The 45,002-nt window shown below is 49.9% G+C and carries 32 protein-coding genes (1 of these 32 only partly in view); 27 read left to right on the plus strand and 5 right to left on the minus strand.

Features of this window, described 5'->3' with window-relative positions; translation table 11 throughout:
- The 15 genes from GPK90_RS06860 to GPK90_RS06930 form a co-directional block, all read left to right on the plus strand.
- A protein-coding gene (locus GPK90_RS06860; protein ID WP_118298395.1) for an amidohydrolase crosses the window boundary here: on the plus strand, nucleotides 1-352 show its final stretch. It extends 965 nt beyond the left edge of the window; the window shows 352 of its 1,317 coding nt (coding positions 966-1,317); its start codon lies off the left edge, out of view; the stop codon is at nucleotides 350-352.
- Between the two features lie 2 nt (nucleotides 353-354).
- On the plus strand, nucleotides 355-1,527 hold the full coding sequence (locus GPK90_RS06865; protein WP_118532619.1) for a BMP family ABC transporter substrate-binding protein: 1,173 nt from the start codon (nucleotides 355-357) through the stop codon (nucleotides 1,525-1,527).
- A gap of 228 nt (nucleotides 1,528-1,755) precedes the next feature.
- The gene (locus GPK90_RS06870) at nucleotides 1,756-3,312 is read left to right on the plus strand and encodes an ABC transporter ATP-binding protein (RefSeq protein WP_118298393.1); all 1,557 of its coding nucleotides are present in this window, start codon (nucleotides 1,756-1,758) and stop codon (nucleotides 3,310-3,312) included.
- On the plus strand, nucleotides 3,305-4,351 hold the full coding sequence (locus GPK90_RS06875) for an ABC transporter permease (protein WP_118321424.1): 1,047 nt from the start codon (nucleotides 3,305-3,307) through the stop codon (nucleotides 4,349-4,351). The genes GPK90_RS06870 and GPK90_RS06875 overlap by 8 nt, the downstream gene beginning before the upstream one ends.
- 3 nt (nucleotides 4,352-4,354) lie before the next feature.
- Nucleotides 4,355-5,305: an ABC transporter permease gene (locus GPK90_RS06880; protein WP_118298391.1), complete on the plus strand. Its 951-nt coding sequence runs from the start codon at nucleotides 4,355-4,357 to the stop codon at nucleotides 5,303-5,305.
- Nucleotides 5,306-5,375: 70 nt separating this feature from the next.
- Nucleotides 5,376-6,326 carry an adenosine deaminase gene (gene add, locus GPK90_RS06885; protein WP_215702585.1) on the plus strand — a complete coding sequence of 317 codons (951 nt, stop codon included), beginning with the start codon at nucleotides 5,376-5,378 and terminating at the stop codon, nucleotides 6,324-6,326.
- A gap of 489 nt (nucleotides 6,327-6,815) precedes the next feature.
- The gene (locus tag GPK90_RS06890) at nucleotides 6,816-7,553 is read left to right on the plus strand and encodes an IclR family transcriptional regulator (protein WP_215702586.1); all 738 of its coding nucleotides are present in this window, start codon (nucleotides 6,816-6,818) and stop codon (nucleotides 7,551-7,553) included.
- An 18-nt stretch (nucleotides 7,554-7,571) separates the two neighbouring features.
- The gene (locus GPK90_RS06895) at nucleotides 7,572-8,318 is read left to right on the plus strand and encodes an ABC transporter ATP-binding protein (RefSeq protein ID WP_118298388.1); all 747 of its coding nucleotides are present in this window, start codon (nucleotides 7,572-7,574) and stop codon (nucleotides 8,316-8,318) included.
- On the plus strand, nucleotides 8,315-9,097 hold the full coding sequence (locus GPK90_RS06900; protein ID WP_118298387.1) for an ABC transporter permease: 783 nt from the start codon (nucleotides 8,315-8,317) through the stop codon (nucleotides 9,095-9,097). Before GPK90_RS06895 ends, GPK90_RS06900 begins: the two co-directional genes overlap by 4 nt.
- Before the next feature lie 58 nt (nucleotides 9,098-9,155).
- Complete coding sequence (locus GPK90_RS06905) at nucleotides 9,156-9,947, plus strand: nucleoside phosphorylase (RefSeq protein WP_243016026.1); 792 nt, start codon at nucleotides 9,156-9,158, stop codon at nucleotides 9,945-9,947.
- 135 nt (nucleotides 9,948-10,082) lie between these two features.
- Nucleotides 10,083-11,180, plus strand: coding sequence for an ABC transporter substrate-binding protein (locus tag GPK90_RS06910; RefSeq protein WP_215702587.1), 1,098 nt, complete (start codon nucleotides 10,083-10,085; stop codon nucleotides 11,178-11,180).
- A gap of 51 nt (nucleotides 11,181-11,231) precedes the next feature.
- Nucleotides 11,232-12,011: an ABC transporter permease gene (locus tag GPK90_RS06915; protein WP_118298385.1), complete on the plus strand. Its 780-nt coding sequence runs from the start codon at nucleotides 11,232-11,234 to the stop codon at nucleotides 12,009-12,011.
- Between the two features lie 279 nt (nucleotides 12,012-12,290).
- Complete coding sequence (locus tag GPK90_RS06920) at nucleotides 12,291-13,046, plus strand: exodeoxyribonuclease III (RefSeq protein WP_118532611.1); 756 nt, start codon at nucleotides 12,291-12,293, stop codon at nucleotides 13,044-13,046.
- A gap of 74 nt (nucleotides 13,047-13,120) precedes the next feature.
- A complete protein-coding gene (locus tag GPK90_RS06925; RefSeq protein WP_142412057.1) occupies nucleotides 13,121-14,986 on the plus strand; it encodes an ABC-F family ATP-binding cassette domain-containing protein in 1,866 nt (621 codons plus the stop codon).
- A gap of 31 nt (nucleotides 14,987-15,017) precedes the next feature.
- Entirely contained in the window at nucleotides 15,018-17,036 is a 2,019-nt protein-coding gene (locus GPK90_RS06930) for an alpha-amylase family glycosyl hydrolase (protein ID WP_215702588.1), read from the plus strand.
- A 125-nt stretch (nucleotides 17,037-17,161) separates the two neighbouring features.
- Here GPK90_RS06930 and GPK90_RS06935 read toward each other — a convergent pair whose 3' ends face one another.
- The gene (locus GPK90_RS06935; RefSeq protein ID WP_118298381.1) at nucleotides 17,162-17,641 is read right to left on the minus strand and encodes an S-ribosylhomocysteine lyase; all 480 of its coding nucleotides are present in this window, start codon (nucleotides 17,639-17,641) and stop codon (nucleotides 17,162-17,164) included.
- A 314-nt stretch (nucleotides 17,642-17,955) separates the two neighbouring features.
- Here GPK90_RS06935 and GPK90_RS06940 point away from each other — a divergent pair, with 314 nt between their 5' ends.
- From GPK90_RS06940 to larC, 3 genes are all read left to right on the plus strand, one after another.
- On the plus strand, nucleotides 17,956-18,849 hold the full coding sequence (locus GPK90_RS06940; RefSeq protein ID WP_215702589.1) for a fumarylacetoacetate hydrolase family protein: 894 nt from the start codon (nucleotides 17,956-17,958) through the stop codon (nucleotides 18,847-18,849).
- A gap of 269 nt (nucleotides 18,850-19,118) precedes the next feature.
- On the plus strand, nucleotides 19,119-19,886 hold the full coding sequence (gene larB, locus GPK90_RS06945) for a nickel pincer cofactor biosynthesis protein LarB (protein ID WP_215702599.1): 768 nt from the start codon (nucleotides 19,119-19,121) through the stop codon (nucleotides 19,884-19,886).
- Between the two features lie 27 nt (nucleotides 19,887-19,913).
- Nucleotides 19,914-21,350 carry a nickel pincer cofactor biosynthesis protein LarC gene (gene larC, locus GPK90_RS06950; protein ID WP_215702590.1) on the plus strand — a complete coding sequence of 479 codons (1,437 nt, stop codon included), beginning with the start codon at nucleotides 19,914-19,916 and terminating at the stop codon, nucleotides 21,348-21,350.
- 384 nt (nucleotides 21,351-21,734) lie between these two features.
- Here the strand turns inward: larC and GPK90_RS06955 are convergent, their stop codons facing one another.
- Complete coding sequence (locus GPK90_RS06955; protein WP_118298377.1) at nucleotides 21,735-22,277, minus strand: NADH peroxidase; 543 nt, start codon at nucleotides 22,275-22,277, stop codon at nucleotides 21,735-21,737.
- Between the two features lie 165 nt (nucleotides 22,278-22,442).
- On the minus strand, nucleotides 22,443-22,835 hold the full coding sequence (locus GPK90_RS06960) for a Fur family transcriptional regulator (RefSeq protein WP_118298376.1): 393 nt from the start codon (nucleotides 22,833-22,835) through the stop codon (nucleotides 22,443-22,445).
- 225 nt (nucleotides 22,836-23,060) lie between these two features.
- On the opposite strand from GPK90_RS06960, the gene GPK90_RS06965 reads away from it, so the two are divergent.
- From GPK90_RS06965 to GPK90_RS07005, 9 genes are all read left to right on the plus strand, one after another.
- A complete protein-coding gene (locus GPK90_RS06965; RefSeq protein WP_215702591.1) occupies nucleotides 23,061-27,917 on the plus strand; it encodes a nicotinate-nicotinamide nucleotide adenylyltransferase in 4,857 nt (1,618 codons plus the stop codon).
- Between the two features lie 196 nt (nucleotides 27,918-28,113).
- On the plus strand, nucleotides 28,114-29,376 hold the full coding sequence (locus GPK90_RS06970; protein ID WP_118513678.1) for a lactate dehydrogenase: 1,263 nt from the start codon (nucleotides 28,114-28,116) through the stop codon (nucleotides 29,374-29,376).
- Nucleotides 29,377-29,424: 48 nt separating this feature from the next.
- The gene (locus GPK90_RS06975; RefSeq protein ID WP_346011220.1) at nucleotides 29,425-30,519 is read left to right on the plus strand and encodes an NAD(P)H-dependent oxidoreductase; all 1,095 of its coding nucleotides are present in this window, start codon (nucleotides 29,425-29,427) and stop codon (nucleotides 30,517-30,519) included.
- A gap of 464 nt (nucleotides 30,520-30,983) precedes the next feature.
- The gene (locus GPK90_RS06980; RefSeq protein WP_118298372.1) at nucleotides 30,984-32,021 is read left to right on the plus strand and encodes a TAXI family TRAP transporter solute-binding subunit; all 1,038 of its coding nucleotides are present in this window, start codon (nucleotides 30,984-30,986) and stop codon (nucleotides 32,019-32,021) included.
- A gap of 5 nt (nucleotides 32,022-32,026) precedes the next feature.
- Nucleotides 32,027-32,518 (plus strand): DUF1850 domain-containing protein, encoded by a 492-nt coding sequence (locus GPK90_RS06985; RefSeq protein WP_182426839.1) that lies wholly within the window; start codon nucleotides 32,027-32,029, stop codon nucleotides 32,516-32,518.
- Between the two features lie 94 nt (nucleotides 32,519-32,612).
- On the plus strand, nucleotides 32,613-34,586 hold the full coding sequence (locus GPK90_RS06990) for a TRAP transporter permease (RefSeq protein WP_142412049.1): 1,974 nt from the start codon (nucleotides 32,613-32,615) through the stop codon (nucleotides 34,584-34,586).
- A gap of 505 nt (nucleotides 34,587-35,091) precedes the next feature.
- Complete coding sequence (thrC, locus tag GPK90_RS06995) at nucleotides 35,092-36,579, plus strand: threonine synthase (protein WP_215702592.1); 1,488 nt, start codon at nucleotides 35,092-35,094, stop codon at nucleotides 36,577-36,579.
- A 143-nt stretch (nucleotides 36,580-36,722) separates the two neighbouring features.
- Nucleotides 36,723-37,589 (plus strand): class II fructose-1,6-bisphosphate aldolase, encoded by an 867-nt coding sequence (gene fba / locus GPK90_RS07000; RefSeq protein ID WP_118298368.1) that lies wholly within the window; start codon nucleotides 36,723-36,725, stop codon nucleotides 37,587-37,589.
- A 322-nt stretch (nucleotides 37,590-37,911) separates the two neighbouring features.
- On the plus strand, nucleotides 37,912-40,029 hold the full coding sequence (locus tag GPK90_RS07005) for a glutamine synthetase III family protein (RefSeq protein WP_118532593.1): 2,118 nt from the start codon (nucleotides 37,912-37,914) through the stop codon (nucleotides 40,027-40,029).
- Nucleotides 40,030-40,153: 124 nt separating this feature from the next.
- Here the strand turns inward: GPK90_RS07005 and GPK90_RS07010 are convergent, their stop codons facing one another.
- Nucleotides 40,154-42,352, minus strand: a complete 2,199-nt coding sequence (locus GPK90_RS07010) for a GH25 family lysozyme (protein ID WP_215702593.1) — start codon at nucleotides 42,350-42,352, stop codon at nucleotides 40,154-40,156.
- 203 nt (nucleotides 42,353-42,555) lie between these two features.
- Nucleotides 42,556-44,400: a sugar phosphate nucleotidyltransferase gene (locus GPK90_RS07015; protein WP_118532589.1), complete on the minus strand. Its 1,845-nt coding sequence runs from the start codon at nucleotides 44,398-44,400 to the stop codon at nucleotides 42,556-42,558.
- Nucleotides 44,401-45,002: the final 602 nt, after the last annotated feature.

A 45,002-nucleotide genomic window follows, 5' to 3' on the forward strand; every position in this document is an offset into this window, starting at 1 on the left:
GAAAAAACATATTCTGGATTACATCGATGAGAGCATGATCGCCCAGGGAACCCACGGATTTGCTTCCGGTGATATGGGAGATCTGTCACTGATGTGGCCGATCGTCGAGATCGGAGTTGCCGGATTTGAAGGCAGCATCCACGGAAAAGATTTTAAGACGGTGGATCCTGAACAGGCATATTGTGTTCCGGCACATTATTTTGCGGACACCGTGATCGACCTGCTGTCTGACGGCGGTGCTTCTGCATGGAAGATCAAAGAGGCATTCCAGCCGGTAATGAACAAGGAGAACTATCTGGAGACCCTGGACAGTTTGAATAAATCAACGTTTTACGAAAAGGAGAACAACTAATTATGAGAAAGAAAATCGTATGCAGCACACTGGCTATGGCACTGGCAGCTTCCATGCTGTTCGGATGCGCGAGCGAGAGCAAGACTGAGACAACAGCCGCAGCAGGAGAGACAACTGCAGCTGCTGAAACAACTGCGGAGGCAGCAAAGGCAGAGACAAACGGTGAGAAGTTAAAAGTGACACTTCTTGTTACCGGTTCTTTCGGCGATAAGGCATTCAATGATTCCGCGCAGGCCGGCATGGAAAAGCTTGAGGCTGAGCTTGGCGACAAGGTTGAAGTAAACATGGTCGAGATGGGCAGCGACAAGACAAAGTTTGAAGGTTCCATGTTAGACGCTTGTGAGTCCGATGCAGACCTTATCATCACAGGTCTCTGGGATATGAAGGAGATCACAGAGAAGGTTGCTCAGGAGTTCCCGGAGAAGAAGTTCATCATCTTTGATACAGATGTTGACTACACCATCGGCGACTTAAGCAACGTATACTCCATGAGCTACAAGCAGAACGAGGGCGCATTCCTTGCAGGTGTTCTTGCAGCAAGTGCGACAAAGTCCGATATGGAATACGCAAACGAAGACAACGTGATCGGTTTCGTAGGTGCAAAGGATACAGCAGCTGTTATCAACGACTCTGCAGTCGGCTTCATCGAGGGCGCTCAGTTCGTAGATCCGGATGTGAAGGTACTTGTTTCCTACGTTGGTTCTTATGTTGACTCCGCAACAGCAAAAGAGCTTGCGATCACTCAGTACTCCAACGGCGCTGACGTTGTATTCGTAGCAGCAGGTCCGGCATCCGTAGGTGTTATCGAGGCAGCTGCAGAAAGCAAGAAGTACTGCATCGGTGTTGACTCCGACCAGGCACTTGCTTACGAGGGCAAGGACGAGGCAAACTTCATCATCTCTTCCGCGATCAAGGGCGTTGGCGACAGCATCTACAATGCAGTTGAGAAGGCAGTTGATGGAACACTTCCGTATGGTGAATATCAGACCCTTGGTATCGAGGACGGCGTTGTAGGTCTTGCTGACAATGATATCTATCAGTCTGTTGTATCTGACGATGCAAAGAAGGCAGTCGAGGACGCAAAAGAGAAACTGCTTTCCGGCGAGGTCAAGGTTGATTCCGCTTACGGCATGGATGAGGCAACCTTAAAAGGCATCATCAACGGAGCACAGTAAAGGAAAACAGCTGAGACATGCACCCATAGTTTAGTTCACATCTCCTGTATCAGGCAGAAATGAAGCAGCAGGCGGAAAATACTGTTCCCGGGGTCATCCCGGAGCAGACCGCCCGGCGCTTTCCCTGTCCGCGGATCGCAGGAGATGTTGCTTTTTATCATCATGCATAACGGTGGGACAACTGCCGGAACATACAGGCGGATAAGAGCTTTACCTGGAGGAGAATGAATGGAGCAGGAGATCATTTTAGAGGCCCGGAATATCACAAAAGTATACCCGGGCGGCGTTGTGGCAAACCATAATGTCAATCTGCAGATCAAAAAAGGTGAGATCCATGCGCTGGTCGGAGAGAACGGTGCAGGAAAGTCAACTTTGATGAAAATGCTGTTTGGTATGCTGGCACCGACGGAAGGCCAGATCTTTGTGGATGGAAAAGAAGTACACTTCTCTTCATCCAGCGATGCGATCGCGGCCGGACTCGGCATGGTACACCAGCACTTTATGCAGGTCCCGTCCATGACTGTGGCGGAGAACCTGATCCTCGGTGCAGAGCCGGGAACCGCACTGAAAGTAGACAGGAAAGAAGCAGTGCGGATCACGACAGAACTTTCCGACAAATACAATCTGAAGGTAGAGGCAAAAGAAAAGGTCGAAGACATTTCTCTTGCCATGCGCCAGAAACTTGAGATCTTAAAGGCACTCTACCGGGGCGCGCATATCCTGATCCTGGATGAGCCGACAGCCGTGCTGACACCGCAGGAAACAGAGGAACTGTTTGAACAGTTAAAACTTTTAAGAGAACATGGCCACACGATCATCTTCATCTCACACAAACTAAATGAAGTCAAGGCACTCTGCAACCGCATGACGATCCTCAGGGACGGAAAGACCATGGGAACGTATGAGATCTCAGATCTTGATGAGAGGGAGATCTCCCGCCTGATGGTCGGCCGTGATGTCAGCCTGGATATTGAAAAAGAGGAGATGGAGTTTGGAAAAACCGTCTTTTCAGTAAAAGATCTTGTCTATGTGGACCAGTTCGGAAAGACGAGACTGGATCATGTCTCGTTTTCCATCAAAGAGGGTCAGATCCTCGGAATTGCCGGTATTGATGGAAACGGACAGTCGGAGCTCGTTGAGGCGATCGTCGGAACCTTAAAGCAGCAGCAGGGAACGATCACGATGAATGGAAAGGATATTTCCAATGCTCCGGTACTCGCCCGTCAGGAAGCAGGAATCTCCCATGTCTCAGAAGACCGTATGAAATTCGGAACGGCTCCGAAACTTTCCCTGGAGGACAACACGATCTCAAAGGTTTACTATACGGATAAATTAAAAACACACGGACTTCTCGACAGCAAAAAAATCAGCGAGTTTACAAACAGGATCTTAAAGGAATTCCTCGTAAAATACGATAATTCCAAACAGTCCATCGCGGAACTTTCCGGTGGTAATGTCCAGAAGGTCGTTGTTGGCCGTGAGTTTGACTATGAACCGGATCTCCTGATCATGAACCAGCCGACGCGCGGAATCGATGTCGGCGCGATCGAGTTCATCCGGAAAAAGATCGTTGACATGAGAAGCAGAAAGAAAGCGATCCTGCTCGTCTCCGCGGATCTGAGCGAGATCCTTTCCCTGAGCGACACGATCCTCGTCATGCATGAAGGCCGGATCGTCGGACATATCGCGGATGTGAAGAAGACATCGGAGAACGAGCTTGGTCTTTACATGCTCGGTGTAAAAGAAGATTCCAAAGAGCAGATCGGAGGTGCCTGCTGTGAATAAGAAATTTACCATCGTAAGACTGCTCTGTGCATTCGGGATCGCCATTGCCCTGTCTGTGGCAGTCATCTTCGCAGTCAGTGAAGAACCGGTGACAGCGATCTACAACCTGTTTTTGGGACCGCTGCAGTCGAAACGTCACTTTTTTGAAGTATTTGCGAGCAGTGTGCCGCTGATCTTTACAGGACTTGCGCTGGGACTTGTCTTTAAGTCCGGAAACTTCTCGATGATCGCGGATGCATGTCTGTATACAGGCGCGGTCGTGACCGCGGCGCTTGCCATCAAAACATCTCTTCCGTTTGCAGTCCACCCGATCGTCATCATGATCGCGGCAGCGGCAGTCGGTGGAGTGATCGGCAGCATCCCGGCTCTTTTGAAAGTGTATTTCCACACAAATGAACTTGTAACTTCCCTGATGTTCAACTATGTATTCTTCTATCTCGGGATTTACAATGTGACAAAATTCCTGGCAGACCGCGAGGCGGGAACCTTTGCATCAAAGAAATATCAGGCGACGGCAGCACTCGGAAAGCTGATCCCGGGGACAAATTTCCATGTTGGATACCTGATCGCGATCGCGGCCGTGATCGCCTTATACATTCTTGTATACAAGACGAAATTCGGATATGAAGTGCGCATCTCCGGAAGCAATCCGGAATTCGCAAAATATTCCGGGATCAGGACAAGCCGTGTCATCATCATGACCCAGATCATTGCAGGTGCTGTTGCCGGTCTCGGCGGTGCCGTGGAGCAGATGGGAATGTACCAGCGTTTCAACTGGCAGGATTCCCCGTCTTACGCATGGGACGGTGTCATCATCGCGATCCTGTCCGGCAACAATCCGAAAATGGTCCCGTTTGCCGCGTTTTTCCTGGCATACATCCGTGTCGGTGCGGACCTCATGTCACGCCGCTCTGATGTACAGAATGAGCTCGTTTCGATCATCCAGGCCGTTCTGATCCTGTTTGTAACGGCAGAGCGGTTCATGGCGGGATGGAAACAGCGCGAAGAAGCGAAAAAAGCACTGAAAGGGGAGGCGTAACAGATGAATCTTTTACAGGAAATTTTAAAAACATTAAGTCTCCCGGAGTTTTACTTCGCGATGTTCCGAAGCGCGACGCCGGTGCTCTTAACAACACTTGGCGCGATGATCTCGTCCAGATCGGGGACAAGCAATATCGCACTGGAAGGAACGATGCTGATCTCCGCGTTTGTCGGCGTTGTCGTCAGCGCCTTTTCCCACAGCGCATGGATCGGATTCCTGGGGGCGGTATTTGCAGGATTTGTTGTCAGCAACATTCTCGCCTACTTTATCCTGAAATTAAACTCCAATGCGGTCATTTCCGGTATTGCATTAAACACGTTTGCATCAGGAGGAACGATCTTCGTCCTCTATCTGATCACGGGGGAAAAAGGCGCATCCACATCCCTGGAATCTTTAAAACTTCCGAGTTTAACGATCCCGGTCGTAAAAGACATCCCGGTGATCGGTGCTGTCCTTTCCGGACATCATGTCCTGACATACACAGCACTTGTTTTAGTGGCAGTTGTATGGTATATGTTTAAGTACACGAGACTCGGTATGCATATCCGTGCGGTCGGGGAATCTCCGGATGCGGCGGAATCAGTCGGCATTCCGGTAAAGCGGATCAAATATATCGCACTCTGCCTGAGCGGGATCCTGACAGGTATGGCGGGCGCCTTCCTGTCCATGGGATATGTAGGACTTTTCTCATCCGGAATGACTGCCGGACGCGGTTATATCGCACTGGCGACGCAGGCGATCGCGGCGGGAAATGCAGTGATCGGAATGCTTGCATCCCTGCTGTTCGGATTCTGCCAGAGCCTTGCGAACTATCTGCAGAATTCTTCCATTCCGCTTCAGTTTATCCAGATGATGCCTTATCTCATCATCATCATTGCCTACACGATCTACTGCGCGATGGTAGAACATAACAAGAAAAAGAAACAGATGAAAGCTGCGGCTGGGAAGTGATCCCGGCCGGAGAGGAAACAGCTCCTGGGAACGGGAGCTGTTTTTAGAAGACAGAAAGGAGAATGAATCTATGGGTCATGTAACAGAACTTCACTTACATCTGGACGGCTCACTCCGCCCGGAGACAGTCTGGGAGCTTGCGAAAGAACAGGGGATCAGGCTTCCTGCGGAGAGCGCGGAAGAAGTAAAGTATAAAATGGAAGTGCCGGAAGACTGCAGGACACTGGAGGAATATCTGGAGCGCTTTGATCTTCCGCTTCTTGTCCTTCAGAGAGCAGACGCGATCGCGCGTGTGACTTATGAGCTTGTGGAAGATCTTGCAAAGGAAGGTGTGGATTATGCGGAGATCCGCTTTGCACCGCAGCTTTCCGTAAATGGCGGTCTGACGCAGGATGAAGTTGTCGAGGCAGCGATCCGCGGTGCGGAGCGCGGCATGAAGGCCTATCCGGAGATCCGTGTCGGACTGATCCTCTGCTGCATGCGCGGAGCAGACAATGAAGCGTTGAACATGCAGACGGTGGAGACAGCGAAAAAGTATCTTGGACCGGTCGTGTGCGCGGTTGACATTGCCGGTGCGGAAGGCCTGTTCCCGACGGAAAACTTTGCATCTGTCTTTGCGAAAGTCCGTGAATACGGAATCCCGATGACGATCCATGCAGGAGAGGCTGCCGGACCGGATAGCATGAAGACAGCGCTTTCCTTCGGGACAAAGCGCATCGGACATGGAGTTGCGGCGATCAATGATCCGGAACTGATCCGGAGACTGATCGACGAGAATGTGACACTTGAGGTATGTGTGACGAGCAATTACCACACAAAAGTTGTCCCGGCGATCGAGATGCATCCGATCCACAAGCTTCTCGATGAGGGAGTCCATGTGACAGTAAACTCTGATAACCGGACATGTTCCAGAACGACACTTCAGAAAGAGAAGGAAGTCTTAAAGGAACAGCTCGGATTCAGCGACGAGGAGATCGAAAAGATGCAGGAATATGCCTGGGAGGCAAGATTCCTGAAATAAAAGGAATAAGATACAGGAAAGCGACAGAATGAACGAAAAAACTCCGGGAATTCTGTCGCTTTTTCTGTACTAAAAAATACATATTCCATTAAGCGGAATGAAAATCGTCAAAAATATACAAAAATTGTCCCATGAAATTGTAGTGTATGCCAAAGATAGGAGGAAAAGTCACTTGACATTGCATTGAAGTGCGGAAAATGTTAAAATAGATAAAACTAATTTCAGTTTACGGAATACCATTCCACTACACGGAATGAACAAAACAAATGACGAGCGATGCTATACGGCAGCTGTTTGAACGCAGATAAGCATCCCCCCGCTTCAAGTGCGCGGAGCACTAAGCGGTGGGTGAGTGGGATGCTTATGTCAGTGGGAGTTGAAAGCTCCCACTGACAGATCGCGAAGCGACTGCGTTCATGAGCAAGTAGCGAAGCGGATTGCGAATGTCCGCTTTACTAGCTGCTGCTGCGACAACAAGTGGAGGCAATTATGCAGTTAGTTGATCGCGCACTGAGTGCGCTGGAGGTCCTGAGCCGGAACATGGATGGCTTGTCCGTTACGGAACTTGCAGAACAGCTGAATATCCCGGCAAGTTCTACCCATCGGATACTCACAAGTCTGAAAGGAAATCACCTTGTTGTTCAGGATGCACAGACAAAAAAATATCGTCTGGGATATAAAATCTGCGGTATTGCGGCAGGTGTTGTAAAGGGAAGTGCACTCACACAGACAGCACAGACATCGATGCAGAAACTTGCAGAAAAAATTGACAGGAATGTAGTCCTCTGTATCATGGAGCACGGCGTCGCCATGAACATTGCATGCAGTGAACGCGGCGATTCCAATATGTACATGATGAAGATCGGTCATGTGATCCCGTTTTATTCTACCTCTGCCGGCCGTGTGTTTATGGCGTATATGGACAGGAAACAGGCGCTTGAGATCCTGGAAAAAGAGACGAGAACAAAGACTACGCCGAATACAAAAACAGAGCTGCAGGAGTTAAATGCAGAGCTTGACCGCATCCGCGCCCAGGGATATTCCGTGATCGATGAAGAACTGCAGCTTGGTATCCAGGGCGTGGCGTGCCCGATCTTTGATATCAACGGGGAGCCGGCGGCAGCACTGGCATTTACTTCGCTGAAAGACGGAAATGAAGAAGAGATGCAGGAACGGATCCGCCTGTTAAAGGCATATGCGGAAGAAATTTCTGAGGCAATCCGGTAAAGAAAAAGGAGGAACGTTATGAGTGAGTACAGCGTAGAGTTAAAAGGCTTAAACAAGGTATACAGTAACCTCTTAAAAGAGGATACAGTAGCGTTGAAGGATATCAATCTTCAGATCCGGCCGGGTGAGTTTATCTCGATCATCGGTCCGTCCGGATGCGGAAAATCAACACTTTTACGGATCATCGGAAACCTCGACAAACCGACATCCGGCACGATCGAGTACCGTGACGGCGCAGACCAGCAGATGGGCTTTGTTTTCCAGGATTCTGTCCTGCTTCCGTGGAAGAATGTAAGACAGAATGCGGAATTTCCGCTTGTGATCCAGAAAAAACAGACGGAAGAGAATGAGAAAAAGCTCGATGAACTCTTAGAACTTGCAGGACTTTCCGAGTTCAAGACAGCGCTCCCGCGAGAACTTTCCGGCGGTATGAAACAGAGGGTTTCCATCGTCCGTGCGCTTTCCTACGATGCGCCGCTGCTCCTGATGGATGAGCCGTTCGGTGCGCTGGATGCCCTGACGCGGGACCATTTAAATGAGGAGCTGCTGAAGATCTGGCAGAAGACGAAAAAGACGGTCATCTTTGTCACACACAGCATCGAGGAAGCGACGTTCCTGTCAGACCGGGTGCTCGTCATGTCGGCGAGACCGGGACGCGTAAAGGAGATGGTCGAGATCGATCTGCCGCGCCCGAGGGGAGAAGCGACAAGAAATGATCCGAAATTTACAGAATACAATAAGTACCTGAGGGGGATCATCGGATGAAGAAAAATGGAAAACTTCAGGGTGTCTTAAGAACGATCGGGGAGTATGCACTTTCCGTCGGTGTCTTTATTGCGATCTGGTGGATCTACGTTGCAGTGAAACATGTACCGGCGTACATTCTGCCATCGCCGCCGAAAGTATGGAACAGTCTGGAAAAAATGTTTGTAAAGGGAACGGTTTATCCCCATCTCTGGACGACAACATATGAGGTCATTCTCGGGTTTGTGATCGGAGCGTTTCTCGGGATCGTACTTGGATATATATTTATCAAGGTCGATGCGTTGAAAACGATGCTGATGCCGTATCTGATCTTTCTGCAGACAGCGCCGAAGATCGCTCTTGTTCCGCTGTTCGTTATCTGGTTCGGGATCGGACTTGTATCAAAAGTTGTCCTGATCATTTCCATGGTACTGTTTCCGGTATTGTCAGGCATGATGCTGGGATTGGAATCGATCCCGCCGGATGTCAGAAACCTGATGAAGATCTTAAAGGCATCAAAATGGCAGATCTTTTCACAGGTTGAGATGCAGTATTCACTTCCGGCACTTTTTGCGAGCATGAAAGTGGGGATCGTCCAGGCAGTCATCGGAGCGATCGTTGCAGAATGGATGTCGGGAAAACAGGGCCTTGGCTACATTTTAACATATGCATCATCGACATATGACACACCGATGCTGCTCGCAGGCATCATCGTAACGATCATCCTGGGAATCGCGACATACCAGGTGATCAGCGTGCTGGAAGATAAATTCCTGTACTGGCATGAGTCAAAGAACTGATAAGGACTGCGCCTGTTCGGAAAAAGACAAAGGAAGAAAGTTTTTGGAGGAGATTTGTGTGAATTTTACATCGGCTTCATCACCGACGATGAATGGAAAAATGCCGCATATCCAGTGTACGGCAGATGATATTGGAGAGATCGTGCTGCTTCCGGGGGATCCGGCGCGCGTATCGATGTTTGAGGATCTGCTGGAAGATTACAGGATCGTCAGCAATTACCGGGAATACGTGGTTGGGACAGGATATTACAATGGCATTAAAATTACAGTGTGTTCCACAGGGATCGGCGCACCGTCAACAGAGATCGCTGTGATCCAGCTGATCGCGCTCGGAGCAAAAGCATTGATCCGGATCGGCGGAACAGGTGTCCTGAAGGAAGAGGTGCCGTGCGGCGCTATGGTATTAAACACAGGTGCTGTCCGGAGAGGCGGTTCATCGTGCTTTTACGCACCATCGGAATACCCGGCGCTGGCATCGTTCGAGGTCCTGGACTGTCTGAAACGTGCGTGTGAAGAGAGAGAACAGCCATATTCCATGGGAGTCTGCATGTCGGTCGGCTCTTTCTACCATGGTCAGGGACGTCAGATGCCGTTTGAAACGGGATATGATGAAAATGCGGTCCTGGAACAGTATAAAAAATGGAACATCCTGAACATGGAGATGGAAGCGGAGACGATCTTCACGCTGGCGTCATTGAACAATGTTTTCTCGGGAAGTATCTGCGCGGTACACTGCAACCGGATCACGGACCAGTGGCTGGTGGATTTTGAACCTGCGCAGAAGGAAATGTGCAGAACGGCACTGGCAGCAGGAGAAAAATTATATAAGGAATATCTTCACAGAAAATAGCGGAAAAAGATACTGCGGATAACGGATCTATGATAATGACCCGGCCGGAGACGGCAGGGAAAATTATAAATGCCGGGAATATCACCCGGCGGGAGCAAATGTATCATCCATTATGAAAAGGAGAAAGAGAGTACTATGAGAAAGAAAATTCTTGCAACCGTACTGACAGCAGCCATGGCAGTGTCCATGCTTGCAGGATGTAGCTCTGACAGCGCAAACAAAGCGAGTGAGGCAGCCGCAACAACAGCAGCAGAGACAACTGCTGCGGAAGAGAGCAAAGCAGACGAAACAACAGCAGCCGAGGCAAAGGATGCAGGAGACTTAAAGACTGTTTCCATCCAGATCGACGGTTCCGCTGTTCCGTATTACGCACCGTTATATCTTGCACAGGAAAACGGATACTTCGCAGAAGAAGGTCTGAATGTAGAGTTTTATTATGCAGCAGCTGCTGATATCGTAAAGAATGTCGCAGCAGGAAATGTTGAGTTCGGTTTCCCGAATGCAGATGCAGTTGTAGCTGCAAAAGCACAGGGAATCCCGGTAAAGGTTGTTCACACAACATACCAGGAGGGTCTTGGAGCGATCATTTTCGGAAGTGATTCCGGAATCAGCACACCGGCTGACTTAAAGGGCAAAAAAGTAGCGGTAACAAGCCTTGGAAGCGCAAACTATTTCCAGCTTCAGGCAGCTCTGGAGTCCGCAGGACTTACCATCGACGATGTTCAGGTTGAGATCGTTGGTACAGGTGCGATCCTGACAGCTCTCACTGAGGGTCAGGTCGATGCGATCGTATTCTCCAAACTCAGAACGATCGAGTTAAACAACTCCGGTTTCGCTGCAAGCGAGATCACATGTGACCAGTTCCTTCCGTCCTTCGGAAACGTATTAGTTGCAGGCGACGCACTTGTTGAGAAAGATCCGGAAACAGTTGATGGCTTCTGCCGCGAATTAAACAAAGCGATCGAATACATCATCGACGGCCATGTAGAAGAGGCAGTTGATATGTCCATCGAGAAATATGCACCGACATTCGCAGAAAAGAGAGATGTTGTTGTCCAGATCTTAAATGATGTATTCGTAAAGACATTATGGCAGAGCGACTACACAGCAGAGAACGGAATCGGCGCATCTGATCCGGAGAAGTGGCAGGCACTCATCAATAAATCCAAAGAGATCGGCAACATCGATGAGACCTTCGATGCAGCAGGGCTTCTTTATACACCGGCAAAATAAGAGAGAACAAAGATTTCCCAGCTCCGGGCTGGAAGAGTTATGAGGTGAGAGATGTTTTACAGAAAATACAGAAAAATCATTCTTCCGGCATTGTTTCTGCCGTTGTTTCTGATCGTGTGGGAACTGTATATCCGGCTCTTTCATGTACCGAATTATCTGCTTCCCGGCCCGGCAGAACTGGCAGATTCAATGGTAAAGCTGTTCGTCAGCGGTGATATCATGAAACATATCCGTGTCACGATGGAAGAGATCCTTATGGGAACCGTGATCGGTATTGTGATCGGACTGATCCTCGGGTATATTATGGCGAAGATCCGGTTTATTGAACGCCTGATCATGCCGTTTGTCATCATTATCCAGACAGCGCCGAAGATTTCCCTCGCACCGTTATTTATCCTGTGGATGGGACTCGGCATCGAATCAAAGGCAGCCCTTGTTATCCTGGTCGTATCATTCCCGATCATGATCAACGAGGTGTCCGCGATCCGTTCCATTGAAGATAATGTATACAATCTGATGAAGGTGCTCAAAGCCAGCAAATGGCAGACATTCTGTAAGATCGAGGTTCCGTATTCCATCGAAATGATGCTGTCCGGTATCAAGCTTGCCCTGACACAGGCGATGACAGGTGCTGTTATCGGCGAGATGATCGGAGCCAAAGCGGGACTCGGATATCTGCTGACACTGGGAAGCGAGACATATGATATCAAGATGATCTTAAATGCAGTCATCCTCTTAAGCGTGATCGGTCTGGCGCTGTATCTGATCTCGGAATTTGTCGAGAAAAAGGCGCTTTACTGGAAAGTCATCGATAAGAGTGTGGTCGGTTAAAAATCAAAAGAAAAACAGGCAAGGTTCCCCTGCGGCGCATGATGCTGCAGCGGGGACCTTGTTTCTTCTTTAGCCGGCCATCATGTGGATGGGGAGAGATCGTTACTGCTCGCGTTATTCACCGGCTGCAGTCCGGAGTATTTTATGATGGTAAATCATATGGAATGATGATATACTTAACTTATATGCGGATCGCAGAATATCTGTAATTTTTCATGTCTGCAGGATACAATTCAGAACGGTCCATGCAAGAGTGCGATAGAAATGGAGAACGAATCTATGAAAAAAATGATTTCCTGGAACGTAAACGGCCTTCGTGCCTGCCTGGGAAAGGGATTTTTAGAATATTTAAAGGAGACGGACGCAGATATCTTCTGCATCCAGGAGAGCAAGCTGCAGGAAGGCCAGGTAGATCTGGATCTTCCGGGATATCACCAGTACTGGAATTATGCGGAGAAAAAAGGATATTCCGGAACGGCGATGTTTACGAAGGAAGAGCCGGTCGCAGTGACTTACGGACTCGGGATCGAGGAACATGACCATGAAGGCCGCGTGATCACGGCAGAATTTCCGGAATATTACGTGATCACCTGCTACACGCCGAACTCCCAGGACGGGCTGAAACGTCTGGATTACCGGATGCAGTGGGAGGACGCGTTCCGGACGTACCTGAAAGAGCTGGAGAAAAAGAAGCCGGTGATCTTCTGCGGCGATCTCAATGTAGCCCACAACGAGATCGACCTGAAGAATCCGAAGACGAACCGGAAAAATGCGGGATTCTCCGATGAGGAACGCGCGAAATTCACGGAGCTCCTGGGCGCCGGATTTATCGATACTTTCCGGTATTTTTACCCGGACCAGGAAGGGATCTACTCCTGGTGGTCTTACCGGTTCTCGGCGAGGGCAAAGAACGCGGGATGGCGGATCGACTATTTCTGCGTTTCCGAGGGCTTAAAGGACAGGCTGGTGGGCGCAAAGATCCATACGGAGATCATGGGAAGCGATCACTGTCCGGTGGAGCTGGATATCGACTGATAAATAGTGGAATGTTGAACGTCGGAAAATCAACGACGATAGATCGAAATAAAACAATGGCAGGTTGACATAACATGAACTTAGTAACGGCAGAACATCTGACGAAATCATATACAGAACGATTACTCTTTGACGATACCGATTTTTCCATCAACGAAGGCGATAAGATCGGTCTGATCGGGATCAACGGAACAGGAAAATCCACCTTATTAAAGATGGTGGCGGGACTTGAGGAGCCGGACTCCGGCCGGATCGTCCGGGGAAGAAATCTGGACATCCGCTATCTTCCGCAGAACCCGGTATTCCACCCGGGAGAGACGGTGTTAGAGAGTGTTTTAAGGGAAAATGAGGGACATGAGCACGTCTGGGACCTTGAGAGCCAGGCGAAATCCATGCTGAACCGCCTCGGGATCCCGGATTTTAACGAGAAAGTGGAACATTTGTCCGGCGGACAGAAGAAGCGCGCGGCATTGGCATCGGTGCTTTTATCGACAGCGGAGCTTCTGATCCTGGACGAGCCGACGAACCATCTTGACAGTGAGATGGCGGACTGGCTGGAAGATTATTTAAAGAAATTTAAGGGCGCGCTCCTGATGATCACCCATGACCGGTATTTTCTTGACAGCGTGACAAACCGGATCGTGGAGCTCGATAACGGAAAACTCTACAGCTATCAGGCAAACTATGAGGGATTCCTGGAACTGAAAGCGGAGCGCATGGACATGGAAAAGGCGTCCGAGCGCAAGCGCCAGTCGATTCTGCGGACCGAGCTTGCCTGGATGCAGAGAGGTGCGAGAGCACGTTCCACAAAGCAGAAAGGCAGGATCCAGCGCTTCGAGGCACTGCGGGACAAAAAGGGACCGGTGGAAGACGGAAAAGTCGAGATGGAGTCGATCTCCAGCCGCCTTGGGAGGACAACGATCGAGATCACGGATCTCTGTAAATCATACGGGGACAAGGTCCTGATCAAAGATTACACTTACTTTTTCTTAAAAGATGACCGGATCGGTTATATCGGACCGAACGGAAGTGGAAAATCGACGCTGATGAAGATGATCGCGGGTTGGGTAAAACCGGATTCCGGTACGATCGAGATCGGGCAGACCGTAAAACTCGGCTATTTCTCCCAGGAAAACGAGGACATGGACACGAGTCTCAAGGTCATCGACTACATCAAGAATGTCGCAGAGTATGTAAAGACGAAGGATGGCAGCATCAGCGCATCCCAGATGCTGGAACGGTTCCTGTTCCCGCCGTCTGTCCAGTACACGGTGATTGAAAAACTGTCCGGCGGCGAGAGAAGACGTCTGTATCTCTTAAAGATCCTGATGAGTGCACCGAATGTCCTGATCCTGGACGAGCCGACGAATGACCTTGATATCCGCACCCTGATGATCTTAGAGGATTATCTTGACAGCTTCCAGGGAATCGTGATCACGGTTTCCCATGACCGGTATTTCCTGGATCGTGTGGTCGGAAGGATTTTTGCGTTTGAAGGAGACGGAAAACTCCAGCAGTACGAAGGCGGATTCACGGATTATCAGGCAGCGAAGGCGGAGCGGGAGGCGAAGCTTGCGGAGAGCGCGGCGGAGAATCCGGCATCTGCGAAGAAGTCTGCGGATAAGGGGAACGGGACAGCCGCAGAGGGCGATCCGGAAGGAAATGCGCCGCGGACAAACGTGAAACCGAGGGAAAAGAAGCTGAAATTCAGCTACAAAGAGCAGCGGGAGTGGGATACGATCGAGGACGATATCGCGAAGCTGGAAGAGGCGGTTGAGAACCTGGAAAAGGAGATCGAGGCGTCCGCAACGAACTTTACGAAGCTCAATGAGCTGATGAAGGAAAAGGAAGAGAAGGAAGCTGCGCTCGAGGAGAAGATGGACCGCTGGGTATATCTGAACGACCTGGCAGAACAGATCGAGGCGCAGAAGAATAAATAATACTCATGTCGGGGAAAACGGGGGATTTAAAATGGCAGAATATCGAAACAGTAACAGAATCCTGTATCCACTTGGTGTCACGCAGGAAGAAAAAAGCGCTCATATCCTGGTACAGGGACACGGAGAGGAGGTTTTCCTGCTCTTATACCGGCTGGGAGAGAAGAAGCCATGTGAGAAGATCCCGTTTGATCCGAAACACCGGATGGGAGATGTCTGGTCACTGGAACTGGATCGGGCTGATCTTGCATCATTTGAATATAATTTCATGATTGATGGAAAAATTGTGGCAGATCCCTATGCGCGGATCCTTACCGGGCGTGAAAAATGGGCGGACCGGAAACGTGCCGGAAAGCCGGTGCAGTGCCGGGTATTGTCGGAAGCGTTTGACTGGGAAGATGATGCAAATCCGGAAATCCCGTATGCCGATACGATCCTCTACAAACTTCATGTCCGTGGATTTACAGCGCATGCGTCCTCGAATGTTTCTGCCCGCGCAACGTATGCAGGCATCGTGGAGAAGATCCCATATCTGAAAGACCTCGGGATCACGGCGGTGGAGCTGATGCCGGTGACGGAGTTTGACGAGGTCATGATGTCGTCATCCGGAAATGGATTTCATGATGCGAAACCGGAACCGACGGGATATATCAATTACTGGGGATATGGACCGTCATATCTCTATGCGGTGAAGTCGGCATATGCGTCTCACGGGGAGATGTCGGCGGAGAGCGAGTTTAAAACGCTGGTAAAAGAGCTGCACAGGGCCGGGATCGAATGTATTCCGGAACTGTATTTTACCGGAAAAGAACTTCCGGGGGAGATCGTATCGGTCCTTCGCTACTGGGTAGAGGAGTATCATGTGGACGGCTTTCACCTGTTGGGATTCCCGAATCTTTTGCTGGCGGCGGAGGACCCGTTCTTAAAGAGGACGAAGCTTTTTGCGGAAAACTGGAACGAGGTGATGGATCGCCGCCCGAAAAAGGGCTATATCACGCCGGGAGACGGTCCGGTTTCCGTTGCGGAAAAGAATCTTGCCGAGTACAACATGCAGTTTATGGAGGATATGCGCCGTTTCTTAAAAGGTGATGAAGGAATGCTCCAGGCGTTCGAATTCCGGAACCGCAGGAATCCGGCGGAGTATGCGGTTGTCAACTACATGGCGAACACGAACGGCTTCACACTGATGGATGCGGTCTCCTACGACCGGAAGCACAATGAGAAAAACGGTGAGGAGAACCGGGACGGAAGCGATTACAATTATTCCTGGAACTGCGGAGCGGAGGGACCGACGAGAAAGAAAAAGATCGTGGAGCTCAGAAAACAGCTGATCAAAAACGCATATCTGCTCCTGTTTTTGAGCCAGGGAGTACCGCTTTTGATGGCTGGCGATGAGTTTGGAAACAGTCAGGACGGCAACAACAACGCCTACTGTCAGGATAATGCGGTCTCATGGTTAAACTGGAAGCTCCTGGAGACGCATATGGACCAGGTGGAGTTTGTGAAACGCCTGATCGCCTTCCGGAAATCCCACAAGATGTTCCACATGGACCGGGAACCACGGATCATGGACTACAAGTCCTGCGGCCGTCCGGATGTCTCCTACCACGGCGAAAACGCCTGGAAACCGGAATTTGAAAATTTCCGGCGGCAGTTCGGGATCCTGTACTGGGGCGCTTACGCAAAGAAACCGGACGGGACGGATGACGCGAACTTTTATGTCCTCTACAACATGCACTGGGAACCGCATATGTTCGGGCTTCCCCATCTGCCGAAAGGCGCGAAGTGGCATGTGATCTGCAGCACGGCGGATCCGGATGTGGAAGATCTGCCGTCTGATGGAACCGGAGAAGTCCTGAAAAACCAGATGATGCTGGCAGTGCCGCCTCGCGGGATCATGATCCTCGAAAGTGTTGCGGATCCGGATTCGGGGAAGGAGACGAAAAAAGGAAAGAGCGGGAGCAAAAAAGAGAAGAATGAGAAGACAGATCTGGTCGAAAAGTCCTGTGAAAAGGAAGAGAAAAGTACACCAGAAAATGGAAAAGAGCTGTAAAAGTAAATAAACTGAAAATTGTGCACTGCGTTCCTGGATATAAAAAATCCCTGCCATGAGATGAGAACCGCCGGAAGCTTAAGAACTTCTGTTTTGCGGTATCATTTCAGTGGCAGGGATTCTGCTTATTCCGGATAAACCAGCTGCTCTTCCCGGATATTCTCCAGAACCTCATCATAGAACTTTCCTGCAAGGTATTTTGCCATCGGAAGGTTCATATCGAGATAGTTTCCGCAGTCGCGGGCAGCGGCACCCGGAACATCTCCCTCAAAATCGCGGATGAAGAGGAACATTTCCTGGAGGAGCGGCACGATATCTGCGGATTCGTAATCACCCACGAGGAGCAGATAGAAGCCGGTCCGACATCCCATCGGTCCGAAGTAGAGAACTTTATCTTTGTATACACGGTGGTTTCTTAAGAAAGTCGCACCGAGATGTTCAATTGTATGGATCTCAGCAGTATTCATGACCGGTTCGTAGTTTGGACGGGTCATACGGATATCGAAGGTGGTAACATGATTGTCTCCGGCGATATCTCTCCGGGATACATAAACACCCGGAACCAGTTTCAGATGATTGACAGTGAAGCTTGTGATCTTTTCCATAATAAGATACACCCTTTCATGAGTTTTACAGATTGTTGTCCGCAGACGTGATGATGTCTGCCTGTATCAGTTTTATTATAAAGGGAATGGGGAAAGAATGCAAGTTACTGTATGCTGGCAGGAATTTTCAGAAGCAAAAATTCTGTATGATCCGGTTATGACCGCAGATTTTGCCGATCCGGAATCCAAAGCATCGGCAAGATCCCGGGGAGATATTGCGCTTCAATTTGACCTTGTTTCGCAAGAATATTTGTACTATAATAACTGTTAACGGGATTTTGGGTAACTAGAATAACGTCCCATAAGGAGTAGTTATGAAATTACTGGCATATGAAGTAGACAAAAGATCATTTTTAGGTATTTTCAATGAGGATGAAACCTGGGTTTATCCGATTTCGGCAGCGGGAATGGAATACCGGTCCATGAAGGACCTGATCCGCGAGGCAGGACCATCTGAGATGGAAATGCTGGATTATATTTCAAAAAAGGCACCGGGGGATGTGACCGGAGCAGCACCGGTGGAAGAGATCAGGATTGTTTCTCCGATCCCGGAGCCGGATCAGGATATCATCTGCCTGGGGATCAACTATATGGATCATGCGGCGGAATCTGCGAGGTTCCAGAAAGAGGAGTTTGCAAGACCTGAGAAGGCAATCTATTTCTCCAAGCGCGTCAACCGGACGAATGATCCGGACGGGATCATTCCGGCACATAAAAATTTGACGAACCAGCTGGATTACGAGGCAGAGCTTGCGGTCATCATCAAAAAAGATGCGAAAGATGTGAAGCCGGAAGAAGTAAAAGACTATATTTTCGGATATACGATCATGAATGATGTCAGCGCCAGGGAGGTGCAGACGGAACATAAACAGTGGTACTTTGGAAAGAGCCTGGATGGTTTCACACCGCTCGGCCCGTGTATCATGACGGTCGATTCCACTGCGTTTCCGCCGGTGTTAAAACTCCAGTCAAAAGTAAACGGAGAACTCCGTCAGGATTCCAACACGGGACTTTTTATCCATGGAATTGAAGAAGTGATCTGCGAACTTACAAAAGGAATGACATTAAAGGCAGGAACGATCATCGCAACAGGAACGCCGGCAGGAGTCGGCATGGGATTCGTACCGCCGAAATTCCTTAAGACAGGCGATGTTGTGGAGTGCATTATTGAAGGGATCGGAACTCTTAAGAATACTGTTGGGGAGTAAAATGAGACCAGGTGATTGCTTCATGCATGATTGAAAGCACATCTCATAAAACGAAAAGTTGCCATGAAGGGAGCAAAAAAGTCAGTCAGAATGACTGGCTGCTCTTTTCGTGGCTTTTTTGTTCAACAGGAAATTCCGATGGAACTGGCCGCACACGGTACAAGAATATGCCGGAGCGCGATCCGTTCAGGCATTTAGTTACCGGTAAATGCCATCATGGCAGCAGATTTTGACATAAGGAGAGAACAAAAGTGGAAGATATACGCGAAATGTTGAAAAAGGTGGCAGCAGGCGAATTGTCTGTGGATAACGCTGTCCTGGAACTGAAAAAGGAGCCGTTTACGGCGGCGGGATATGATGATCTGGGATTTGCAAAGCTGGACACGCACCGGAAACTGCGCCAGGGCGCGGCGGAAGTGATCTACGGGGCGGGAAAGACTCCGGAGCAGATCGCCGGGATCGTGGAAGTAATGAAAAAACACGGGCAGGAGACGATCCTGATCACGCGGGTGGATGAAGAGAAAAGTTTAAAAACAGAAAAACTACTATCGGAAATCTATCCGGACGGCAGCGGATATCGGTATTTTAAGGATGCGAAGGTCGCGATCTGCGGAAACTTCCCGGAAAAAGACGGCGTCGGCACGATTGTCGTGGCGACCGGTGGGACCAGCGATATCCCGGTAGCGGAGGAAGCCGCGCTTACGGCCGAGTCACTCGGAAATCAGGTGGAGCGCCTCTATGATGTGGGAGTTGCGGGACTTCACCGCCTGATGTCCCATATGGATTCGATCATGAATGCCCGCGTGATCATCGCGATCGCGGGGATGGAAGGAGCGCTCGCAAGTGTGATCGGCGGTCTTGCGGACTGCCCGGTGATTGCGGTGCCGACGAGTATCGGATACGGGGCATCCTTCGGAGGTGTCTCTGCGCTCCTTTCGATGCTGAACTCCTGCGCGAGCGGCGTCAGTGTGGTAAATATTGATAACGGATTCGGAGCCGGGTATCTGGCGAGCATGATGAACCATATGCGGGGATGATATTGGAGATAAGCGGAGGTATTTCGAATGAAAACATTATATTTTGACTGCGGAATGGGCGCTGCGGGTGACATGCTGATGGCGTCCCTCTATGAGATCTGCCCGGACAAGGCAGGATTTTTAAAGACAATGAATGAGATGGGTTTGCCGGGACTCTCTGTTGAGGCAGAACCGGCTGTGAAGTGCGGGATCACCGGAACGCATATGAAGGTAACGATCCACGGAGAGGAAGAGGAGAGCGTGGATGTGGATCTGCAGGAGCATGTACACGACCACGCAGAGCATCACGAGCATGCTAATAACCATCATGAACATTGCCACGACCACGAAGCGGCGGGGAACCATCACCACCATGAGACTGAGGTCCATCACCATGAGATGGCCGCTGATATGGCGGACAATACTCACATACATGCATACGACCATGATCACCAGCCCGATCATGACCACCATGATGAGCACGACTTCCATCACACTCATACCCACGAGGAAATCCACACAGAAGAGCATTCCGGCCACCCACACCATCATCACGCAAGCATGGCCGGGATTTCTCATATTATTGAATATTTAAATCTGCCTGATGAGGTCAAAAAGGATGTTGTTGCGGTTTACCACTTGATCGCCGAGGCAGAGTCCCACGTCCACGGTAAGACTGTCGAGGAGATCCATTTCCACGAGGTCGGCACTGCGGACGCGATCGCGGATATCGCCGGAGTCTGCCTCTTAATGCATATGATCGCCCCACAGAAGACCATCGCATCCCCGATCCATGTCGGAAGTGGAAACGTCCGCTGTGCGCATGGAATTCTGCCGGTCCCGGCTCCGGCAACCGCCTTTATTTTACAGGGACTTCCGATCTACAGCGGTACGATCAGAGGAGAACTCTGCACGCCGACGGGCGCAGCGCTCTTAAAACATTTCGTGACAGAATTCCGGGAAATGCCGGTGATGCGGACATCCGCGATCGGCTATGGTATGGGAAAGAAAGACTTTGAGCGCGCGAACTGTGTGCGCGTCCTTCTCGGTGAGACGGAAGAGAGCGGAGATGAGGTAGCAGAGCTTTCCTGCAATCTCGATGACATGACCCCGGAAGCGCTGGGCTTTGTTCAGGAGATCCTGTTTGCAGCAGGCGCCCTGGAAGTCTATACGATCCCGATCGGCATGAAAAAGAGCCGCCCGGGCATTCTCCTGACCTGCATGTGCCGCTGCGGAGATAAGGAGAAGATGATCTCATTGCTCTTTAAACACACGACAACACTTGGAATCCGTGAAAATATCAGCAGACGCTATACTCTTACAAGAACCATGAAAGAACACGAGACTCCGTATGGCGTGGTTCGCGAGAAGATCGCGGAAGGTTACGGCGTGAAACGCGGAAAACTTGAGTATGAAGACCTTGCGAAGATCGCGAGAGAGCAGGGGATGAGTCTTGGTGAAGTCAGGAAGATCGTAAAAAAATAATCAGTAGAGAATGACAATAATAGTGAACTACATCGGCAATTGAATAACCGAGGATTCCGGCTTATTATCCTAAGCGGTGATTCCGGAATTATTACAGTGCATGGACTTCCTCAGCCCATGCACTGTCAATCTTTTGTTTCACAAATTGGAAATATTAAGTCCAACATTGTATCTTGCGCGGCTTTTGTGTCGGGCAGTTTACCATTTTTCTCTATAACCATAAAAGATAGATTCACAGCATAGTTTTTAAAGTTAAACCTGAAAACTATGAAAAAACAGCATGATACAGGATCCGTAGCGCCAACAAAAAAGAACCGGCATCTCATCCGCAGATGGAATACCGGTTCTTGTTACATGACGTTCTTATAACGCGCTTATTATAAATTAGCCAAAATATCTCTTTAAGAGACCAGCAAATGCCTTACCATGTCTTGCCTCGTCTCTTGCCATCTCGTGAACAGTGTCATGGATTGCATCAAGACCAGCGGCTTTTGCTCTCTTAGCGAGGTCTGTCTTACCAGCTGTTGCGCCGTTCTCAGCCTCAACTCTCATCTCAAGGTTCTTCTTTGTGCTGTCTGTAACAACTTCGCCGAGGAGCTCTGCGAATTTAGCAGCGTGCTCAGCCTCTTCGTAAGCTGCTTTCTCCCAGTAAAGACCGATCTCCGGATAACCTTCTCTGTGAGCAACTCTTGCCATAGCGAGGTACATACCAACCTCGGAACATTCGCCGTTGAAGTTTGCTCTTAAATCTTCAAGGATATCTTCACTTACGCCCTTTGCAACACCAACTACGTGCTCGGAAGCCCATGTCATATCGCCGGACTGCTCAGTGAACTTGGAAGCCGGAGCGCCGCACTGCGGACATTTTTCCGGAGCAGCCTCGCCCTCATATACATAACCACATACAGAACATACAAATTTCTTCATAGTATTTTTCTCCTTTTTAAGATTTATTATCTGGGATCAGGGAGTATCAAAATCTCTGATCGTAAATGATGCAACATGGATGACAGTTATTTTTAAAAAATAATAGTAACTGTTATCGTTATTATATTCTAATTGACAACGAATGTCAATAGAATTTTTGAATTTTTAGCTTTTCTTTTTCAGACAGTCCTCGCATTCGCCGTAAAAGAAAACAGTGTGGGAGTCAACGCGTCCCGGAAACGGGGCGGAGAGAAGATCCGATGTATCATGAACCAGATCGAGAGGCATATCAATGATCGCTCCGCAGGTCCTGCATACAAAATGGTAATGTGGATCAGTATTGTAGTCAAAGTGCTCTGAGCCGTCCCCGCTGGAAAAACGCTGGATCTCGCCCATATCCGCCAGAAGATTTAAATTGCGGTACACAGTCCCCAGACTGATTTTTGGATAGTCTTTGCTGATCGTCACATAGACGGCATCGGCGGTAGGATGATCAGTGCGGTTCTTCAGGCATTCCCGGATGGACTCACGCTGGCGGCTGAATTTTAATGCTTTCATGGGAAACCTCCTTTCTGGATCATTTCTAAATTTAAATAGACAATAATAATGATAATTGTTACTGAAATAATAACATCATAACTTTTGAAAGTCAAGTATCTGTGATAAAAAGTTACAAAACAGAAGAACAAAAATTCCTTGAAAATGAAATGTGAGGTGTTTATACTATTTCTATATCATATTTTCATAAATCAGACATCAACCCCACGAAACGGAGGTAGCTCCATGTATAACAGACACATCCGCCATCTTGTGACAGAGCTTGGAAACCGCCTGTCAGAGAAAGAATTTTTAAAAAAGATCGGCCTCAGCCGCCGCAGTATGCAGCAGCTGTTTGATAAAGACCGCTGGGAAGTGATCTTCGAGAAAGCCTTTCCGGTGACGAGACGCTTTTCCTGCGCGGAAATCCTGGAATTCTGCCGGGAAGATATGGAAAAGCTCGGAAATGAGCCGGAAGAGGGCTGGCTCTCCTTCACTTATAAATATGTGACACACATCCTGTATCCGGATGATGAATTCTCTGCGTCCGCGGCTCCCTGTGCGCCGTCTGCGCTCTACTTCTTAAATGTTCTCCAGTATTTCTTTGATGAAGAACGGAAAGTGATGCCGTTCGATCCATATGATGATTTCCGCTTTTTAACAAAAGAAGAATATGCGCATTTTGAGCGTGCGGATGAATATGAGCACTTTATCCGTGAGTTCCGCGACCAGTACGTCTACGAGATGATGCGGTTAAACCGTGAGGCGACGCCTTTCGAGACACTCGGTCATATCGCGGGTGTCCACTATGTTGCCATGACGGTAGCCCAGGGACTTTATGCGGCAGGCGTTCCGATCGATCTGGCGCTGGCATCCGGCGCGGCGGCCGGCCATGATCTCGGAAAATTCGGGTGCAAACCGAATGAGCGGGTTCCGTATCTGCACTATTATTATACGAACCAGTGGTTTACCGCCTACCATATGGAAGGGATCGGTCATATCGCTGCCAACCATTCAACCTGGGATCTGGAGCTTGACAACATCTCCGTGGAGTCCCTGGTGCTGATCTATGCGGACTTCCGTGTCAAGCAGATGCGCGGCGAGGACGGAAGAGAACTCACGAAGATCTATACACTGAAGGATTCCTTCGACGTCATCCTGTCCAAGCTCGACAACGTGGATGAAAAGAAACGGAACCGCTACCGTGTCGTTTATTCCCGTCTGTACGAATTTGAGCGCTACATGCGTTCAAAAGGCGTGGATGTGGACCTCACAGGCCATCCGGACCCGGCAGAAAAGCCGGTGGACATCGTCCTGCAGTCCGGAAAACAGGTGGTGCGCTCGTTTGTATTCTGGGGGATCGAGCACAACATCGACGTCATGCACCGGCTCGGCACCGAGCGCCAGTTCGGAAACATTCTCGAGGCGGCGCGGAGCGAGAAAGACTGGAAGAATGTCCGCGCATATTTAAACATGTTCAATGAATATTCGATTCACCTGAACCACCGCCAGAAAGAGCAGACGATCAGCTTCTTATATGAGCTCCTGTTAAACAGAGAGGGAGACATCCGCAGGCAGGCGGCGGCCCTGGTCGGAAAAATGTTCGCGGACTTCAACGCCGGATACCGGAAAGAACTTCCGAAAAACATGCCGGATCCGGATGACAAGACGGCTCTGACGCTCTGGGAAGAATACATGGCGCAGCTCGTATGCCCGGACTATCGCCTGACATTACAGCAGAAGCACCGGATCCAGAACTCCTTAAAATTTGTCATGATGTCTGCCATGGAGCGAAGCTCGGAGAAGGTCCGGGAGGAGTTGTTCGGGGTATTTATGAAATGGTTTGACAGAAAACACCGCCTCGTGGGGGATCCGGTCTTCTACCTTTTAGACTGCATCTTTTCCCTGCCGCTCGATCTCAGCAGCAAGGAGGGACATCTGGAGAGCCTGATCAGTTTCGCGATCGAACACATGGAAGACGAGGATGAGAAGATCCAGATCGCTGCGGTCCGTGTCCTGAAAGTTTTGACGCAGGCGGTGACACCGGAGAGCGCGTGCTACCGGCTTGCCTGCGATGCGGCGAAAAAGATCGATCCGAAGACGATCACACTCCTCTTCCTGCAGTACCGGATCTTTACAAATCTGCGCCTTGATACGAGCAGACAGAGAGAAGTCCTGTACGGACATGACGTGGTCAGCGATATCTTCCTTGAAAACCTGAAATCGGCGACCCCGTGGATCTTAAAATCCGTCAATATCAAGTTGCTGGCAGATCAGGTGGACCATGGAAAACGAGAGCATCTGCTCCATATCTGTGCCCACTTCTCGAACCTCATCAAGGTCAGTGAGCAGGTCGGAGTCCGCCACGATGCGGGACGTGCACTCCTGCGCCTGGCCCACCTTCTGACGACGGACCAGAGGAACGAGATCGCGGTCGAGCTGTTAAAAGGCCTGGAAGTCGGCGAGTACGAGTTCTCGAAGTATATTCCGGAATATCTCGGCGAATTTGCCTTGTGGCTTCCGCCGGAACAGCTCGATGACATTATTGAGCGCCTGCATATCCTGCTCGCGAACGGAAATGAGCGGATCGTGTCCGTCGCACTCGACACACTGGGGATCATTCTGGAGTGCTATTCCAGATATCCGGTCCGCTTCCAGGAGCCGGATGAGATCGCCGAGGACCGGAGGATGAAGATCCTGGGACTGATCTTAAGCTGCCTTGCAAACTACAGAGAACAGGTCCGCCAGGAGGCGCTTCTTGTGATCGGGCAGCATATTTTCGGCTCCCAGATCCTTGCAGAGCGCGATAAGAACCGGATGTTCTCTCTGTGTGCGAAAAAACTGCTGTTCCTCCTGAATGAGAATAAAGGCGGAGAGCTCAGCCTCTACTACCGTGCGGCGACCTTGTCTCACATCGGACGTTTCATCTCCCGCTACCAGCTCTTCGGCGGTGACGTGGAGACCATGACGAGAAATAAAGTGGCATTCTTCCCGGGGACCTTCGATCCGTTCACCCTGTCCCACAAGGAGATCGCCAGAAAGATCCGTGAACTCGGATTTACGGTATTTCTCGCGGTGGACGAATTTTCCTGGTCGAAGAAGACCCAGCCGCATCTGGTTCGCCGCCAGATCGTGAACATGTCGATCGCGGATGAATTTTATGTGCATCTGTTCCCGGACAACACGCCGGTCAATATCGCGAACCCGGCGGACCTTCGCAGATTGAAGGAAATGTTCCCGAATGAGGAACTCTACATCGTGGTCGGATCGGACGTCATCCACAATGCAAGTTCCTATAAGAAAGAGCCGGAAGAAAATTCGATCCATTTCTTCAATCACATCGTATTCCGACGGGCCGGAGAAGCACATCCGACCGAGGTCTACAATGAGATCAGGGGAAAAGTCGTGCAGCTGGAGCTGCCGCGCGAGCTGGAAGATATCAGCTCCACAAAGATTCGAGAGAACATCGATAACCACCGTGATATTTCCAGCCTGATCGATCCGGTTGTTCAGGAGTACATTTACCATAAGGGAATGTACCTGCGTGAGCCGGAGTTCAAGCCGATCCTGAGAGCGAAAGCGATCGCTTTTGAGAATGCCTCCGGAAGAGACCATGCGGTCCTGGACGAGCTCGGAAATACCGTCCTCTACGGACATCCGGATGCCCAGGCGATTTTCACGAGGATCCAGGTGGAGAACGACAGCCTGCTGATCCTGAGGAACACCGTGGAAGGCGAGCGGCCGGTCGGTTTTGCAAGCTACAGGGAGATCGGGAATGATGAGCTGTACGGAGTCTTAAAGGACATGGAGCTTGCGAATCTGGTGCGCGGAAAGAGCAGCCGGGAGATCCTCCTGATCACGGGGATCTACGCGAGAGAGGAGAATACCGGGGACAGCGAGATGATCCGGGATGCCGCACAGCAGCTCCTGGTGGAGGTCGTTGCGAAAGAGCTGGAGAAGAATTACAGCTTTGCGCTGTTCGTGGCAGAGCGCGGAACGGCGGCGAAGCATGTCGTGTACGCGCTGGAAAGACAGGGCTTTGAGCGTCCGCACCTGGCAGACGAAAATGACAAGAGGACGATCTACCTGGTCGACATGCATGAACCGCTCATGTTCCTGCATAACCTGGAGACAACGATCAAGGAACCGTTTGCCAGCAATCCGGCGGTCCTCAGGGCAATCGAGAAGAATCATAAGAAACTGCAGATCGCGATGACGAAGCTGTATCCGGGAAATCTCGTCCTTTCCTTATCCTCCGGAGTCATGCATCACCGCCTTGTGGACAGGATTACGTCGCTGAACGATGTGCCGAGAGAACCGCTCGTTCCGAGACGGCTCGGAAAGAACATGTGCGTTCCGTTCGGCAAGATCCTCAGAGGAAAAGTTGTCCCGAATACGGTGACAAAGACGCTGCACACGGATAAGGTCTATGAGCCGGATCTGGAAAGCTACACGATCGAGCCGTTCCCGTATTATTCACCGTTAAACAGTCAGATCGAGACGATCCGTTCCTTCGACCGTCCGGTAATCCTGGTCGACGACCTTGTCCACAAGGCAGACCGTCTCCGGGTACTCGTTCCGAAGCTCAGGGAGACGGGGATTCCGATCAAAAAAGTCGTTGTCGGAGTTCTGTCCGGCTACGGGCGGGATCTGATGCAGCAGCTGAAGGTGCCGGTCGAGAGCATCTACTCGATGCCGAATGTGCGCCAGTGGTTCGTGGAATCGACGCTGTACCCGTTTATCGGCGGTGACACGGTGCGCCGGGAGGAAATGAAAGTTGCGGGACTTCAGCCGTCCATCAACATGATCCTGCCGTATGCGACACCGAAGCTCTCCGGCTGCAGCAGGGAGGCACTGGTGGAGTTTTCGGCCTGCTGTATCGAGAATTCCAGGGATCTTTTACAGGTCCTGGAGGCGGAGTACCGGAAACAGTACGCGAAGAACCTGACGCTGTCGCGCCTCTCCGAGGCAGTCATCCTGCCGCTCTGCCCGGATAAGGGAAGCTGCATGGAGTACGATGAGAATCTCGCGGCATCGGTTTATCTGGAAAATGATCTGGAGATGCTGCAGAGGATGAGAAAGTTTATGGTAACGATCCAGTAGGTCTGTGTATTGACTGTACTGACTGTAAAAACGGACTTGCAGGAAAAAGTCTTGTTGACGGAAGGTGTTATGAACCAGAGATACACACCGGCATCGACCGGGGCAGAGATATCTTAATGGAGTTCTGCCTGCAGATATGAAACTCGCGAAGCGTGTTTTCACTTGTTGATAGTAAAATAGAGAGGGGCATCATAAAATGGTTACATATTATAAGATCGGGGATGCGTTCTGCGCGTCCGTTCACGGCAATCTGCCGTATGAAAAAACAGAAAAACCGGCAGCGGGAACGAAGCTTACCTGGCTGTTTACCGGAGATCCGGGAAGCCGCCGCGCGTCATTTCTTGTCGATCACCCGGCGGAACTCTTTGCAGAAAAAGAGGATGTCAGCTGGTTAAATACAAACAGATTGGATGCGTCCGCAACTGACGGACAGATCGGGGAGCTCCCGCAGGAAGTCATGGACCAGATCAAGACCGGGACACTCCGCGCGGTCAACGCATCCCATCCGAAATTTAAGGAAATCCTGGCATACGAGCCGAAAGACGGCAAAAAGCGTGTCCATGTGCTGGCGATCGGCGATGTCGGAAGCATGCTTTTGACAGGACTTCACCTTCTCGGCGGAGATGTGATCTCCTCGATCGGGATCTGCGATATCTCCGACAAAGTGACCGCCCGCTGGGAGTTTGAGGAGAACCAGATCGCATATCCGTGGGACTACGACGCGATGCCGGAGGTGGATGTCGTGGCCCCGGAACATCTCTTTGACTGCGATGTGTTCGTATTTGTCGCGTCAAAGGGAATCCCGCCGGTCGGCTCCGGCGTCAAGGACGTCCGCATGTACCAGTTTGAGAATAACTCGAAGATCATCGGCCATTACGCGAAGATGGCGAGAGAGAAGAACTTTAAGGGACTTTTCTGCGCGGTATCTGATCCGGTCGATCCGCTTGCAAAGACCGCATTTCTCGAGAGCAATAAGAATGAGGCCGGGGAATATGACTGGATGGGACTTCTCCCGGAGCAGATCCAGGGATTCGGTCTCGGAGTCATGAATGCCCGGGCTGCATATTATGCAAAACGCGATCCGAGATTCAAACAGTTCCTGACAGAGGGGCGTTCCTTCGGACCGCACGGACAGGACCTTGTCATTGCGGATTCCATCGAAAATTACAACGATGAGCTCTCGAAAGAGCTGACAAACCTGACTGTCACCGCAAACCTTCACATGCGCGCCATCGGCTACAAACCGTTTGTCGCACCGGCATTCTCTTCCGGCGCGATCTCGATCTTAATGACGTTGAGAAAACAGTGGCACTGCGGATCCGTCTTCCTCGGCGGCGTCTACATGGGCGTGAAGAACCGCTATACGGATCATGGAATCGAGACGGAGGCACTGGCGCTGCCGGAAAAGCTGTACGAGAGGATCGAATTTGCGGCGGAGAACCTGGCGAAGATCGTGTAGAGGATGGGGAACGCATATTGTTTCTTTTTTATAGGAGAGTGAGACATCATGGAGAACGACGGATTACTTGTATTGTACCCGCAAAAACGTGGTTCGGAGAAAGAGCGGGCGCGGCTGGATGAGGTTTTAGAGGCGGCACTGGACGGGATCGATGCAGAGATCGTGGAGAACATGGATCTCCTGGAACAGGACCCGGAAAGATACCGGGGACGGCGGCTCCTGTTCGCAGTTCCGCTCGGAAAAAACGGCATCAACCGCGGTTACTATGAAGTCCTCGCCTGGCTGCGCGGCGGTGAACAGGTCCTTTCCGGTGCTGTCGGCGGCATGATCATCGATGCGGAGAGTGAATTTTACACGAAAGCGACGGCGCGGGAGCTGGCGGTCGCGGCGAACCGTGCCGGCTGCGCGTTTGTCGGACGGCCGCTGGTGGAAGGAACTGCCTCTCTCGACAACTATCTGATCCAGGCTGCGAACATGAACACGGACCGGTTCGGTGCCTATAAAAAGAGTGCGCAGATCCTGGCTCATGAGATCCTGGAGACAGAGTGGGAGCCGAAGAAAGAAGCACATCTGCTGGTGCTCCACGCTTCCAACCATAGAACGTCCAATACGCTGGCGATCTGGCAGAAGGTGAAGGAACAACTGGATGATCGGATCAAGATCCAGGAGGTCAACCTGCGGAACGGTACGCTTGTGGACTGCTCGGGATGCCCGTATCAGATGTGTCTGCATTTTGGTGAACAGGGAAAGTGTTTCTACGGCGGAGCCATGGTGGAAGCAATCTATCCGGCGGTCAAGTGGGCGGACGCGATCCTGCTCCTCTGTCCAAACTATAATGATGCGCTTTCGGCCAATATGACGGCCTTCATCAACCGGCTGACGGCGTTGTTCCGTACAACGAGATTTTACGATAAGGCGCTGTTTGCGATCATCGTATCCGGATATTCGGGGAGTGATCTCCTCGCCGGTCAGCTCGTCACGGCGTTAAACATGAACAAGACGTTCTATCTCCCGGGCAACTTCTGTATGATGGAGACGGCGAACAACGCCGGAGCGGCGATGAAGCTGCCGGGGATCGAAGACAGGATAAGGGAGTTCAGTGAGAGAGTCACGGATACATTGTTGGAGAAAACGCAGAAATAAAGATAAGTGAAAGGCAGACTGAAAATAGAACTGTATAGGTATGGCGGCACAGAAGAGAAAACTGTGCCGCCATATTTTATCTCAGTCAGATAAGACTTCCGCTTTTTTGGATGGTGGATAATACAGATTCATCTTAGTGGGAGGAGTATGATCTCTGCTCGACATGAATTTTGAGATATTGTAATAATTGCACAACCTATGCATATATGTACAATTTAAAGGTATAATCATGCACAAATAATCGCAATAATTTTATAATTTTAAGTAATTTGTACATCAATACTTTATATTATGGAAGCAAACACGGCTGATTGCGATAAAGATAAGAAAAGAGTCGAAATTTCAGATGTTTACCAAAATTAACAAAATTTGTTGCAAAAGTTACAGACGCGCTGTATAATAAATTCGTAAGCTTCCTTTGTTAAAAACTGAACAAAGGAACAGAAAAAAGGAGGTAGAAAGATATGAGAAAGAGATTTTCCGCAGCAATTGCCCTTGCACTGTCCTGTGCGATGATGTTGACCGCCTGCTCCGGCAGCAAACCGGCAGAGACAACCGCCGCCGCAGCTGATACAACAGCAGCCGCAGCAGAGACAACCGCCGCCGCAGCTCCGAGTGGTGACGTTCAGAAGCTGACAATGGGAACCGGCGGTACAACCGGTACATATTACGCGTACGGCGGCGTAATCGCGAATGTCCTTAACAGCAAAGACATCGGTGTAAACATCAATGTACAGTCCACCGGTGCTTCAAAAGCAAATATCTACCTTGTAAATGACGGTGAAGCAGATCTCGCAACGGTACAGAACGACGTTATGGATTATGCTTACAACGGAACCGACCTTTTCGCAGAAGAAGGTGCAGCAAAAGACTTTACAGCAGTTGCAGCCCTCTACGCTGAGGTTTGCCAGATCGTTACATCCGGTGATATCAAATCCGTCGACGAGTTAAAAGGCAAGAGAGTATCCGTTGGTGACGCCGGATCCGGTGTTGAATTCAACGCTCGTCAGATCCTTGAAGCTTACGGCATCTCCTTCGACGATATCCAGGTCAACAACCTTGGTTTCGGTGATTCCGCAGATGCATTAAAAGATGGCAAGATCGATGCTTTCTTCTGTACAGCAGGTGCTCCGACAACAGCGATCGTAGAGCTCGCTACAACAAACACGATCAACCTTCTTACTGTAGACGATGAGCATGCAAAGATCCTTGCTGATGCACATCCGTTCTACACAACTTATAGTATTCCGGGCGGCTCCTACAAGGGCGTTGACGACGATGTACAGACTGTAGCGATCAAAGCTACTCTGATCGCATCTCCGAAGCTTTCTGAAGAGACCGTTTACAATATCACAAAAGCTATCTTCGAGAACAAAGATGAAATCGCTGCTACCCATGCAAAGGGCGAAGAACTTGATCTCGATTATGCAGTTTCCGGTATTTCTGTTCCGTTCCATCCGGGTGCTGAGAAGTACTTCAAAGAAGTTGGAGCGATCAAGTAATTACCTTGAAAAACAGGAAAGCAAGATTCTTTACAGCGGCGGCAATAATCACGGCAATTATTGCCGCCGTTCTTGCATATACCTTTCGAAGCGGGGACTGTCTGGTCTTAAGGAACGGGGACACGAATGAAGAGCTTGCCCGCTTCCGGGTAAAAGAGGGGGATGAATTCTCAGTGACGTTCATCCACTCGGTCAATCAGTATCCGCTGACGGATGTCTACCAGATCCGCGACCATAAAATCTATGTGGTCCGCACCATCTACAACAATTTTGGCGCGGGCGTCCAGACGGAGCTCGAGGATGGGCAGACACTGACGTATGATGAAAACGGGGAGATGGTCATTTCCGGATTTGATAAGGAGATGCCGTATCTTTCGTACATCGTGGGTACGGTCTCGGACCATACACTCACGATCCATGGAAAAGAAATCAGTCTGAGGGAACTCTGCGGGCGAAACAGTAAAGTAGAGTTCTCGTGTGAACATAAAGGACTCTGAGACAGAAAACGTGAACAAAAGGCAGAAAGCATTCCGGAACTCTTCAGGGGTGTGAGGGAGGAAGAACGGAATGTGAAAAAAAGGAGGGATTTGTATGGCAGAGAAAGACAATATGAAAGTCAACACATCTCCTGTTGCGGATGTTGAGACCGGTACCGCGGAAGACGTCGAAGCCATCATGAAAAAGTATGATCGTGAATCGAATACCCGAGTCTGGGAAGGCGTTCCAAAACAGGTGATCCGCTATCTTCTGGCAGCATTTTCACTGTTAATGCTCTACATGAACCTGTTTGCAAACTGGGATGAGCGTGTGCGCCGTTCTCTTTTTGTAGGCGTTGTTATCATCCTTTCATTCCTCATATATCCGATGAAGAAAGGCAGCACAAAGAAAAACTCGATCCCGATCTACGATATTATCCTCATGGTACTCGGAGCAGGTGCTTATTTCTACTTCGTTATCAACTTTAAAACGATCATCGGTCATGCGACCCGAATCAGCCAGACGGAGGTTATCGTCGGCGTGATCGGTATCCTGATCCTCGCAGAGACCTGCCGCCGCGTTGTCGGTATCCCGATCCTCTGTGTAGCGACATTCTTTATCTGCTACGCATTCTACAACGGACTCGGACAGGGCAGAGAATTTGCAGTCGTTTTAAAATCTGTTGTATACAACCTGTTCTACACGACAGGTGGTGTCATCGGTACTCCGATCGGTGTCTGCTCGACGTACATCGCACTGTTTATCCTGTTCGGTGCCTTCCTTGAGGCGACGGGAATTTCTGAGTTCTTTATCCAGCTCGCAAACTCCTTAGCAGGCGCTTCCACCGGCGGCCCGGCAAAGGTAGCCGTTATCTCCTCCGCTCTCTGCGGTATGGTATCCGGAAGCTCTGTTGGTAATACCGTAACAACCGGTTCCGTAACGATCCCGTTAATGAAAAAGACCGGTTACGAAGGCGAATTCGCAGGAGCCGTTGAGGCAGCTTCCTCCACCGGCGGACAGATCATGCCGCCGATCATGGGCGCGGCCGCATTCTTAATGGCTGAGATGGTAGGCGTTCAGTACGGCGAGATCGCGATGAGAGCGATCTTCCCGGCACTTCTTTATTTCACAGGTATCTTCATCACAGTACACCTGGAAGCAAAGAGACTTGGTTTAAAGGGTATCCCGAAGGATGAGCTCCCGAAATTCGGACCGTTATTCCTTCGTCAGGGTTATCTTCTTATTCCGCTGGTTGCCCTTGTTGCAATGGTTATGATGGGCTACACGATGTCCCGTGCAGCGATCATCGCTACCGCCCTTGCAATCCTTGTCAGCATGCCGAATAAAGAAACAAGAATGAACCCGACAAGATTCATCAACGCGTTGGAGGCAGGTGGTAAGAATACACTTTCCGTAGCTGTTGCCTGCGGCGTTGCCGGAATCATCGCCGGTGTCGTAACAATGACCGGACTTGGACAGCTTCTGATCTCCGCAATCGTCGGTGTTGCCGGTGACCGCGTGATCGTAGCTCTGTTCCTTACTATGTTAACCTGTATCGTTCTTGGTATGGGCGTTCCGACAACTGCAAACTACATCATTATGGCTACCACATGTGCACCGATCCTTGTAAACGGTATGGGAATCAACAAGATCGCTGCCAACATGTTCGTATTCTACTTCGGTATCGTAGCAGATATCACACCACCGGTTGCTCTTGCAGCTTACGCAGGATCCGCGATCGCGAAATCTAACCCGATGAAGACCGCGTTAAACGCATCCCGTCTTGCGATCGCAGCGTTCATCGTACCGTATATCTTCGCATTCAACCCGGCAATGCTCTTCATTGATACCGGTGTTCTCGGAGTTGTGACGATCATCATTACCTCCCTGATCGGACTGTTCGGTGTTGCAGCAGGTCTTGAAGGCTACATGTTTGCGAACCTGAATGTGATCGAGAGACTCTTATCCATCGTCGGAGGTCTCTGCCTGATCATTCCGGGAACCGTGACAGACCTTGTCGGCATCGTTCTCGTCGGAATTTCAGCGGCACTGCAGATGATGAAAAAGAAGAAGGCGGCTGTAGCATAGAAGAAATGGATGAAAGTTATATCGGAGTATATTGCAAAGAAAATTTGCATATGATATAATGGCTAAGAAAGAAATAGAACATAGTTCAAATTTACACAAAATGAAACCCCTCAGAGCGGCATCTCTGAGGGGTTTCTTCTCGTTTTATGTAGTTGAGCATCTACAGGTTAGTTACCGATCCAGTTTACTGTCTAACCATTTGATGATGTAGTGACATACCACACCAGCCATGACAGCAACTATAAAAGAAAAAACATAATCCAAATTTACACCTCCTTTCTGTCACCAGATTGGAGTGGGTAAAGAGACGAGTATATCATAGGCAGGAGAAAATTGATAGTTACTCCAGTATAAAACAGAGATAAAAAATAGACTTTTGTGAGGAATATTTGTGTATGAGGAGATCACTGTTTTCATTGATTTTATCTTGCAAGCGACATTAAAGTATGCTACACTTTCCGTAAAGTTTACCACTGTATCTGCGTAAAGAGAGGAAGGAAAAACGATGGAATTATTATATGGAAGTACCCGCGGCGGGGAGACTGACGTGACAGCATCCCAGGCGGTATTAAAAGGACTTGCAAATGACGGCGGCCTCTATGTTCCGGAGCGCATTCCGACACTGGATGTGACGATGGACGAGCTTGCCGGAATGACATATCAGGAGACTGCTTATGCGGTAATGAAGCAGTTCTTAACAGACTATACGGAAGAAGAATTAAAATACTGCATTTCCCGTGCTTACGATGAGAAATTCGACACCGAGGAGATCGCTCCACTCGCAAAGGCAGACGGAATGTACTTCCTGGAGCTGTTCCACGGAAAAACGATCGCATTCAAGGACATGGCGCTCTCGATCCTGCCGTACCTTATGACAACAGCTGCAAAGAAAAACCATGCGAAAAATGAGATCGTGATCCTGACAGCAACCTCCGGTGATACAGGAAAAGCAGCGATGGCCGGCTTCGCCGATGTACCTGGAACAAGGATCATCGTATTCTACCCGAAAAACGGTGTCAGCCGCGTCCAGGAACTCCAGATGCTGACCCAGAAAGGTGCAAACACATCCGTAGTCGGGATCGAAGGAAACTTTGACGACGCCCAGACTGGCGTCAAGAAGATCTTCGGAGACAAAGAATTCGCGAAAGAACTGGATGCAATGGGATTCCAGCTCTCCTCCGCAAACTCCATCAATATCGGCCGTCTCGTTCCGCAGGTTGTTTACTATGTATACGCATATGCGAAACTTCTCGCAAACGGCGAGATTGCAAAGGATGAGAAGGTTAATGTTGTTGTGCCGACCGGAAACTTTGGAAATATTCTGGCAGCATATTTCGCAAAACAGATGGGCGTTCCGTTTGGAAAGCTGATCTGCGCGTCCAACGACAATAAGGTCCTGTATGATTTCTTCCAGACAGGAACCTATGATAAAAACCGCGAGTTTATCCTGACCACATCCCCGTCCATGGACATCCTCGTTTCCAGCAACTTAGAGCGCCTGCTCTACTTAAGCTGCGGAAGAGATGCCGCAAAGACAAAGGAACTGATGGAGCAGCTCTCAAAGAACGGAAAATACGAGATCACACCGGAGATGAAGGAGTTCATGAAAGACTTCTCCGCCGGTTACGCAGATATGGAAGAGAACGCGAAGGAGATCAAGAAGGTATTCGACGATACCGGATATCTGATCGATACCCACACAGGCGTTGCAGCGGCCGTTTACGAGCAGTATAAGACAAAGACCGGCGATACGACAAAGACGATCATCGCATCCACTGCAAGCCCGTATAAGTTCTCCAGAAGTGTTATGGAGGCAGTTCTCGGAAAGAAAGAGGATACTGATGAGTTTGCCCTGATCGACGAGATGGAACGTATTTCCGGCGTGAAGATCCCGCAGGCCATCGAGGAGATCCGCGACGCGAAGATCCTCCACAACCGTCAGTGCAAGCCGGAGGAAATGGAAGAAACTGTGAAACAAACCTTTTCAAAGTAGGGTAAATCGGTTATAATAAAATTATCATGACAACAGTACCTGTTGGGAATAGATGGCATCTGCTCCGCATATAAATGGAAACAGACGGAAGATCCGGCGGGACAGGCTGTTCTGTCAAAATAACGATTCAAATGGAGGCCTATATGTTAGTAACAGCGAAAGAAATGCTTGAGAAAGCAAGAGACGGCAAGTACGCAGTAGGACATTTCAACATCAACAACCTTGAGTGGACAAAAGCAATCCTGCAGACGGCAGAAGAGCTGAGATCCCCGGTTATCCTGGGTGTTTCAGAGGGCGCAGGAAAATATATGACAGGCTTTAAGACCGTAGTAGGAATGGTAAACGGAATGTTAGAAGAGATGAAGATCACTGTTCCGGTTGCGCTTCACTTAGACCATGGTACTTACGAGGGATGCTTAAAGTGCATTGATGCCGGATTCTCCTCCATCATGTTCGACGGTTCTCATTACCCGATCGAAGAGAACGTTGAAAAGACAAAAGAACTGATCCGTATCTGCCGTGAGAAGGGAATGTCCCTTGAGGCAGAGGTTGGCGCGATCGGCGGCGAGGAAGACGGCGTGATCGGTATGGGCGAGTGCGCAGATCCGAACGAGTGTAAGATGATCGCTGACCTCGGCGTTGATATGCTCGCAGCAGGTATCGGCAATATCCACGGAAAATACCCGGCAAACTGGAAAGGTTTAAGCTTTGAGACACTCGCAGCTGTCAAAGAGGCAGTTGGCGATATGCCGCTCGTTCTTCACGGCGGTACCGGTATTCCGGAAGATATGATCAAGAAAGCAATCTCCCTCGGCGTAGCGAAGATCAACGTAAACACCGAGTGCCAGCTTGCATTCGCAGCAGCTACAAGAAAATACATCGAAGCAGGAAAGGACCTTGAAGGAAAGGGATTCGACCCGAGAAAACTTCTTGCTCCGGGCTTCGACGCAATTAAAGAGACCGTTAAGACAAAAATGGAGTTATTCGGTTCTGTCGGCAAAGCTGACTGATCCGTTTAGCTTGCATTATCATGCAGTTAAAGAAATGTTCTCCCTCGCAGCAGGGAGAACATTTTTTCAAGCCAGTATTTTCCTACTGATCATTGCAGTAGATGCGCAGACTTGCTGAATCGTTACGATTTTTGAACCAAATCCGTCTGATCCTGGTCTTTTTGCGGAAAGAGCCGGAGTATCAGGTAATTGCATACAGGATAAAACGTATGATTTTCCCGACAGCCGTGATCAGCTGTAGCCGTGTGTTTTACGCGCGTGACGCAGCAAAATGCCCCATACGGCGGCTGGCTATTTATACAGAAACGAGGAGGAGCAGTTTATGAGTGAAAACATCAATGTAGAGGCGATCTTCGGAGAGAATGTGTTCAACGACTCCGTGATGAAAGAACGTCTCCCGAAGAGTGTCTACAAAAAGTTAAAGCAGACCATCGAGGATGGCAGCGAACTGGACCCGACGATCGCTGACGTGGTTGCCCATGCGATGAAAGACTGGGCAGTCGACAACGGTGCGACCCATTATACCCACTGGTTCCAGCCGCTGACCGGCGTGACCGCCGAGAAACATGATTCCTTTATCGGAAATTTTGATTCCCAGGGAAAAGTTCTGATGGATCTTTCTGGAAAAGAGCTGATCAAGGGCGAGACCGATGGTTCTTCTTTCCCGTCCGGCGGCCTGCGCGCGACCTTCGAGGCCCGTGGATATACCGCCTGGGACTGCACTTCCGCGGCATTCTTAAAGAAAGATGCAACCGGCGTAACACTCTGTATCCCAACCGCCTTCTGTTCCTACAGAGGAGAAGCGCTCGATAAAAAGACCCCGCTTCTCCGCTCCATGCAGGCCATCGACAAAGAGGCGACAAGAATCTTCCACCTTTTCGGCCACACAGAAGTAAAGCGTGTTACTCCGTCCGTAGGACCGGAGCAGGAGTACTTCCTGATCGACCGCGACAAATATTTAAAGAGAAAAGACCTGATCTACACCGGACGTACCTTATTCGGCGCGATGCCGCCGAAGGGACAGGAGATGGATGACCACTATTACGGTGTTATCCGTGAGCGGATCGGTTCCTATATGAAAGAGTTAAATGAAGAGCTCTGGAAGCTGGGCGTTACCGCAAAGACCCAGCACAACGAGGTCGCTCCGGCACAGCATGAACTCGCAACGATCTACACAAAGGCAAACCTTGCCGTTGACCACAACCAGCTCGTTATGGAAACAATGAAAAAGGTTGCAAGCCGTCACGGAATGGCGTGCCTGCTCCATGAAAAACCGTTCCAGGGCGTCAATGGTTCCGGTAAACATAACAACTGGTCCCTGGCTTCCGACACCGGCATCAACATGCTGGATCCGGGCGTGACTCCGCATGAGAATATCCAGTTCCTGCTTGTTCTTGCCTGCATTATGAAAGCAGTTGACCGCCATGCGGATCTGCTCCGCCAGTCTGCGGCTGTTCCGGGCAACGACTACCGTCTCGGCGCTCAGGAGGCACCGCCAGCGATCATCTCCATCTTCGTAGGTGAGCAGCTTGAGGATGTGATCGACCAGCTGATTTCTACAGGTTCCGCGACTCACTCAAAGATCGGCGGTACCTTAAAGACCGGTGTTACGACACTTCCGGATTTCGATAAAGATGCGACAGACAGAAACCGTACATCCCCGTTCGCATTCACCGGAAACAAGTTTGAGTTCCGTATGGTCGGTTCCTCCGACTCCGTTTCCTCCGCAAACGTTGTGTTAAATACGATCGTTGCAGAGGCATTCAAGGAAGCTGCCGATGAACTTGAAAAGGCAGAGGATTTCGACCTTGCGGTTCATGATATGATCAAGAAACTTCTCGCTGAGCACCGCCGTATCATCTTCAACGGCAACGGCTACAGTGAGGCGTGGGTGGAAGAGGCAGAGCGCCGCGGACTCCCGAACTTAAAGTGCATGGTGGATTCCATCCCGGCACTTGTGACCGAGAAAGCGTTCAAACTGTTCGGCGATTTCGGTGTATACACGAAGGAAGAGCTTGTTGCGAGAGCGGAGATCGAGTATGAATCCTACGCGAAATCCGTCAATATCGAGGCGAAATCCATGATCAACATTGCCGGAAAGCAGCTGATCCCGGCGGTTGTCCGCTATACGACAGTTCTCGCACAGTCCTTAAGCGCTGTGAAGACTGCATGCCCGGAAGCTGACAACAGCGTCCAGACAGAACTTCTCATCGAAGTTTCCGACCTGCTCTCCGACATGAAAGTTGCCCGTGCGAAACTTGAGGACCTTGTAGAAGAGTATCAGCACATCGAGAGCATGGAAAAACGCGCCCACTTCTGCTACGACGAGATCATCCCGGCGATGCAGGCACTCCGCAGCCCGGCCGACCAGCTCGAAATGATCGTCGACAAAGAATACTGGCCGATCCCGAGTTATGGGGATATGATCTTTGAGGTGTGATCACTGTAACATAAAATGGTGAAAATTAGTACATAAAAACACCGCTCTGGGAGGAATGTATGATTTCCTGCCGGAGCGGTGTTTTTTCGTAAACGGAAAAATTCCAAATAATTCAAATTCAGCCCTACTTCGGTCCGCCCGTCTGATACTCGGACAGATTTCCGGAGGACGAAGAACCGGAACTTCCCGGTGTGCTGGTGCTGGATGAGCCGGAGCTGTAGTTGTAGTTCGCGCCGGCGCTTCCAGGGCCGGTCACACTGCCGGTATTTGTATAATAATTGTTATTGCTGCTCGTTCCATTACTTCCGCCAGGACTTACAGTCGAAGTACCTGTACTGCCGCCGGGGGCGGTTGTGGAAGCCGAGCTTCCGGAAGTGCTGCCGGTTGAACCGGATGAGTACCCAGGACCGCCGGTCTGGTAATTTCCAACCGCCATTCCGGTTCCTGACGAATTTCCGGATGGGCTGCTGGTTGAATTTCCGGTCGGATTCGAAGAAGGAGAAGTCGCAGTCGTTCCTGCATTTCCGCCCGGCGCAGATCCCGCCTGCGTTCCGGTCGTAATTCCATTCTGGCTGTTTCCGGTCGCCGGAGTTCCTGTATAATTACTTCCGTTGATCTGCGTTCCGGACGTTCCAGGCGTGTATACACTTCCCGCGGACCCGCCGCCGATCGCAGACGTCTCACTCAGGCAGACACCGCTCTTATTGAAGGTATAGTTGACATTGTTTACAACGAATGAGCCGTTGGAAACCATCTTTCCATCTGCCGGATTCAGATAATAATACTTTCCGCCGTCGTTCAGCCAGCCTGTGATCATATGTCCGGACTGGTTAAAGTAATACCAGCTCTGTTCGATCTGCTTCCAGCCAACCGACATCACACCGGATACCGTATCCATGTAATACTTGTTCGTTCCGTCACTCTGCCATCCGATGACCATGCGCCCGTCGGTGTGGAGATAATAGAACTTCCCGTCAAGCTGCATCCAGCCGGTCATCAGCTTTCCTTCGTTATTGAAGTAATACCAGTAACCGTCAAGCTTCGTCCATCCGGCCGCCATTGCGCCGCTCGCGTCAAAATAGTACAGAAGCCCATCGATCGTCTGCCAGCCGGTCAGCATCGTTCCGTCCTGTTGGAGGAAATACCGCTTTCCGTCGATATCCGCCCACCCGCGGACGAGCTTTCCGTTGCTGCCGAAATAATAATATTTTCCGTCCATCTTCCGCCAGCCGGTTACCATCGAACCATCGCCGCGCAGATAATAGTAATCCGTATCGATCCGCAGCCATCCGGTTACCATCGCGCCGTTTAACAGATAGTAATATTTCCCATCGACCTGGATCCAGTCCTTTGCCATCGTGCCGTCGGAATTCAGATAGTACCATGCGTCCTCCGCCTGCAGCCATCCGGTCTTCATCTGCCCGGTGGTCGAGAGAAGATAGTAGTACTGGTTGTTTAAGAGGAGCCAGCCTTTATACTGGGTTCCATCCTGATTCAGGTAATACCAGCTCTGTCCGTCATTGATCCAGCCCGTCTGTTTTACATAATTCTTATAATAGTACCACTTGTCCCCGATCAAGCGCCAGCGGTTCGCCGGAAGTTTTCCACTCAGGTCCTTAAAAGAAAAGTTGATATCCACATTTCCACTGATCCCGTTTACGGTTCCCTGGTTTGACGCCTGCCAGAATGCCGCACCCTGGTAGGACGGTTTTGCGTCGTAGCGGGCGATCCAGACATCATAGTGGACCTTCGTCATATCGATCTTATTGTTGATCCAGTAATCATTGGTATAGACCATCGGATAATATCCGGCTGTCTCGACTTTTTTACAGAATGCGTTGATAATATCAGAAAGCTGCGCCGGAGTCAGATTGTTCATCTCCTGTGCTTCCACGTCGAGGACGACAGGATAGGAGATCGGGTAGTCCTTGATAAGGTTCAGGACAAAATCTGCGTCGGATTCCGCCATCGCAGTTGTTGTCGCGTAGGAGTAGAGGTAAACGCCGACCCGGAGACCAGCAGCGGCCGCCCCGCGCACGTTTGTCTCAAAATATGGGTCTACCGCGTTGTTGTAGCGAGCTCCGATCATCGCGAACTGGATATCATCAGCGGCGACTGCAGACCAGTTGACATTTTGCTGCCACTGGGAAACATCGACACCTCGCGACAGGATCCCGGTAAGGACGGAACCATCACTTCCGATATAAGAGCCGGATGCGTTCTTCTGCCAGGCCGCCGCCCAGGCCGGAAGCGCCGGACTCACAGCGGAAAAAGCCATGACGGCACTTAGAAGAAGCGCCGCCGCTCGTTTCTTTTGTCTCATGGAGATCCCCCTTTTAAACTTGTATTTCAATAAGAACGGGGTCAAACAGTCTTTGTCCCGGTATTTTCAATGTAAAAGATCCCGGGACAGCTGGCATTTTATCACAGCTCCATCCCGGGACCATATGGACGTTATCTGCGTATTTTCAGTATAGCATAAAAATACAGATACGTCTTGAAAAAATTCACAGAAAAATGCGGCAACTATTCGGCTTTTCCGATCCCAAGAAATTCCGGCGCAGTGATGATCTTCTTATAAAACTGCTTCGCATACCGGTACATCACGATCGTGTAATCGCCAAATTCCTCGCCGACACTGCTCTTATACACTGCCCACAGGCACCACAAAAATCCGCCGAGAGCGATATATGCGTAGTAGACGAACCGCTCCTCGGAAGTCGGCTCCCTGTGCAGGTAAGTCGTAATGAGCTTTTCGACCTCAAAATCATTATAATAAGAATATATCGCGCACATGCTCACATCGATCAGCGGATCGCACATGCCGGAGTACTCCCAGTCGATCAGGCGGATATCACCGTCCGGCAGGAACAGGAAATTGTCGCACACACTGTCGATGTGGGACAGGACCTTCGGCCGGTTCAGACGGTCGAGGCGGTCGAGCAGTGTGAGCATGTGAGCTTTTACTTCCGGATAATCTTCAAAGAGCTTTTTCTCGTAACCGCGGCACAGCGCTTCATAAAAACTGATCCGCTCCCGGATATCGAAAGAATGGTCGACATGGAGCTTCGAATCATGGAGCTTTTCCACAAGCGCCATACATTTCGCCACATCATCCCAGTTGCGCGGATCGCTGTTGCGCGCGCCCTCATAATATTCAGAAATCTTGTAACCAGTCTCCCCGTTCATGTATACAACATGCTCGGTGATCCCGGATCCTTTTACGGCATCGTAGACAGCCTTTTCCTGTTTCCGGTTGATCAAGAGCTCGGTGCCCGGACCAGGAATCCGGCAGATATAGGACTTATCATGGACCTTGAACAGGAAAGACTTGTTGGTCATACCCGTTTTCAGGCACTTGATCCCTGTAATCTCGGATTCCGGAACATGAAGGACCTCGGAGATCAGTTCCATCGCGATATTGTCGGAATGATTCTGGTAGCGCTCATCGAAAAGGCGGAGCTCCTCAAGGTTTTCAAACTCGTACACCTGGTTGTCCGGCTGTTTGTTGATATACATTTCCGGCACCGGGAAGTGATGCTTGCCCGGAAGATGGCTGTCGACCTCGCCGTTTAAGAGGTCTGCGAGAACCTGTTCCCAGTACATCTGCTCCGTTCCCGGGGTATGATAATATTCTTCAAGGATCGGGAAGAACTGTTCCGAAAACTCTTTCGAGAAGAACACCGGACCATACATGACCCAGGAGTCCGCGCCGCCGACCTTAACGCCGGTGAGCAGTCCCTTTTTGCTCGTCTCAAGACACCATTCAGAAGTCTCGCCTTTCATAAATACGGAAGAGTACCAAGCGCCGCATTCATAAGTGTGGTACATATTATTCCGCATCCAGTTGTCGGACGAGAGAAGATATGTGTTTCTTCCGATAAAACATTCGCGGGCGCGGTAGAGCGTTGTCAGCGTGTTCTTATTGTGATATTCCGGGTTATAGAGAAGCTTGACGCCGAATTTGTCGATCAGGTACTCGAACTTCTCCTTTAAATAACCGACCACGATCGTGATATCTGTGACGCCGGCCCCATGAAGCTGCTTGATCTGGCGCTCGATCATGCGCTCGCCGTAGACTTCTAAAAGTCCCTTCGGCGTCTCAAATGTCAGCGGTACAAATCTGGACCCGAATCCTGCCGCCAGGATCACGGCGCTGTCCATCCGGTATTTTCTTAAAAGATCCACACCGCCCTTTAATAAGGAATAAGTCCCCTCAGCCGGATCAAACGTGAAGAGCTCCTGTGCCAACCCATCCTTCACGAGATGGTTGCAGGTCCCGAGCGAAAGATCCATCGCTGCCGCCAGCTCCCGCTGTGTCATCTTGTTGTTCTCATAAATATTTCTGCAGAGTAATCCCAAACGATCCATAGTCATCCTCCGAATCAGTTGAATCATGTTTGCGACACTTATCATGAAACATGCGGCCATGGAAACGTGGGAGAGTGTCCACACGTTTGTGACTGAAAATACATGTTTAATAATAAGGAAGAAACTGATAAAATGAACGTGTTCAAAATAATAAAAACAATAGATATATATGAACATTATAACACGTACTTCCGATAATACAAGATGATATTTTGAATATGAATTTACAATGTTCAAAATATCAACAATTATGCATCAAAATGAACATACCATTATGACACATTCCTGCCACAAAGCTGCCACAAAGTGAAAAAACAGGCAAAATGTACTGATATCCGTACAAAAACGCCATAAAATAGCGTTCGTGTAAGAATTTCGTAAGAAAATAAAAACAAAAAAGATATGGAAATTCTTAAGAAATTATACTATAATACCAGTGTATTCGAGGTACAGAGTATTTCTGGAAGCGAAGTAAGATAGTTCCCTTTATTAAAAATTCTTCATTTTTTGTAAAAAAACTATTGATAATTTTACTTATCGGAAGTATAATGGCTTCGTAATGCAATTAGGAATTTCAAAAAGCGTTTCAAAAAAACAAAAGG

The sequence above is a fragment of the Clostridium sp. MCC344 genome (assembly GCF_018785365.1).
Classification (GTDB): domain Bacteria; phylum Bacillota; class Clostridia; order Lachnospirales; family Lachnospiraceae; genus Pilosibacter.

Coding starts and splice junctions, on each gene's coding strand:
- GPK90_RS06865 (WP_118532619.1), top strand. CDS start 355: ATGAGAAAGAAAATCGTATGCAGCACACTGGCTATGGCACTGGCAGCT.
- GPK90_RS06870 (WP_118298393.1), top strand. CDS start 1,756: ATGGAGCAGGAGATCATTTTAGAGGCCCGGAATATCACAAAAGTATAC.
- GPK90_RS06880 (WP_118298391.1), top strand. CDS start 4,355: ATGAATCTTTTACAGGAAATTTTAAAAACATTAAGTCTCCCGGAGTTT.
- add (WP_215702585.1), top strand. CDS start 5,376: ATGGGTCATGTAACAGAACTTCACTTACATCTGGACGGCTCACTCCGC.
- GPK90_RS06890 (WP_215702586.1), top strand. CDS start 6,816: ATGCAGTTAGTTGATCGCGCACTGAGTGCGCTGGAGGTCCTGAGCCGG.
- GPK90_RS06895 (WP_118298388.1), top strand. CDS start 7,572: ATGAGTGAGTACAGCGTAGAGTTAAAAGGCTTAAACAAGGTATACAGT.
- GPK90_RS06900 (WP_118298387.1), top strand. CDS start 8,315: ATGAAGAAAAATGGAAAACTTCAGGGTGTCTTAAGAACGATCGGGGAG.
- GPK90_RS06910 (WP_215702587.1), top strand. CDS start 10,083: ATGAGAAAGAAAATTCTTGCAACCGTACTGACAGCAGCCATGGCAGTG.
- GPK90_RS06915 (WP_118298385.1), top strand. CDS start 11,232: ATGTTTTACAGAAAATACAGAAAAATCATTCTTCCGGCATTGTTTCTG.
- GPK90_RS06920 (WP_118532611.1), top strand. CDS start 12,291: ATGAAAAAAATGATTTCCTGGAACGTAAACGGCCTTCGTGCCTGCCTG.
- GPK90_RS06925 (WP_142412057.1), top strand. CDS start 13,121: ATGAACTTAGTAACGGCAGAACATCTGACGAAATCATATACAGAACGA.
- GPK90_RS06930 (WP_215702588.1), top strand. CDS start 15,018: ATGGCAGAATATCGAAACAGTAACAGAATCCTGTATCCACTTGGTGTC.
- GPK90_RS06935 (WP_118298381.1), bottom strand. CDS start 17,641: ATGGAAAAGATCACAAGCTTCACTGTCAATCATCTGAAACTGGTTCCG.
- GPK90_RS06940 (WP_215702589.1), top strand. CDS start 17,956: ATGAAATTACTGGCATATGAAGTAGACAAAAGATCATTTTTAGGTATT.
- larB (WP_215702599.1), top strand. CDS start 19,119: ATGTTGAAAAAGGTGGCAGCAGGCGAATTGTCTGTGGATAACGCTGTC.
- larC (WP_215702590.1), top strand. CDS start 19,914: ATGAAAACATTATATTTTGACTGCGGAATGGGCGCTGCGGGTGACATG.
- GPK90_RS06955 (WP_118298377.1), bottom strand. CDS start 22,277: ATGAAGAAATTTGTATGTTCTGTATGTGGTTATGTATATGAGGGCGAG.
- GPK90_RS06960 (WP_118298376.1), bottom strand. CDS start 22,835: ATGAAAGCATTAAAATTCAGCCGCCAGCGTGAGTCCATCCGGGAATGC.
- GPK90_RS06965 (WP_215702591.1), top strand. CDS start 23,061: ATGTATAACAGACACATCCGCCATCTTGTGACAGAGCTTGGAAACCGC.
- GPK90_RS06970 (WP_118513678.1), top strand. CDS start 28,114: ATGGTTACATATTATAAGATCGGGGATGCGTTCTGCGCGTCCGTTCAC.
- GPK90_RS06975 (WP_346011220.1), top strand. CDS start 29,425: ATGGAGAACGACGGATTACTTGTATTGTACCCGCAAAAACGTGGTTCG.
- GPK90_RS06980 (WP_118298372.1), top strand. CDS start 30,984: ATGAGAAAGAGATTTTCCGCAGCAATTGCCCTTGCACTGTCCTGTGCG.
- GPK90_RS06990 (WP_142412049.1), top strand. CDS start 32,613: ATGGCAGAGAAAGACAATATGAAAGTCAACACATCTCCTGTTGCGGAT.
- thrC (WP_215702592.1), top strand. CDS start 35,092: ATGGAATTATTATATGGAAGTACCCGCGGCGGGGAGACTGACGTGACA.
- fba (WP_118298368.1), top strand. CDS start 36,723: ATGTTAGTAACAGCGAAAGAAATGCTTGAGAAAGCAAGAGACGGCAAG.
- GPK90_RS07005 (WP_118532593.1), top strand. CDS start 37,912: ATGAGTGAAAACATCAATGTAGAGGCGATCTTCGGAGAGAATGTGTTC.
- GPK90_RS07010 (WP_215702593.1), bottom strand. CDS start 42,352: ATGAGACAAAAGAAACGAGCGGCGGCGCTTCTTCTAAGTGCCGTCATG.
- GPK90_RS07015 (WP_118532589.1), bottom strand. CDS start 44,400: ATGGATCGTTTGGGATTACTCTGCAGAAATATTTATGAGAACAACAAG.